The organism is Legionella sp. (assembly GCF_047605385.1).
Taxonomy (GTDB): domain Bacteria; phylum Pseudomonadota; class Gammaproteobacteria; order Legionellales; family Legionellaceae; genus Legionella.
Window position 1 is genome coordinate 1 of sequence record NZ_JASGFU010000014.1, and the last position, 55027, is coordinate 55027.

Here is a 55027-nt window from a genome sequence, read left to right on the forward strand (position 1 = left end):
GTCGCTGTCGCGAAATGATTTGCTCACAAAACAATCGATAAATCCTAATTTAACGCATTAACGCCTGGATAAAACCAGAGTGAACCCATCCATCTCAATCACGCCAATTGCATGCTCATTTTTTCGATAATATTTGCATTATTTGCTGCAATATTATTCACTACATCAACTTTTGGACGTACCTCGCCCGCAAGACAACGAGTAAGCTGCCTTAAATTAAATCCAAATACAGCAGCGTAACCAGCGCTTTTAGTGGTTTCATCAGATTTCATACGACTTCTACCCAATTGGCCACCATGTTTCGTGTGACCAATCAAAGGCTCAATGCCAGCACGCCGATGATGTAATAATTGCCGAATTGACCATGGTGTTGTTTCACGAGCCGCATTGAGCGTCCTATCAGGACGGGGTAATTGAATTTCAAGGACGCCCTTTTCAATCAGTAGCTGTTCGTTGTTCAATGAATAATATCCTTTATCTGTCGCCACAGAGGCCAGCAACCCCTTTCCAAAAAGATGCTCATGGGTATTGAGCATCAGCGGTAAGGACTGTGCATCGGGCATATACGTAGACGTGCACTCCCCAACAAAAAGAAAGTTACCGCCAATGCGTCCCAATTGATAGGCGCGACCAAACTGCAATCCTTTATTTAATTTGCCTTTGTTAAAACAGCCGACTTCATAAGCATGTAATGAAGAAATCGATGTATTGATAATGCCTTCATAAATATAACCATGCACATTCTGTAATAACATAGTCCCGCGCCAGCTCAGCGTCTCAACAGCACGTCGAAGCGCCCAGTATTTACCCGATGCCAACTGATTACCAAACAAATAGATATCATTTAAGATGAGCAGTACATCAGCATACGTTTCACGCCACAATCGCTGAAGTACCACGGATAATATACCCTCGCCAACATCCTTACGTTTCAAATTAAAATAATACAGCGCGATTTGTTTTAAATTGCTGAGCCCAACACGGTAACGCTTCATGCCACCACAGCACAATTGATTCAGTCCCTTTCCAACTTTGGACGCAAGGACAGCAACTTTAATCAATAAATTGGCTATTGCGGGATAGGCAATATTTGCTTCTTGAACGGTAGAGTCAACATCAAGCTCTGTAGGATTGGCATAATTCAGTTTAACCGCGTGTTGCGTTATCAAATTAGCAAGACGACGTTGCGTCTCAGCCGTTAATCTCGATCGAAATGACTCTATTCTGGTATGGTCTGGCGCATGCCATTTTTTTAAGAGGCCATAACCACAAAACAGACGGAAGGTGGCATTATCACGTATTTGTTGCTCAGCAAAGCGATCGGTTAAATCAAACATCTGCTGCAAGACATAAACCCCTAAATGAATGCGGACTCGCAAAGGCCTGCCCATCCACCAGCGCTTCTTCTCCGTGCGCTGCAAATCAGGCAATACTAGGTGCAGCATCTCATCCCAGGGGAGTTTCTGAGCCAACTTAACCAGGCGATGGTCATTGCTGACCGCAATGGTGACAACGCCACCTGTAACTAGCTTATCAAAGCCATCTACATCCAAACTCATTGTTACCTTACATCCTTTTTATCGTATTATCGTACTGTTCTTTGTTTTGCTACCAACTTGGCGCATCCACCACTGAAATACATCAAATTCCACCACCAGGCTGAAAGATGTTTTATGAGCATGCGTTTTCTAAGATGGTAGGTGTTGTAGTGTTTTAGGATGCCCAAATAGGAATTCATACTGCACAGAAAGACTGCTTGCTCTTCCTTGGTAGGTTTGCGTTCTTGAGTTAATTTATTGTGGCGCATGATGGCGTCGTAAAAATTCCCCCTAATTCGTTTGCCGCTCTTAATGCAGTTTGGCTTAATTATCATCCCCAGAAAATGAACACCCTTGCTGTAGTGCTGCAAGTACATCTTGCGAGGATGCAAAGTGAGTTTCAGTGCGGACTGAAGAAAATCAGCAATTTGTGGAATCAGCGCCTTTAAATATTCATGGCTTGGATGCACCAACACAAAGTCATCCACGTAACGGCCGTAGTAACGCATCCCTAAATCATGTTTTACAAAATGGTCTAATGCATTAAGATACACATTGGCAAATATTTGACTGGTTAGATTACCTATGGGGAGGCCGCATGCAGGGGCTGAGTGAAACAAGCTTTTATCGCTTGGTAAATCATGCCAGTCATGGCGGCTTCCCTTGATAAAGCAATTTTTTGTTGGGTTGTTGCTCAGGATTTTATGACACAGACTAAGTATCCTGTATTTATCAGGCTGTTGGTATTGGCTTGTAATCAGGTCCCGTAGCTTTACCCATAAAATGCGTTTGTCAATCGCCATGAAAAACCTTGGATATCTAATCTTAATACATAACACTCTTTGGTGTAGTTCTGCGAACACTGCCTGATGAATCGGTCGATACGCTGAATGCCAAAATGAGTGCCTCGACCTTTACGGCACGCGTAGCTGTCGTAAATAAACGTGCGCTCAAACAGAGGGTTGAGTTTATTAATCAGTAGGTGGTGAACAACACGGTCCTTAAAATCCGCAGCAAAGATTTCACGCCTTACCGGTTGGTCTACAATAAACGCAATGGAGCGCCCTGGAGTATAGGCTCCCGTATTGATTTCCTCCCATAAAGCAATTAATTCCTGCTCATAATCCAGCTCGAAAGAAAGTGCGTTCATGGTATTGCGTTTGTTGGTGCGACAATCAGCGTAAGCCTCAAATAAATCAGCTAATTCAATCGAGGCATGGCCTTGGAGCCCTGGAGATGCATTCATCTTATTCATCGATTACTCAAAAATACGGGTCATCGCCTGATGACCCGTAAGACTCATTTGCTTTATTTAAAACCCCGAGAACACCGAACCCCAAGCTGATTGTTCTTATTGTTGTTGTTCTGATTGCTGCCACCAGTACTGAAGTACTCGTTCCACGCGTTGTTCTGTGGATTGTTCGAGTTCTCGGTAGAACTCCAGTAGTTGCCTGCAATTCACTGGCGTCTTAATCCAGACAAGGGGCCTTGTCTGGATGTGATTCAACTACCCCATATCGAGGCAGTCCCAGTGCGCTTTTAAATAAAACCTGCTCGCTCCTTGCTGCCATGACAGCAAGGACTCTGGCTTTACCTGGCCGCATTACGCCAACCGGTAACCTGCTTGCCAATCTTCTCTAAAAGCTCACTTAATACCGCTTGCTTTCTCATTGGCATTAATTTCATATCCACGCAAAGGCGAATTTCCAGCTTTAACAGTTCCAGCTCATCAAGAAATACCTCCAGATGTTTTGCGCGATTGCGGTGCTTGTTGGCACGGTAAATACTGCGCACAAGCGAGAGCGCATCACGCTTCATATCTTGACCCAGCGTGTATTTGTATTCTTTGCTAAACTCCTTAGTGAGTTCAAAAACTCTTAAAATCAGTTGGTAGGTATCTCAATAAACCGATAATTCTGTGTACAGCGCCATAATAAAACCTAAAATTAATGACCCGCTTTGCAGGTCTTGCAAAGCAAGGTCAAAAGAAAAGGGATAAAGGGCTAAAGGGTTAAAGCCCGAGAACACCGAACCCCAACCTGAAAGTTCTTAAAGCTGAGGTACTGAAGGCTGCCACCAGTACTGAAGGACTCGATATACGCGTAGTACTGTGGAAAGTCCGAGTCCTCGGTAGAACTCCAGTAGTAGCCTGCAAGACAATCTGTGCCACTGGGAGGGGTGCACGAAGTACTTGGTGTTGCAGCACCAGGGTCTCCAAGCAAGAAAGAAAGGCCGCCCAACATGCTTTGCGCTCCAGTGGGACAAGTTACATTGGTATTAACAGCATCCATCTCACAAATGGAGGGCAAATACCAGTCCGAATAGGTATTGATGGTTGCTTTGCATAAACCTGCCGCGTAATAACCCAAGGGAGTGGGTGCGCTTCCTCCGCTGGTTCGATTAAAATTATAGTAGGATAGAATATTGCCCGAATCACATGCCCCATCTGAGGCGCCATTGCATTCTGTGTAAACAGGTGTTCCTGATGGATAGGGTGGAAATGTTGGTGATGGGACTGTGGTAGTGGATGTCTTATCAATACCAAGAATGGTCGTATAACTCACATCACTACTTGCCGAACCATTCCCATTGGAACTCCAAATAATACTGGTGGCCTGAGAGCCGGAGTTAATATAAGGTGCCGCCTGGTCTGCTAGTGATGACACTTTACCGCCGATACTGCCTGTATTCGCGGTCGTGTCATCTACGGAATAAATGAAGCCCCCTTGATAGATACAACCATAACTAAGAACATAGGTGTCTACTGAAGCAGACAGTCCTCCATCTGCGGTGACGTTCACGCTTCCTTCAGGCTGTGCTCCTGTTGTGCACAGCGCGCTGCTTGCATTGGCGCTTGCTATGGCGCCTGGGGTTACGGTAATCTCGCACGTTCCACCATTGGCAGTAATCGTGCCGCAATTGGAAGGCGAGACTGATGCGTCTGAAGGAAGCCCTGATGGGCTGACGACTACATTAGTGGCATCACCTGAACCGGTGTTGGTAATTGTAATTTTACGTGGATTTCCGGTTAATGCATCGTTTTTTTGCGCGCAATCAGGAGACAGTGATGCAGCCGGGCAACTCACCGAAAGCCCTAAAGTGGATACGCTGGGTGTCAGTGTCACTGTACCAAAGGTCACATTCACCGTGTGATTGGCTGTGACATGGGTCAGTTGATAGGTGGTGCCACCCGTTTGAGCCGGGTTACCATCGACTAGCCATTGATTTACTCCATAACCTGTATCAGGTGTTGCGGTGAAGGTTCGTGTGGTTCCGGAATTCACCGTTTGAGAGCCACTGGGACTAACCGACCCATTGCTGCCTGCAGAAGAGGTAATCGTGTATTGCTGTACCGGAGGTGTTTGCGTGAGACGAATCGTCAGACTATTGGCTTGACTGGGTTGATAGCACTGATTGGGATTACCCTGCTCGCAAAGGATTGGTCCTCCAAGCACATCGCCCTTTAAACCACTGCCAGCTACGGTCAGGATTAAGGTACACGATTGATGATACCCCAAAGGTGAGGCGCATCCTGATGAGGTAATACCCTGAATAGGCCTCATCTTCAGTGTATGGGATTTATGCGATTGATTGGTGACTGTGTATTTGATGGTTGCTGCCCCTGATGGGCTTACGCTCACCGAAGCAGGGTATCCGGATACGGGCGCAAACGTCCATACAGGAGCACCCGCCCAGGCTGTATTCATGAGCACCAATCCGGTAGTCATCATACTCAGTGAGTTTCTTAAACGACGTGCATTCATTCTTATGTCCTTATACAAGATAGGTGAGGTTCAATAAAACACCGTTGGTGTAGAGGTGATTGAGGGCCAATCCCCCATTGAGCGTTTGTTCTGAGGCACGACCTAGCTGGCTTTTGCCCCAGTCGGCAAACTCATAACCGACCCCAACTTGCCAGTGGGCATTAAGTGCCTTTTGTACACCTGCACCTACTGTGTAGGTGAATGCTGTTTGCGTCCTTGAGGCGAAATCAGGAGTCGGTACCGCCTCGAAAATGGTTGGTGTGCTGTGATAGCCATGAACGTTATTAAAACCTACACCAAGACTGCCGCTAACCCAGGGAATCAACCAGAAACCATTATCTGCCAGCAGCTTTCCTTTCACCGCCACATGGGTGTGCTGAATCTTGTAGTTGTAGGTGAAGTTCTCAAATAGAGGGTCGACATCGTCCCAAATCACACCACCTAGACCAGCATTACTGGTGAAGCCAACCGCAAGACCCAGTTGGCCTTGCAAGGTTTGGGTGAGTGCTTTTTGTGCGCCCAAAAACACTTCGCCATCAAATAAGGCGCCGCTTGATTTATGGGCTATATAAGCCTTTTCAATGTCGGGGGTTAAATAAAACATTTGGGTGTTGCCTGCGCTTTCCCAAACGGGCCCCGCGCTAAAACTGCCAACCCAGGTCCATGCCGGTTGCGCTGTGACAGGTCCCATCGTTCCAGCCAAAGCGGCTGGTAGCTAGGAAATTAGCGGCCATTATGAGTACAGCAGAATTTTTATTCATCAATGCTCCTATGTATACTTAAAACCGGTTCATTCAAAAAACAGCAAGTGAGTACAACAAAAAAAATTGAACTAATAAATAAAGAAAATGCGCTACAGCACGCAATCATGCTCAGAAACTGAAAATAAGCAGAAAAGATGCAAATGGTGCAAACTGGAGATAAGGGAATTAGATTTGAAGACAGTGAATATAAATGAAAAACGAGTGCTGAGTGCTGAGTGCTGAGTGCTGAGTGCTGAGTGCTGAGTGCTGAGTGCTGGAAATGCTCCAGTCATTGGACCTTACCAGCAATCCTTTTTTTATCTCTAATCGATAATTCATTCCTTGCATCAGCGATCCTATATTTTTACTTGGCATTAGTGGGTATTGAAAAATTACTCTTAATCATGATACTTTGTTACTAACTTAAAATCAAAAAAATTCCTTCCATTTTTATTCCTCAAACTTGCCCCAAACATTACGCGACAGCGACCAGGTTTGAAAGAATGTAGCGTTAGCAAAAATTAAGGAACAGTACAACTGATGGTAAACATCAAGCCATTAGTATATAAATGATTGAGCGTTAAACCTCGACGTGATGTTTGTCCTGATGCTCGACCTAAATTGCTATTGCCCCAATCGGAGAATTCATAACCTACACCTACTTGAACATTACTGCTTATGCTACGTTGTACTCCCGCACCTACTGTATAAGAAAATGCAGTTGTGGTGTGGTTTCCAAAATTTGGAGTTACAACTGCTTCAGGAATTAAAGGGATATTATTAAAATCTTGTAGATTCGTTAAATCCAACAGCAACACTACCAGCTACCCAAGGAGTTACCCAATATCCTCGCTCTAGTAATAATTTCCCTTTAAGTGCAACATGTGTGTGACGGACTTTGTATTGATAAGAATAATTGTCAAATTCAGGCAGCCCATCATCCCAAATAATTCCAGAAAGCCCGGCTTTACTCGTTGTTGCTGCAGCGACACCAAATTGACCTAACAAGTTATAAGGCAATCCTGATTGTATACCCAAAAAGAGCTCACCATCAGCTAATGTTTGTGTTGAATTATGATTTGAGATATAAGTTTTTACAATTTCTGGGGTCAGAGAAATTGTTTGATTTCTACCAACACTGGTAGGCCAAACTGGGCCAGCACTTATTGCTGCAACAAAAGATACTGGAGGGGCAGCAGGCCCCATTGTCCCTGCATTAGCTGTTTTTATACCAAAAACCACCAATAAAGTTGCAGCTAAAGAGTAAATTTGATTCTTATTATTATTCATTTGCTCCATCCATAGGTTAATAAATAGCTTCGCCATGCTAACATTTATATAAAATGATTCAAATATTTTTATGGTGCTATAACAGAATATTGTTCTTAACGTTCAAAGTGTATTGAATCATTTTTTTATCCTATAGTCGAGACCATGGCTCCGATTTAAATCTTAACAGCTTTAGTATACTTCTAATACATCCCGGCTATTAGAAATTCGAGGCTGTAAAGTGAAAGAAGGAATCTATTGGGAAATAGATCCCATCTGCATAGACAGGATCCATTCTTCAACCAAAGACTTTAGGTTCCTTATAAACTGGTAATACTATCAAATTTTCTTTTTCTTTTAGCATCGCTAATTTCAGTGGCTAATGGCAATACTAAAGTATTAGAGCTAAAAAATGTGAAGCTATTATTTGAAACACTAGGAGGTGAAATTACCTGCTGAATGAGCTCATCCTTATTATAATCTTGTGGACTATTTGCCGCAAATTAGTATCCAAATGTTGTTCTGTTCTCAATGAAAGGCTTTCCGTTTGGGTTAATGAGGACGATTGCGTACACGACTCAGCTGTATGTATTTGATCTATTTGCCTAAAAACACTCGATTCGTGACTTGTGCCAATTTAATTGCAGCCTTAAAGTCCCACTTAACTCGCTGACATACTTCATATGTGCTCCTTTTTTATCGAAGCTGAATATATAAAATGCATTGTATATCAGCGAGTTATTCTACTCCTTCCTATTCCCGTTTTTTGTCCGGCACAAAATTGATTTTCTCTAAGAAATATGGAATTAATTAGCCACACGCACCAAAATTTATCGCGATAAAAGTATTATGGAATAACTCAAAAAGGAAAATATTATGTTCGAACAATTAGTAACGGCGTTACGCAGATTTTTAATGAATTATTATGTTAGCACCAAGTGTACTGATATTTTTGAAGAAACACTGCTGAAAATGGCAAGCATTACAACTAAACCCAAAAAATGCACATTTGCTCCAAGCGATACTGAAAATCTTTATTTTGCTATTAGAAGTATTGGAGAACAAGACACAATAAAATTTACTAATTTTTTTAAATCTTTTGGTGCTCAAACCATCTTACATCATTTTGATGATGCATTGGATGCTCATGTTTTTGTAGTTAATGTTAAAATTGTTGTTGAAAAAATATTACCTGCTTTTAAAGAAAAGCTCATTGAGCTTACCAATAAGTCCTCCGATGCATTGAAACCATATCAAGATAAATCTCTTAAATCAACAGAAAGCAAAGCGATGCATTTAGTTGACTCTCTCCATCATTTAGAAAAATACATTGATAAAACTCAACTGTTTCTTACATCGTCTGCTGCTATCTCATTATCAAAATCCATAAAATCTCTTACAACCTCTATTTTAGATCACGCCGTCACCGGAGAAAAACAAAAAAGAAAAGAGCAACGTACCAATATCAAGCTCGCTTATGATAATTTTATTATATGTTGTAGTAGCATCAAAAAGGATGAGCAAGTTAAAAGCTTCCAGAATAGATTTGATGAATATTGGACAAGCCTCCAACCACAAGAACGCCGTTATCGTATCAAAGCTCCTCGTCCCAGCGCTAAATATACAAGAATAGGTGCTATCCTTGTAAAACAAGAAACAGATAAGGAAAAGTATAATGATAATATAATTGCTCTCCTATTGTTAATTATTTCCTATCAGAATGCCTTGGCTAAAATGGCCAGCCGCATGCAAGGCTTATCAAAAATTCAATTAGGACTCCCTGATAAGATACAAGCTTTAATAATTTCATTTCTGGCAGCTCCGAAGAAAGGTCTTTGCAAATATGGTTCCAACGGAACAATCATTTATCCGAACAACTTAACTAAAGAAGAAGATGTGGAATTATCAAAATATGAAACTGCCATTTTTAAATTCTTTAAACCAATTTTTGGAAAAACCTCAAAAGATAAAGAAGCACGATTTAGTACCGAATTCGATCTTTCCGCCTCAGGCAAAAATCCGCAAACTCCATAGAGAAAATTTGATTGTCTCTCTAAAAAATTGGAAAATGGACCAATTATCAAAGTAAGTTTTTGGCTCTACACCAATTAAGGGGGCACTTTAATTGGGAAAGAGCCCTTTTATTTGGGACAAAAAAATACCCGCGCGATTTGAGCTTAATAACCGAAGCTATCATAGGCTTGGCGGGTGCATTAACCATATTCTAGCAGATCAACTGAAAATGTAAATAAGAATGTGTTGCTGTTTTTTGTTATGTGTTGTGATGATTTATTTTCAAGTGCCCCTTGGAATATTTTTCTCATTGAATTTTTTGAAGTGTCTTAACGTAACTCATTGATTTTAATTGGTGCCAGGGCCGGAATCGAACCGTGATGTAACTTATTGATTATATTTAACTAAAATAATATGGACTCGAAGCTTACCCAAAATCTTACCCAACGTTGCATATCCTACCACAAACGAAAGAATGCGAATAGATACGCACGAATATGAATTTTGTGCTACAATGTAGCTCATAGACAGGAGAAATATAATGACTACTAATGCGGTGGTAAGAGCAAGAATTGATGAGCATATTAAAGAAGAGGCTTCAGCCGTGCTTGCATCAATGGGGCTAACTGTATCTGATGCATTCCGTATGTTGCTAACACGTATAGCTAAAGAACATGCCTTGCCTTTTGAACCTCTTATTCCGAATCAGAAAACTATCAATGCGATGAAGGAAGCGCGTAGAGGGCAATTAAAATCGTTTAAAACCGTTCAATCGCTCATGGATGATTTAAATAATGAGGACGATTGAGTACACGACCCAATTTAAACGTGATTATAAGCGTGAGATAAAAGGTAAACACAAAGCAGTCTTCAACAATCTCTTTGTTGAAATTATTGATACATTAGCACGAGATGAACCGCTTGCAGATAAACACAGGGATCATGCGCTATCTAATAATTGGCAGGATCACCGTGATTGTCACGTAAAGCCTGATTTAGTTTTAATTTATCGCAAGCCAGATACGCAAACATTGCAATTGGTAAGATTAGGTTCTCATAGTGAGTTGAGTCTTTAATCATAAGTTAAATACCTCGTTAGTTTTTTGCATCCCCTAATAAAAGTGCCATAAAAACGTGGTTTTCATATTTCCCATCAATACAGACAGCATTTTTATGGATACCTTCCTTTTCAAATCCAAATTTTTCATACAAGGCAATGGCTGACTTATTTTTTTCGCGAACAGTGAGTTCTATACGTGTTAGTCCTTTCTGTTCTGCTTTTTGAATGGACATCTGCATTAATCTCTTGCCAATCCCTAGTCCTCTATAAGATGCTAATATTCCAATTCCTAAAGAACCAATATGTGCAAAAACAGGCCTATCAAGTGCACTAATGTCACACCATCCAATTATTTGCCCATCACTAACAGCAATAAAATGAGGCCAATTATCCTTAATATTTTCTAAAACAAATTCTCTGGTGCTATTAATTGGTGGGCCTTCTAAGAAGGCAAGATATTTACGTTCACGTGCAACACTATCTACAGCAGACCAAAAACCTTCAATATGTTCTTCAGTAATTGGAATTATTTCAACATTTAGCATGTTTTGAACCTTGTTTTAATTCAATTTTTGGGGGTTATCAATTTATGGTAATTATCAGGTAATGTAACTTACAAATGAGCTTTTCTACACAAAAAATCCAGAAAGGTAGCAAGGTAGTTGCTATAAATATTATAACAAGGGCTTAATAATTCAAAAATTGCTGATAACTTAATAAAAAGTAACCCACCGGTTTGAGGATACTCACTGAGCATAGCCTTGGTGGGTTTTCTTAATTGCACTATCGCTTATTTTGGTATTTTTTTCAATCTTAGAAAAGCCACGTTTTTAACAGTGCTTAACAAAAATATAAGCTATACTTTACATAGCAGGGTAAAAATATGGTATATTCATGGTTAAATCGTGTATAAACGCCATTATTTTAAGTAGGTATAAATGCATTCATCTATGAGTACTGCTATGAACATGTCGCAGCCATCATTATTTAGGACGATTCCTGAAAAAGACTACCTCCATGTTTTTAATGAGGGTACGGTCGATGGGCAAAAGGTTGTTGACCTTTTAAATTATAAAAAAGCCGATGTTTCAACAGCAACTAACGTTCCTGTTTCCTCCATTCGCTATGAACCCCAAAAAATGCCACTTGAACTTAAAGAGCGGCTTACCGAGTGGGCTACGGCTTTAAACTTAGTTTATGGTTTTTTCAAAGACAAAGATAAAACAATGCTTTGGTTTTCTATCCCGAATCCTCTTTTAGGCGATATGGCTCCAAGAGATATGATTCGAGTTGGCCGATTCAAAAAATTGCTTAATTTTATTCAAACAGCCATAGAAGAAAATCAGGGATAGTCCGCATGACCAAATTTACAAGAAGTAGCCGCCTCACGTGGTCGATTTAATACAGGCAAAGCCTGTCCTAAAAATTAATAATAAATGAGATATAAATAAGTGTCCTCTACTAACATCCCCTGTATTTACTGCAAAAGTACTACTTCCAAAAAAACTAAAGAGCACGTCATACCATCAATGCTCGGATTATTTGAAAATACTATGACGCTTGTTGATCTCGTATGCGGTGACTGCAACCAGTTTTTTTCAAAAAAGATAGAGTTACATTTTGGACGAGACAGTATTTTTGGAATCTTTTATCGTGGATACGTGGGATTGCTTAATGATACTGATTTTAGTCGTTCGATAAAACACTCACGAAAACGACTTGAAACTATTTTATATCACTCAACCTACGCTTTCCTGCATGTTAATATTAACCTACATGATACAAGCGCGTTTCAAGCACAAATTGCAGATCAGTTCAGTATACTAAATTCAACCAAAGGTAATCGTATAAACTATCGTGCGGAGAAATTACCACATCGATCTTATTTAGATAGCATAGGCCTCCCAGTACATCGAGATCGTTTTCTTTTCTTGGGTAGTATAGAAGAGGATAATAAAAAAACTATTAAACTAAATAGGATATTGCAGCAAAACGACATCACGTTAACTTTAGGTCAGACAAAGCATCAACCAGATAAATTACCTTCAGATGGCCCGCTACAGTTTGCTTCTGTAATTGATGACGCTATTATCAGAACCGTTGCAAAAATTGCTTTCAACTATTTAGCTTATTTTTTTGAACCTAACTTTATATTAGATGAGCAATTTGATGAAATTCGAAATTATGTGCTCTACGGACGAAAAACCATTCATGATTTAGTTATAATGGAATATCGTGAAATCAGGGAACATCTACAAAATTTACAAAAAGAAATGTTTGGGCATCACAGGATTAGTCTACACCAAGATAGAAATACAATTATTGCTACTATTACCTTATTTAATCGCACGGAATTTAAAGTGATTTTAACTAATTGCGATAAATTATATCGGCCTGATATTAATAAATCTAACACATTCAATATATTGGACAAAAAAATAACAGGAAGCTCCCTTGCTAAAAAAAGACCTCACATATACTTTAGCGATTAACCATTATAATATAATCGATTTTAATCTTTGGAATAAAACACTTAAACTAAAGCTGACGAGATAAATAATGTATTTTTATGAAAACTTCACCCTCTCAAACATTAAAGATATTGTGACAATTATTACATTGTCAACTGGCGCTTATGTTGCATTGAAAGGATTACAAACATGGAAAAAGCAACTTAAAGGAAGTCAAAACTATAACTTAGCAAAATCCATGTTAGTTAACTTATATAAATATAAAGAAACAATAAATCAGTTTAGACATCCAGCTATATGGGGTAACGAATACCCAGAGTTTGCTGCTGAAGAGCTGAAAAAAATGAATGCGCAAGAAAAAAGCTATCAAGAGAAAACTCACGCATATCAAAAAAGATGGGAAAATATTGTGCAAGTAAAACCGTTGCTTCTAGAAAATTTGATAGAAAGCCAAGTACTTTGGGGGCAAGACCTACAAACTTATTTTCAACAATTATTTAAACTCGAATTTCAATTAAGAACTGCCATTACAAACTATCTACAAGCAATCAAACCCTACTCAACAAAAGACAATATAGATAAAGATAATGAACTTATTTGGGATACATTAAGCGAAGACGATCCTTTTCGAATTAAACTCAATAAAGTCATTTGTGAGATAGAAAAACAAGTAAAGCCATATCTTCATTAATTAAAACGTTATTTAAAATCATTTGTTCAGCTACCTATGTGCTTTTGTATTAATAAAACAACAAAAGTGGCTTTTTATTTATCTACCATATCGATTGATTCGCTATTTAATCTTTTCCTATACGGTGTATGTAAGTCTTCTAAAGGAGGAAAAATTTCCCCTACTTCAACTTCTAACGTAAGCGCGATTTGGATTAGGCTCTGAATTGAAATATTTTGCTCGCCACGCTCTACCCGTCCTGCGTAGCTCCGGCCTAATTGTGCGGCAGCAGCGAAATCCTCCTGAGAGAAACCACGTTTCTTCCGTAGTTCTCGGATTCTTTTGCCTATTTTAATAAGATTTGGGTGTTTTTTCTCCATAGCATAAGTACATCGTATAACGCCTAACAGAACCACGCCCGGGAGATGCTATTTTTTAAGGAATAAGGTACTATACGAAGCTCGCGCAAGAATGGATAAATATTAATCAAAGGAGTTGATATTAGATTTTTATTTATGAGGTTAGAATAAAATGAGTACTTTTAAAAAGATTGCATTTCAAATTTTACAAGAAACAGGTAGGTCTCTACACAGCAAAGAGATTACTGCTATAGCTCTAAAGAAAGGATGGCTAAAAACGGCTGGAAAAACCCCTGAAGCTACTATGAATGCACAATTAATCGTTGATATTAACGAAAAAAAACACAAATCTTGTTTTTTAAAGGTAGCCCCTTCTGTTTTTGCATTAAATCCTGATTTGGTTCAAAAAAATCTCATATTACCCGAGGATACAAAAAAACATAAGGTTTCTACTAAACAAAAAGGCGATATTGCAGAAGCTCGTATAGCAGAGCTTATTACTTTATATGGCGATACTAACCTCTCCTGTTACAAACCTATCTCTGATGATGATGGCATCGATCTTATAATAAAGGAAAAAGGCAGCCTTAAGACAATGTACGTACAAGTAAAAAGTCGTTATGGCTCTGAACCTAATCAGGCATTCACTGCCACTGTCAAGGCAGGAAATATGATTGAACACTATTCTGTTGGCCTCATTTTTTGTTATTTCGACATGGAGCTGGGAGATCTTTGGGATTACCTATGGTTTATTCCTGCCCCTATATTTGCTAAATCAGCTCACAAATTGGATAATGGCCGTTCTTTTGGCTTTGTTGCAGGACGGCAGAAAAAAGAGACCAATAAGTGGGATGATCATTTAATCGATAAGCGTGATCTAGCTAATCAAATTTTGGCTCAAATGAGGCGAATTGATTAATATATCCATTCTATTTTACTGGGACTAAATAACAATAATAACAAACAGGGAATAGTTAAGAACTGGATTCTTAAAGAATAATCTTAACTAACCGAGAAAAAAATGAACAAGAAAAAATTGTTATTTTTTATCATTGCCCCTTTGGCAATGTTACTTCAATCCCATAATGTATTGGCAGAAGAACCACCCAAGGTATTGTATTGCCCAGAAAAAATTGAATGCTCCAAAGATAAACGTATTAGCTCATGTAAAGCTTTTGGAGAACATCTCGAGTATTGGGGAAAGATTTATTCTGAAGGCACCGTAAAAAAAGGAATCTATTTTCTTACTCGGATAGACTCTAGCTATCAGAATCCCACTACAGTTTATTCTTATCCTAATAGATGCTCCTATGGAAACGTTGATTACCCCACAAGCCCAATTCTTGGAATCAGCCCCCCTGGATTTGGATCATATGATTATGAATCTCGCTTTTGGGAAGCAAGACAAAATGATATGACTAAATGGTGGATTTACGGATACCAAGCTCAATGCAATAATGGTGGTTCGATTATAAACCCACAAGATTGTCCATTAGAAGAAGTACCATTAGTTAAAATTAAATCCGATTATCAATCGAATATTACAAAAATTTCAGCATATGCAAACGGCATTCTTCTTGATGATGATTATTGGTACCCCGATTTCAATAACCAATTTCCTTGGAAAGCGATAAACATGTATAAAACGTGGGATGCATGTTCAGATACAGGTCTATGCACTATTGAGTTAATGGCTACCATAAACCAAGCACTTGTTGATATTGGTAGTATCGTTATTGATATGGATAATAAAATGAAAATAGTCCATGTTCATGCTATTACTGGATTTAAAATTTCTCATGATGAGAAAGAAAACTCTATTGAAATCAAAGCGGTTCTTAACCAACTCATCTTTAAATGGGGGAATTACCGCCCCCTTTCATAATTTCAGCATATATACGGGCAGCCTCATTAGGATCTTTTGTATTGAGCTTCAAACTCATGACAGGTTGCTTTTTTGTGTCATCATGCGTTTGTATAATATCTATTAGTCCCTTTAGTTCAGGTATAGAAATCTCTTGACCTGCAAGTGAGTTAAGCATTTCTGGTATTGCGTTTTCAACCTCAATAGTACTGAGATCAGGCATAATAATGGCAGCAGATTTATCTTTTACCTTTGGAATCAAGCGCTCGATACATAATCGAAGCGATATAGGGTCGCCCGAAAGAGCTAGATCAATAACTTTGTTAACCAATGCTTCTGAATGTGCCTCCAAAAGCTTTACCAATTGTGTATTTTTATTTGGACGCCCTTTTGGCCTACCCGATATATTTCCAGACTGCCCCGGTTTAAATGTCGCCATTTTTAATTGTCCTTTTCTGTATTTTTCCTGTATTTAACAGGAAATTAAGACAATTATACCGCATCTAACTCTGTCACCATATCACAAGTTTTTTCTCAATTTACATCAATATTTTTAAAATATGTCCTATTGCCACACCCACAAAACCCACATTCGATCAAAAAACAGCAAATGTGGGTTTTGTGGGTATAACATTTAAAGAGAAATAAAAATTTACTCCTCTACAAGACACTCTGGGTTAATATAATATTTGCCATTTGTTTTTGTAGAAATATATCCTCGTTGGATTAATTTGTTAATGGCCTCCAGTCGATCCTCTTTCTGAGTTAAATTAGACCAATCTTTATCTCTGATTTGAGATCGAGTAAAAAAAGAACCTAAAAGTGGTAATTTGTTAGCTAAAGACCTTGCAGGAATATCATCTTTATATGCCAAACCATACATCCGTTTTGCATGACTTAAAAAATAAGCCCCCAGTTTAATTGCACGAAGAATATAATCAACAGGTATATATTGCTCACCTGATATACGTCCCCATTTTTCATAAAGAAATAAATACACCGAAAGCGCAGCAACAAATTCATAAGATTTTCCAACATGTGCACTCAAATGAGGCTCCATCTCATAGGCTTGAATAGTAGTTTCTTCTCGCCAATAATCAAATACTTCTTGTGCTTCATCATCGAAACGAACAACTATTTCATCAGGTGGCATATTATTTAAACTTGCCAATAAAATGTTCCATTTCCTCTCTAACTCTTCTTCGCCTTGCTTATCTTGAGACAATCGAATTTTAGTATCTGGATAAACCACACCTTGAAAACGCTGCAAAAATCCATCGTTTGTTAAGTTATTTTTCATCTCGTTAACAACACGTTCTAATTTCCCCGGTTGAGTACCCCCAATAATACTTATTATTACCCTTTCAATGTAATCCGTTCCCCTGCTAATCGTTCTATAGCTATAAGATCCATTCCCATTATAAGCAGTTAAGTAAAATCCCCTCTCTTCACAATATTCATCTTTTGATAACCGTATGAACAACGGAGCTACTTCATCAAGTTCCAGCATAATCCCATCAATATTATCTTTCATAATTAATATGAGTTTTTCAAATGTAGTTCGATTGACAGTATATACTTTGCATTTGGGTGCTTGAGCGAGCAGAATATTAATCTCGTGTTGAAGTGTTTTAATTCTTGTTTCGAAAATATCCACATTATTTTGTTCAGGCTGCGTTTTTACATTTTCTCTATCTAACCCTTTCATTGCCGTATTTAATTTTCTTTGCAGTAAATCCAGCTTTTGTTTATGCAGCTCATGATTTTTGTTATAAACTTTTTCCGCCTCCTCACTGATGCTTTTTATAAAACTTGCTGTTGCGTCTAATGCATTGGATTTACCGGATGAGGGAGGCCCGACCATTATCCAGAAAAAATTAGGAGTAACATGCCACTTAGTATGTCTGGTCATTGCTATTTTTAATTTTCCTGCAAATAATACCCCCATACGTGATAATACCGAGATTAAAATAAAATCAGGGGGACATCCTCGAATTTCTGCTTGCTCTTTGATAAAGGTTTCCATCTGCTCGGGTAGTGAATCATATGGAATATCATCGACAGGTAATAATTTATTATCAAACGGCTGATACACATTAAATTTAATATTTGATGGTAACACCCCATTATTAGCCAAGCTCTTGTTAAACTCATCTACGGTGCCTCCATCTGGCGCATATGTTGTTTGAGCAGCTTTAGCAATGGCATCTTTTAAATCTAACTTTTCCATTACTCGCCATAAGTCAAAACAATCATGCCAATATCCATCATTAAACTCATCCGCATGATGGCTATAAAATTTATTTCCTTTTATTGTGATCCCTGGAATTCCAGAGGAAGAATTTGGTCTAAGCCATTTATGAGACAATATACGTGTATAACCATAATAACTTAGTAATTCTTCAATATTTCTCTGCTCGTTAAATGCGTGGATAACAGATATTTGCTCTGGCTTGTTGGATAAAGGTTGTGTAAAAACATAACTAGTAGGAGGCACCTCTAGTGGATTGATAACATCAACAAGTTGCCCCTCCGTATATTCGAAATAAAGTGTTTCTATCTTGCTACCCGTGGGCTTACGTGGACAATACCAGCCTTGTGACCAAGTTGAATTTTCAATTGCATTAGCTAATAAATCACTTCCCAACCCGGCTAGAACTACATTGATTTGTGAGATAATTGATTCTACTGTTGGAGCCAATTGCTCTTTTTTATATGGTAAATCAGTACATAACACTATTCGATAACGATGACCTTTCTCGCTCGTATAATGTGAATGAGATCCATGCAATATATGAGCTAAATTAAGATCTTTCAGGATTTGACTCACTTGCAACGGATCTGGTGCGCCCTCAACCTCTTCACCATTAATGTTAATACGTTTATCACAATCAATAACAACTACACTAGCTAAGCTTAATGTGTTTTCAGTGCTTCTTCCCAAACATTGCTTTGTATCATTATTAACTTTTAAAGTGGTTCGAAGCCAATGAGATCCTTCTTTACTACCTTCAAGGCATTCTCTTATTTTAGCTACCCATGTTCTAGCACTAATATTCTGGTAAACAGGTTTTCCTCTTACATCATTATTTGAAAACGCAACTTCAATTTGATCTAAAATTGTATTAAACTCTTTCATGTTAAGTACTCAATATAGTCTCGAAGGTTGCCGCCCTCGAGATATTAATTTTTGGTTTACTCTTTTCTTACAAAAATAAGTAAACCTACTTTTTTAATGATTTTCAGCAGCAAGTCCTGCAGCCCAGTCCTCTATTTCTTTTCTGAGATACATTGGACGTTTACCCAAAGGATTTCTGGTTTTTGGGAAATCAGGTAGCTTATTAAGTTCATAAAATTTAGTTGCTCCCACCCCTAGCATTTTTCGAGTCTGTTTGGGGTAAATAAAAATAGGATCGTTTGGCATATTTTACTCTCTCAAGATATTAAAAAATTAAATAGACATGAATCGTTCTCAAGGATCCATGAGAACAATGGTAACTCAATAAGAAAGAGTAAATTCGCCGTTTTAAAGGAGGTTTTTTTGAAAGAGTTCGGGGATTTTAATTAATCTTTTTGTTTAAAAAATAAAAAATCCCCAGTTTACATTTAGTTAGATAAGTAAGTCATCGGGAATTTCCTCTGTGGCATCTTGTAATACTTTATATCGGCTGTAGTAATCTTCCACTGTATCTATTGATTCAAGTCCACTAATAATCATTGCAAAATTAATGCGTTGATTTTTATTGCCACTTCCCTTACCCCCCTGATTTAAATCCAGCTCACGCTTAGCAAAAACAAAAAGTGCGTGTATAGCGGCTTCTTCAAGATATTTTGGATTGACTACAGCAGATTTATTTTTTAGAAGAAAAGATCGAGTTTTTTTCAGTAAACTAATACGTGCTTGAATGCAGTAAGAGAAGATTGTTTCTTCAAACTTTTTTCTCTCGTCAAATTCAGCTGGACTTTCCATACTTAAAAATAGATCATCCATGTGGAAATAATTTAGGTATATTTGAAGATCTTTGTTCCATTCATTGAATTTTTTGTTTTGTTCCAGCATTTTAGTATATTTATTAATCAATGAGTCTACATATTTCTTTGCTTTGACTGCATCAAAAGTTGAAATAATGTTATACCCATTAATATAATTTTCCCAAGGTTTAGTCATTTCCTTAAATTGTTCAGGAGAAGGATTAAATCCATACTCCCTAAGCAAATCTTTCCTAATATCTCGTTCTCTTTCTTGAGTTGATACTGGTTTACTGTAATTGCTCATAATTATCTCACTTTACTTGAGTTATAAATATTTGATCTTGCTTTGTTTGAATCCAATCGCTGTACCACTCCATTAATTTTCTACGTTCCTCTTTAAAATCAGCACGTAAATACATACCTCTCACCCCTTGTACTTTATGAGCTAATTGAGCCTCGATAGCATCACTCCTAAAAGTACTTTTTTCATGCAATACACTTGAAGCAAGAGAACGAAATCCATGAGCTGTATGACGATTTTTAAATCCGCAACTATGCAAAAGTTTGCGAATACTCGTTTCACTAATTGGTTTGGGTTTGTTTAAGGAAGGGGAATTAAAGAGGTATGGCGTAAAACCAGTAATCAGTCTTAACTCCCTCAGTAATTTCAAAACTTGTGGTGATAGCGGAACCCAATGTGCAACGGCCATCTTCATGCGCTCAACAGGAATGTGCCATTCTGCTTCATGAAAATTAAATTCACTCCATTGAGCAAGCCGCAGTTCCGAGGGTCTAGTAAATAGGTGAGCAAGTAGTTCAATATAAAGTTTCGTAATTTTTGTAGCGTTGCTGTTACTGATAATCGCTAACATATCATGCGCTTCATGCGAACTAATAGCTGGCTGATTTACAACTTTGGGCTTTGGAACAAGTGCTTTATGTAATCCAATGAACGGATAATTGCTGGTAATAGATGCACCAACAGCAAATTCAAAAATGGCTTTTAATCTGGCAAAGACTCGGTGAGCTGCATCATGATGCCCGCGTTCTTCGTGTTGTTGAATAATATTCAATAAATCGGCCTTGGCTATATCATCAATCGCTTTGTCAGCAATGAAAGGATAAATATCGCGTGTAAGGCTTTTTCTATGACGTTTAAAAGCAACCTCTTTCCATGTACCCTTATATTTTTGAAACCATTGTTCAGCAACTGTTTTAAAAATTATCCGTTCAACTTCGTCCTCAGAGTCTTTCACTCTAGGATCAATCGCTTTATCCACCAACTCTCGATAAGTCAAAGCAGTGGCCCGAGCATCAGCAAGAGAAACACTAGGATACTTCCCGATAGTGATTGTTTGTGGCTTTTTATTCCATTGAAAACGGAAAATGAATACCTTATTGAGTTTATTCTTGCTTGGTCTTAGTTCTAATACCAAACCATAGAGATCAGTATGGCGTTTTTTATCACCAATCTTCAAAGATTTTATATAGGAGTCAGTTAACATTATAAATTACCTCAACTAAGCGGTAACTTTGGAAGAACTGGAGGAGAAGGTTACAAAAAACCTTACCCAAAATCTTACCCAAAGTTCTCGCGGCTATATGCGAAAAATTACGAATAGTTGAGAACGATTTGAGAGAGGAAAGTCTATATTATTTTATTATTTATCAATCAGTTACGTACTAATTTGAACTCTTGCGAACAATTACAAAATGTGTAATTGGTGCCCAGGGCCGGAATCGAACCGGCATGGTGTTACCACCGAGGGATTTTAAGTCCCTTGCGTCTACCTGTTTCGCCACCTGGGCATTTTTTATTATGTGGAGGCTGAGGCCGGAATCGAACCGGCGTACACGGCTTTGCAGGCCGCTGCATGACCACTCTGCCACACAGCCTCAGTCTGATACTTGACTCGCAAGTACATGTACATCTTATTGCTCTAAAAAAAAAGCGACATTGTCGTCGCTTTAATTTGGAGCGGGAAACGAGACTCGAACTCGCGACCCCAACCTTGGCAAGGTTGTGCTCTACCAACTGAGCTATTCCCGCGTCTCTACGGGGTGCATTCTACTGATTTTTTAAACCCTGTCAACAATAAATTTAATTTTTTTTGGTTAATTCTGGCCAAGCAATCGCTAAGTAAACAACCATAGACCAAATAGTTAAAATAGCTGACACATATAGCAAGACAAAACCAAATGAACCCCACCAAGAGCTCAATGGATTAAACGCTAATAATAAAAATAATGCGAGCATTTGCAATAATGTTTTTACTTTACCAATATAACCGACCGCAACACTTGTTCGCTTTCCTATTTCTGCCATCCATTCACGTAATGCAGAAATAACAATTTCACGCCCAACAATAATAGCTGCTGGAATAGTAATGTAATTAATGTCCTTAGCTCCCACTAAAAGTAACAAGCTCGTTGAAACCAATAATTTATCTGCAACCGGGTCAAGAAACGCACCAAATGGCGACATCAATTTTAATTTACGTGCCAGGTATCCATCCAGCCAATCAGTGAAACTGGCCGCGGCAAAAATACCTGCAGAAACTACATTTACCCATTTGAATGGCAAATAAAAGATAATGACCAATACTGGAATCAATAAAATACGCAGTAACGTTAATAAATTCGGTAAACTGGTAATTGTACTCAACACTTCATACTCCCCTTTGCACACTAGGTAACTTTAACTTAAAAAAAGTAGATTAATCTATAGTTATCTTTGATATCGCACTGTAAGCTAGCCGCACAGCGCTAATTTTATAGATTTAGAAAAGCACATCACATTTTATTTAACCCAAATCACCATTACAGATTTAAATAGTCAGCTAATAATTGATAATCATCAAATACCGCGGCAGCACCTGCCATTTTTAAGGCCGCTCCTTGCTGGTGATAAAAGTCTACCCCTATCGCAGTAACATGGATATTTTTTGCCATTTCCATATCGGTAATTGAATCACCTATCATCAGGGTTGTTGACGCTTTGCTCGCTACTGCAGCAATAATTTCTTCAAGCATCTGTGGACAAGGCTTTGCTGCAGTTTGTCCTGCAGAACGGGTCACGGTAATAAATTTATCTAAACCGGAAATCTGTAATGCCCGTGCTAAAGATTGTTGGCCTTTATTTGTAGCAATAGCCATCGTAATGTTGGCATCATGCAATTTTTGGATAAACTCACGTGTACCAGGAATTAACCAAATCTCTGAGGCATGAATAGCCATGGAATGTTGTACTGCTCGTATTAGTTGCTCGTGTTGTGTATCAGATAAATTGGGATACGCTTTTTTCAATGCTTTAACTAAACCCAAATCCACATAATTTCTTGCTTCATTGAAGTCAAAAGTACCAAAGCCCAGTGCCTCAGCTTCAATAGCCACTGTGTGAAATACAGCGCCTAACGTATCTGCTATAGTACCTTCCCAATCAAACACAACCAAATCATATGGATTGCTCATCACTTACTGCACTCCTCGCACGCAACAGTTTTAGTGTGTTAGAAAATTGTTCTTCTGCATTAGCTTGAAAACAATGCTTTATTCCATTCAACTCGAATTGAATTGAACGTGCATGTAAATAAAGACGACGTTGACGATTATCTACTCCCTCAACTTCACCTGCAAGTGATCCATACTTTTCATCACCTACAATCACATGCCCTAAATGAGCGCTATGAACTCTAATCTGATGGGTACGCCCTGTTTTAGGACTTGCCTCTACCCAACATGCTTGTTGGTAATTCTCTAACAATTTAAAGGATGTTTCTGAAGCTTTCCCCTCTTCATTAACAAACACCATACGCTCCCCTGATTTTAAAACACTTTTTTCAAGTGCCGCACGGACGGTTATTTGTTTCTTTCCTTCCCAACAGTGCGTTAATAAAGCCCAATAACTTTTTTGCACCTCACGTGCTTCTAATAAGGCATGCAGCGCTCTTAAAGTACTGCGCTTTTTAGCGAGCAGCAAGCAGCCTGAAGTTTCTCTATCCAAACGATGGATTAATTCCAAATAAGTTAAATCCTGACGCATTTTGCGTAAGGCTTCGATAACACCAAGACTGACACCACTACCGCCATGCACAGCAATCCCTGAGGGCTTGTTAATTACCAAGAAACAATTATCTTCAAAAATAATGCACTCTTTTAAACGTTTTGCCAACGAATCACCAACGAAGATTTCTTTCGATTCTGCAATACGGATTGGTGGAATACGGACCACATCTCTTTCATGCAAACGTGAACTCACCTGAGCTCTTTTCTTATTTATCCGAACCTCTCCACCACGTATAATTCTGTAAATATGGCTTTTGGGAACACCCTTTAAAATGCGAATTAAGTAATTGTCCAGACGTTGGCCATTTTCCTCATTACTTATTTCTCTATAACTTACTTCACTCATTGTCAATAAACCTGTTTTCTGAGCCGTATTTTTTTGATATGATCGCCTATAGCATGATAATAATTTCATGCAACCGAATTATAACGCATAAATATAAAAAAAGCGTAACTATTTACCACCTTCCTTTCTTTTGAGTATGCCAACATAGTGCAATACAATAGATAATAGGCTATATGTAAAGGTAATTAGTTACAGAAAAACAGCGCTTCCATTTAAGCTTATAGATATAAGGAAGCGAACCGATGCCAGAGACAAATTGATCACTTACTCGACAGAAACCTACGCATGCCAGACATGCTTTATACCGACTACGAATTATCTCGGGCCTTTCGCACGTTTCATTTTAACCTGCCTAGTTCATATTCAGTATATTTCACAGTATGCACCTCTTATTGTTCAGGGAACATGCGTAAAGTCTGTCCACAAGGCTAAGGATTCGCTTAAAGATCACTGCTCTTACTGTTCAAAAGATGAACCTCTGAGACCTTATGAGCCTTACACTATCGCAACTTAAATAAAGCGCCCTAATTAGAGGTTACAAATGGAAAAAATGTTAATCAATGCAACGCAACTTGAAGAAGTACGCGTTGCGCTTATTAAAAACAACCACTTATTTGATCTGGATATTGAGTGTCCAGGTGAGGTAAAAAAGAAAGGTAATATCTACAAAGCCACGGTAACACGTCGTGAGCCAAGCTTAGATGCCGTTTTTGTAGAATATGGCGCAAAACGTCAAGGCTTTTTGCCTCTTAAAGAAATTGCACCAGAATACCTTAGCAAAAATCCAGCTGATTTTGGCGATGATCGCCCACCAATCACTTCATTAATTCGTGAAGGCCAAGAATTACTGATTCAGGTAGATAAAGAAGAGCGCGGCAGCAAGGGGGCGGCTTTAACTACTTTTATTACACTCGCTGGTTGCTACCTTGTATTAATGCCCAATAACCCACGTTCAGGTGGCATTTCACGACGTATTGAAGGCGATGAGCGTGATGAATTACGTGAAACCTTAAATGCATTAACCTTACCTGAAGATATGGGCTTAATCATTCGTACTGCAGGTGTTGGTAAGAACCAAGAAGAGTTACAAGATGACTTGAACATGCTCTGCAACCAATGGCAATCAATAAAACAAGCTTATAATACTGAACTGGCTCCTTGCCTGATTCATCAGGAAGGTGATGTGATTATTCGTTCAATTCGCGATAATTTACGTAAATCAATCAGTGAAATTATCATCGATGACCAGATTTCTTACATTAAAGCAAAGCAATACATTGAGCGCGTAAAACCCGAGTTTTTACCTAATCTGAAGTTATATAATAGCAGTATTCCTTTATTTAACTTCTATCAAATTGAAAGCCAGATCGAAACCGCTTATCAGCGTCAGGTCATGCTACCCTCTGGCGGTGCATTGGTGATTGACCGCACTGAGGCATTGGTATCAATTGATATAAATTCGGCGAAAGCTACTGGCGGTACTGACATTGAAGCAACTGCTTTTAATACAAATATTGAAGCAGCTGATGAAATTGCGCGCCAATTACGTCTACGTGACTTAGGTGGGTTAGTTGTTATCGATTTTATCGATATGAATTCCAGCAAGAATCAACGTGATGTTGAAAACCGCCTTAAAGAAGCATTGCAAGCCGATAGAGCACGTATCCAAGTAGGTCGTATTTCACGTTTTGGCTTATTAGAAATGTCTCGCCAACGCCTAAGATTATCTTTGGGTGAAGCAGCACAAGAAGTATGTTCCCGCTGTGAAGGTCGTGGTACCGTTCGTAATATCCAATCACATGGCTTATCAATTACTCGTCTCATTGAAGAGGAAGCCTTAAAGGAAAAGACTGCTGAAATTCAAGTGCAGCTGCCTCCAGAAATGGCTACATTCATTATGAACGAGAAGCGTAATTTTATCAGAGACATTGAAAAAAGACATGCTGTAGCTGTTGTGATTATTGCTAACCCTTACATGCATTCTCCGCAATACACAATCACCCGTCTGAAAGAGGATAATGTAGGTAAAACAAAGAAACCAAGTTACACCTTAATTCAACAGCCTGAAGTGCATATTGCCAGCAATGACCAAGAGTTAGCTGCTCGCGATGAGCCTGCAGTAAAACCATTTACTGGTCATTCAGAAAAAACGTACCAAATCAGTTTTATCAAGCGCTTATGGAGTAGTTTATTTGGCGGATATGCTGAAACTTCTACAACTACGAGCCATATACCCACAAAAAAAGTGCAGGTTCGTAACCAAGAGCAAGGTCATAAATCATCTCGTAACCAAAGTGGTGATAGAAGACAAGGCAATCGCAGACGTCGCCCTCAGCAACAACGTGGTAATATCAATGCAGCGACTAATGCAAGTTCCTCTACTTCACAACAAAATCGTAAAAGACCAAACCAAGGCCAACAAACATCTTCACGTGCTACTTCTGGGCGTAGCAATGAGAGTAGTAATAAAAGGAAAGAATCTACATCGATTAAAGAACACGTAGAGAAATAATATCAGCAATCCCCTTTGTAACCGAAGGGGATTGTCTTCTTCTCTTATTTCTCATTCCCTGGCCTTGACGATTTATAAGAAGCATCCTATCTTACAACAAGAACCCAACTTACAAAAAGGTGAAATAATGATACCTGTAAAAGGATATGCAGCTCAAAGCCCTAAAAAACCTCTCGCTCCTTATGTATTCAATCGTCGTGAAGTAGGGAAACATGACGTATTAATTGATATTAAATTCTGTGGTATTTGCCATTCAGACATCCACCAAGTTCGTGATGAATGGGGTGGAGCTACATTTCCTATGGTTCCTGGCCATGAAATTATTGGAGTAGTGACCAAGATAGGCAATGGTGTCACTCGGTTTAAAGAAGGAGATACCGTTGGTGTTGGTTGCTTTGTAGACTCTTGCCGCAAATGCGAAAACTGTAAAGAAGATTTAGAACAATATTGTGAAGATGGTGCGACATTCACTTACAACAGTAGAACGCGTGATGGTAGCGAAGCTACTCAAGGAGGTTATTCAACCAAAATCGTGGTAGATGAAAATTATGTCCTTCATGTGCCTGATAATTTACCCATGAATGCTGCAGCGCCCTTGCTTTGTGCTGGTATTACCTTGTACTCACCATTAAAGCACTGGAAAGCAGGTCCTGGTAAACATGTAGCAATCCTAGGGCTCGGTGGTTTAGGCCATATGGGCGTGAAATTAGCTCATGCTCTAGGTGCTGAAGTGACTGTACTTAGCCACTCCATGAATAAAGAGACTGATGCGAAACGCTTTGGCGCAGACCACTTCTATGCAACCTCTGATCCTAAAACTTTTGAAAAACTAAATAATTATTTTGATCTTATCATCTGTACCGTGTCGGCCAAATTGGATTGGAGCCAATATTTAGCATTATTAAAACGTGATGGTGCTATGGTCGTGGTTGGCATACCTGCAGATGAAATACCTATTCACGCCTTTTCACTCGTTAGCGCCCGTAAGAGCTTGTCAGGTTCGCTGATTGGAGGCATCAAAGAAACTCAAGAAATGCTCGATTTCTGTGGCAAGCACAATATTGTTTCCGATATTGAGCTAATCCCAATTAACCGGGTCAATGAAGCCTATGAGCGCGTACTAAAAAGCGATGTACGCTATCGCTTTGTGATTGATATTGCCTCGCTTTAGGATGGTGATGGTTGACGGCGTGGTTAAACCACGCCGTCTATTCTATGTTTAAGAAGGTATAACCGGCGTCGCTGTTCCAAAAAAACTCATAATTAAAAAGATTAAAAAAATCACAATGAATAAAAAGAACAACATCTTAGCAATGCTAGTGGCTGTTGATGCTACGCCACGGAACCCAAATAATCCTGCAACAATCGCAATGATTAAAAATATAACCGCCCATTGTAACATAGCAATCTCTCCTTGTTATTAAAGTCCGTCACTTTTAAGTATAGATGATTATGCTGAACTCTCTATGATTCAGAAGCAATAGGATTAACTCCTATATTGGGATTGACACCACAATCTTCGAGCACTTTCAATAGATTGTTTCCTTTAATAGTCAAGCGCTTAATACAATATTCTTCAAAATAGCTATTAAGAATATAATCATATTCCTTGAGGGTTAAAATAGTGAGTATTTTTTCAGCACGCTCTAAATGTTTGAGATTATTGTATTTACAAGATTGGAATAAAATTCCACCTAGCATTGCCGCCATACTGGCTTTACGCGCGGGATTTGCTAAGTAAAAGCGCTGGATGCATTCATCTAAAGCTCTATCTTTATCCCACTCAACCCATTCATCATACAAAGCCAAAGCTTGCTCAAAATCCCAGGAATTTGAAGCAATAACCTGTTGCATAAAATAAGCCACCGATACAATAGCTTGTATATTTGCCCATGAACAGTTACCACTAATTTGTGAACTAATAGGCATTTTTGCTACAGGAACTAAACCTAAAAGCTGATTAATTTGCTGGTGGAAAAAATTTCGTGGTTGTTTCTTATACATAAAATTCTGTAAAAACTGCAAATTTAATGCTTCAGGATGCGTGATTTGATAAATATTCACTGAACCTTCTTTTAAGCTATTTTCTCCACGGTCAATTTTTGCCCATAATTGACCAAAACGCACGAATCCCATCGCATGACCACGACTGGCGGCAGGAAGGATGAGCATGGGTGCTGCTAAAATTTGCTGCATACGCTCATAATGAGGTTCCAAGAGCTTAGGTTGATGCTGAAACTGCAGCAACTCGGCTGCATGGGTAAATGCATCCATAATCACATGAACTGCAGGAAAATATGCCCGTAAATGGCGGGTGGAATAGCTGCTGACAAACCGTCTTAGCGAATCTTTAAGGACTGCAACCGTAAACTCGAGCATAAATCCTTCATAATTAAGCTCAATAAATACCCCTTGACCATTGACAATATCCACATCACCGATTAATTCAAAACGATGGCCAATCAATTTGCCATTAATAAAATCCAAAGCAAAATCAAGCTTCGCACCATATTGGTACAAAAGATGTTTTATAGAGTCTTGCCCACGTAACACCGGATAAACTAATACTGATAAGCCACTTGACTCATAAGCATTAGCATCAGCACCATTAGTCAATAATAAGCGCGCAAGTTCTATGTCATTATTATCCACAGCCCAATGTAATGCAGTACGACCACCGATATCAGTTTTATTGACAGCGACCTTACGTGCAAGCAATTGTTCAGCAATTTTTAGCTGTCGTGTAATCGCACATTCAATTAAGGGAGTAAAACCATATTCATCAATGTCATCTAAAGATTCACCGGCATGGACATAGGCATCAAAATCTGGCATTTGATGATTGATGATGTCTTCTGCAATGGTCATTACCTAGGTCCTTGTGGCCTTAAATTATTTTTATTTCCTGGCATATATCCTAGACGATATTGCTTTTCTTGCTCTTGCTCGCGGCGCTCATTTTCAAATTTGGTCCTATTAACATCCCCTACATTCGGCAGTACGCTCACCGTAGGATCACGGCCATCATGAAGAGGAGTATTAAGATTGGGATGCTGTTTGATGCCATTATTAAAGGCTTCTTCTTGATAATTTCCAGTAACTTCAGCATCATCAGAATGCTCTTTCGCTTCTACTCTGGCAATACGCCGCTGCCCATCTTGTTCAATAAGGCGCCTTTTTCGCGCCATACTCCTTGTTTCTTCAACCAAAAAATCACTTTTACGTTTTCTTCCGGAAAAATCACCTGTACCTGTACTACCTGTATCTGTGCTATCTGTATCTATATCTTCAACCAAAGAATTACTGTTGCGCTTTCTTTTAAAAGAATCGCCGATAGGTTTACCGATACTAGATAATATATTTCTGCTCATAATAATTTCAGTATATACCCAAAACAGCTCAATGACTAATATTCGCTCACTATGATTTTAATATTGGGATAAATGATCCGAATGCAAGAAGCATCCAGGAAATAATTTATAAGTATTCTCTTTGCAGTATTTCCGCAATTTGCACTGCATTGGAGGCTGCACCCTTACGAATATTATCTGCAACAACCCAAAGATTTAAACCATTAGGATGAGAAATATCTTGACGAATACGCCCAACAAATACATCATCCTGACCGACTGCATTTTTAAGTACGGTTGGATAGCTTGCTTTGGCAATATTATCAACCACTTGAACTCCGGGAGCATTTTCTAGAAGAGCTAGCGCTTCAACCACAGTCAGTGGTTTTTTTAGTTCCACATGGATGGCTTCCGAGTGACCATAAATTACCGGAACGCGCACCGCTGTTGGATTAACCATAATACTGTCATCTTCCATAATTTTTCGTGTTTCCCAAACCATTTTCATCTCTTCGCGAGTATAGCCATTGTCCTCAAATTGGTCAATGTGGGGAATAACATTAAAGGCGATTTGCTGCGGATAAACTACCGACTTTACTGGACGTCCATTAAGTAATTCGCCAGTTTGATGAATCAACTCGCTAATGGCCTTTTTTCCAGTGCCAGAAACAGATTGATAAGTAGCCACGTTAATACGGCTAATTCCTACTGCATCATAAAGTGGTTTTAAAGCCACAACCATTTGAATGGTGGAACAATTGGGATTGGCAATTATATTGCGATTTGTATATTGCGCAATGCAATGAGCATTTACTTCGGGTACTACTAAAGGAATATCTTGTTCATACCGAAAGCTTGAGCTGTTATCAATAACAATACAACCTGCCGCAGCTGCTTTAGGTGCATAGTTTTTTGATACAGCACTACCAGCAGAAAATAAAGCAATATCTACTTCAGCAAAATCAAATTCTGCCAAATCCAAAACGTCCAATTGCTGACCTTGGAATCCAACTGTTTTACCCACTGAACGTTCACTGGCTAAAGGGTAAAGATTTTTTATAGGGAACTTTCGCTCTTCTAAAACAGTTAAAAATGCCTCACCTACAGCACCTGTTGCGCCTACTATAGCTACATTTAATTCAATACCCATTATGCCCTCTTGCTGACAATTAAACTGTTATTTGATTGCTTTATACCTTAAATAGTGATCCATTAATACCAAAGCCATCATTGCTTCCACAATAGGTACGGCCCTAATCCCAACACAAGGATCATGCCGACCTTTAGTCACCACAGTGACTTCTTCACCTGCTGTATTTAAAGTCTTTCCAGGAATAGTAATACTAGACGTTGGTTTTAAGGCAATGCTTATTTCGATGTTTTGTCCGGTAGAAATACCACCTAAAATCCCCCCCGCATGATTACTTAAGAATCCTTCACGCGTCATTTGATCACGATGCATTGATCCCAATTGATTAACTGCTGCAAATCCTGAGCCAATTTCTACTCCTTTGACTGCATTAATCGACATCATAGCATAAGCCAAAGTCGCATCTAATTTATCAAAAACTGGGTCACCTAAACCGATGGGTACTTGCTTGGCAATAACTTTAACGCGAGCCCCAACGGAATCGCCTTGCCGTCGTAAGCGTTCAATATACTCTGCAAGGGCGTGAATTTGATGATTATTCGGGCAAAAAAAAGGATTATTATTGATTTCTTGCTCATCCTCAAAATGCAATACTAAATCCCCCATTTGTTGCAAGTAACCCACAATTTCTATATTCGCATAACATTGAAGATACAAACGCGCAATAGCACCTGCAGCAACGCGTGCTGCGGTTTCTCGGGCTGAGGAGCGCCCACCACCACGATAATCACGGTGGCCGTATTTATGATGATATGTAAAATCAGCATGCCCTGGACGAAAAATATTTTTTATTTCTTCATAATCACGAGAACGCTGATCGGTATTGTGGATTAATAAAGCAATGGGAGCACCTGTTGTTTTTCCTGCAAAAACTCCTGACACTATTTGCACTGCATCATCTTCTCGTCGTTGTGTCGTGTATTTAGATTGTCCTGGTTTGCGTTTGTCGAGAAAAGGTTGAATATCCGCCTCACAGAGCATTAAGCCTGGTGGACAGCCATCGACCACACAGCCAATAGCGGGGCCATGGCTTTCTCCAAAGGTAGTTACAGTAAATAAAGTCCCAAAAGTATTACCCGACATTAAAATACTCATCTAATTGTTGCTTCGTTAATAAAAAAACCCCTTGGCCGCCGTGACTCATTTCCAACCAGGTAAAAGGAACATGCGGATAGGCATCATTTAAAGCTTCTTCACTATTTCCTACTTCAACCACCAAAACCCCATGCTCACTTAAATAAGCATGAGCATTTTTTAGAATAGTTTCAACAATAGCTAAACCATTATTACCCGTTTCCAAAGCCAGCACTGGCTCGTGGCGGAATTCATCCGGTAAAGTTTGCATTTCATCTTTACTAACATAAGGTGGATTACTTACGATTAAATCATATTTAACTTCGGGCACTTGATCAAAACAATCAGACTCAATCAGTGTTAACTGCCCTTCAACTCCTAACTCTTCTCGATTCAGGTGCGCCACCGCTAAAGCCTCATTGGAAATATCCACAGCATCCACATGCGCGTCAGGAAAAGCATAGCAGCATGCAATAGCAATACAGCCACTTCCTGTACACAGATCCAATACACGATGAACTTGCTCAACATCAATCCACGGAGCAAATTGATTTTTAATTAATTCGGCAAGGGGGGAACGTGGAATCAACACCCGTTCATCCACATAAAAAGGCAGATCGCAAAAGTAAGCTTCTTTAATTAAATAAGGCACTGGCACCCGTTGATTGATACGTTTTTCTAATTGTTGGCATAAGTGTTTTTTTTCGCTTGTAGTTAAGCGACCATTGAGTAAGTCAGGCTCTATATCATAAGGTAAAGACAAACTTCTTAAAACGAGGGAACGCATATCATCCCAAGCATTATCAGTACCATGACCATAATATAAATTGGCATTAATGGAACAAGATAAACTAAAGCGTAAGAAATCTAAGACGGTGGATAATTCTTCAGTTTCCTTAAGAACATAATTATTCATTACTACTCCATTAATTGGGATGGGATTATAAAACAGAAAAAATACAAATTGTACCTCATGTCGTAGCGTGGGTGAAGAAAAAGCCGCTTATGCGTTAACTAAGTGGAAAAACTGCATAAATTAAGCCTTTTCCTTCACCCTCACTAGCCACTAAGTTATACTTTGTACATAACTCTTGAACACAGATAAACATGGCTGATGATTTTATATCCGATGAAGACAAAGCTTTATTTCATGAATACATGCGTTCTGTTAAGCCATTAAAAGAACAAAATAAACGCATTAAAATAGAAACGTCAAAACCACCGTTATCACCCAAAAGAAAAAAATTACCTCCGATTACAGAGAACGTCGAATATTATCTGTCCGATGTGATTAAAAATACAGTGTTGTCACAAACAACTCTATCGTACGCACAAGCGGGACTTGACAATCAACGCTTTAAGGAACTAAAAAATGGGCAAATTTTTTGGGAAGGTCGTTTGGATCTTCATGGATTAAAAAGTGATAAAGCCCGCGATGCTCTGTGTCATTTTATTAAAAACAAAACAGAAGAAGGCATGCGCTGTTTATTAATCATTCATGGTAAAGGTGGGCATGAAGGCTCACCACCAGTGATTAAAAACCTGGTTAATCGTTGGTTACCTCAGTTAGAAGAGGTATTAGCTTACCATAGCGCCTTACCCAAAGATGGTGGCACTGGCGCAGTTTATGTCTTACTTAAAAGAAATAGAAAGTAAGGATTAAGTAAAATAACCTACCTAAATAGAATAAAAAGGTTTGCTTACTTGCGTTAGGGCGTTTTTCTGAGGATAATTCGTTTCATTATTAGAAAGGTACGAGCTGCATATGGAACAATTTAGTCAATTTATTACCAATCACTGGCTGCTATGGCTTCTGTTCATTGTTATTTTATTTTTAACATTCCTAAATGAGTTAATTTCACAAAAAAAGAAAGCCAAAGAACTTAGCCCCCAAAAAGCCGTAGAATTAATTAATAATGAAGATGCTGTAGTCATTGATCTACGTGAAAAAGAAGCTTTTAAAAATGGGCACATCATCAATGCCATCAATGCGAAAAGCGATGATTTTGCACAACAAAAAATGGAAAAATACAAAGGAATCCCCATTATCTTGGTTTGCGAACGCGGTGTTCAATCCCCTATTCTAGCAAGCAAAATCAGCACTCAAGGCTATCAACCTATGGTATTAAATGGTGGAATCAATGCTTGGCAAGCTGCTGATTTACCATTAGTTAAAGGTAAATAAAATGAGATTGGAAATTATTATCTACAGCACAGGTTATTGCCCTTATTGTACTAGAGCTAAAGATTTATTAAATCGCAAAAATGTTTCCTTTACTGAAATTCGCGTTGATCAACAACCAGAATTACGTGAAGAAATGGAAACTAAAAGTGGTCGTCTGACTGTGCCACAAATTTTCATTAATGGCCATCATATTGGCGGCTGCGATGATTTATATGCCCTGGAAGCGCAGGGAAAATTAGACCAACTATTAAGAGGATAAGAATATCATGGCTGAACAAACAACCCCACAACAAAACAATGAAACTCAATTCATGATCCAACGAGTTTATGTTAAAGATTTATCTTATGAAACGCCAAATACGCCTGCTGTATTTCAGCAACAATGGGAACCTGAACTTACTCTTGACATCAATACGAATACTACAAAATTAGAAGAACATGTCTATGAAGTGGTATTAACAGTAACAGCTACTGTTAAAAACCAGCAAACAGTTGCCTTCCTGGTAGAAGTAAAGCAAGCAGGTATTTTCACCATTCAAGATGCTCCAGACAATCAATTAGATCACCTCTTAAACAGCTTCTGTCCAAGCATTTTATTCCCTTACGCTCGCGAAGCAATTACTTCTCAGGTAATTCGTGGTAGTTTCCCACAATTGGTATTAGCACCAATTAACTTTGATGCTTTATACATGCAACAATTAGCAGAACGTCAAAAAGGAGCCACTGTTGCTGAAGAATCAACAACTCACTAAACAATGAACAAGAAAACTATTGCCATTCTCGGTGCCGGTTCCTGGGGCACCGCTGTTGCAATTCATTTATCTCACATAGGGCATAAAGTATTGCTATGGGCACATAATCCACAACATGTTGCCCTTATGGCAAAAATGAGAAGCAATTCACGCTATCTCCCAGATACCCCTTTTCCTGAGGGTTTAATACCCACCGATAATTTAGCTCAATGCGTTATGCTGGCCGATTATGTCATTATTGCGGTGCCTTCTCATGCTTTTGCCGAATTATTAGCAAAAATTGAAAAGCCACATCATGGTTTAGCATGGATTACCAAAGGGATTGATCCCACAACGCATCAATTATTAAGTCAATTAGTTGCACAACGTTTTGGTCCTGAATTCCCAGTTGCCATGATTACTGGCCCTTCCTTTGCTAAAGAAGTAGCACGCTTTTTACCAACTGCTTTAACTTTGGCCGGGAATAATCTTGATTATCAAAAAGGTATTCAAAAATTGGTTCATCACAGTAATATTCGTGTGTATTTTAGTGATGATCTCACTGGCGTTCAAGTCTGTGGTGCGGTTAAAAATGTATTGGCAATTGGTTGTGGAATTAGTGATGGCTTAGGGTATGGTGCTAACGCCAAAGCAGCGATTATCACACGTGGTCTGGCAGAAATGAGCCGCTTGGGCCTTAGCCTTGGCGCTCAAGCAGAGACTTTTCTTGGTCTTGCTGGGGTTGGCGATCTGGTCCTCACATGTACAGATGATCAATCGCGTAATCGTCGTTTCGGTTTGCTTTTAGGGCAAAATGTCACTATGAGCGAAGCAGAGCAACAAATTGGGCAAGTAGTAGAAGGTAAAGGCAATGCCGCACAAGTTTGCACTTTAGCACGAAAAAATAAGATTGAAATGCCAATTTGTGAGCAAATTAATACGCTTTTAGAGGGAAAAATAAGTGTCCAGCAAGTGGTTCATAATTTAATGAGTCGCCCACCTAAAGTGGAATAAAAATTGAAATCAACTTGAACTATTAAAGCTTTAGTGCAGATTGTTCATCTTGTGTATCAGCATTGTTTTCTATTTCATCTGCGGTATCTTTTTTACCTGCTTTATTACCAAAATCTTGTTGTGCAAGCCATTCATCAGCTCTTGTTTTTGCTGCAGTATCAGTATATGTGCTGCTACCTGGAAATTTTTCTTTTACCGCATTAATTGCATTGGAAGCAGAAAGAGCATCCTCATCCTTAGAGAAGGAATCTTTCATAATTCCATCTATTTCCTTGCGAAAATCATCGAATTTTATTCCCATATGAGAAATATCATGAAACTGATCAGAGAAATTATTCTCGCCAATACTATAATCCAGGATATTCCCATCCCTATCATAACGAATAGAGATACATATACACGTACTGTTATCAGGCTCATCTGCGTTTACTTCTGTTTTATTCTCATCATCTTTAGTGGGTTTGCGAACAGGTAGAGGAAGTATTTCATAGTTAACGGTTTCTTGCTTTTTTTCATCAGAATCTGAATCTTCATTATATAACGGTAACTCTTGCGATAGATTGTCAACTGTATTAGGAGGGGCAGAGAGCATCATTGCAGACATTTCATCGTTTGCCTTTTGCTTATTGGCATCTTCTACCGGTTTAGCATCTGAATTTTGCATTTTGCTGCACTCCCATACTGAATGGATCATCTTTCACACATTTGTGAATATTTTTCCCATTTCTTCTTTATTCTTCAAATTATAGTTTATTTATAAACACAGTATGTTTGGAGGGGCTTGCATCAACAAGTTCAATCGCACTAAGAGACAATGGCTCTCCTAAAAATATTTCACCTACTGTTTGAAAGCGCTTGATTGAATCCGTTACTAAATAGTGAACCGTACCTTTATTTGCAGACAAAGCTTGCAATAAATTTTGCTTTTTCAATAACTCACCTAAAGCATGCGCTGTAGCATGCGCTGAGTCGACTATAGAGACCCTTTCTGGCAATAAATCATGCAACAACGATTTAAATACTGGAAAGTGAGTACATCCTAATAAAATCGTATCTTCATCCTGAAAACCATCTAAATAATGCTTTAGCGCTTCCTGGGCAACAAGGTTATCAGTCATTCCTTCTTCGGCCAGAGCCACCAATACACTGCATGCGCGCGTACTAATTACCGCTTTAGGTAATTGATGGCTAATCAATTCTTGATAAGCTTTTGAAGCAATTGTAGTTTCCGTGGCTAAAACGGCAATACGTTGATTTTTGGTTGCTGCAACTGCCGCACTTGCCCCAGGAACCACCACTCCAAGCACTGGAAGGTCCGGCAACATGGATTGTAAATAAGGCAACGCTGCTGTGGTTGCTGTATTACACGCAATCACTAAAGCTTTGATACGCCGTTCAACCAATAGTTTTGCCATTTGCATGGCATATTGTTTTACAGTATCAGGGCTTTTGGTCCCGTAAGGAAGGCGCGCGGTATCCCCTAAGTAAATGAATGACTCTTGTGGTAAGCTTTCCTTCAATGCACGTAATACAGTCAAGCCCCCCATCCCTGAATCAAATACACCTATAGCCAATTGAGTTAAGTTCAATTGTATCCCCTTTATCCATAATAAATTTACATCGTTATTGTTATCTGGTCTTCTTCGCCATTTTCTTCATCAGGATTCTGTGGTGTGGGCCCTTCTCGGTTTACTCGTTTCTGGATAATTTCCAATTCTTTTTTATATGATTTACTTGCGTTTATAGACTTGCTATCTATTTGCTTTATAGGGTTCGCACTCAGATTTTGTTCTGCGTGTTTGTTAAAAGACTTAATATATTTTTGAATCTCAGCACTCTTTTCAAATTCTTTATACAGTGAATCGTTTTTAAATCTTCCAAAAAAACGCCCCATTTGCACTGAAGGGTCATAGCGTCCTTTATCCATTACTTCAATATTATCAAGTCTATAGTTCATGCCAGGAATTTTATCACGTAAAATAGCAAAAGCGGTCCAGGCAAACGCTAATTCCTCTTCACTTCCACGCCACAATCTAATTGGATTATCAGCATCTGGAGGAGCACCTTCCATTCCGGAGAGTACCTGGATTGCTAAAACCATTGCCGTTTCCATACAAGCGGCCTTGACTTCTTCATTGGTGACAAGGGGTCTCTTTTGATCATCCACAATTACTTGGGGGAATTTCACTAGTTCATAGTATCCCGGTGAGGATTTACTAACACCCTTGGCGCTTGTAACTACATCAGCCGCTTCAGGAGCTTGTTTTTCGTAAGTAAAACGTCCTTTGAGCTCCTGCTTAGTTGTTGTTTTATGAACCACCTCAAAACAACGAACTTCGTTTGATTGCATCGCTTTATCTTTCAATTTAAAATCGGCATCTACTTGTGAATGCTGCTTAACAACCTCACTAGCAGCCTTACTTGCAGTAATAAGTAGCGATTCATTTTTAGGCAGTTCACTTTTATCCCATAATGTTTCCGTAATCTCTTCCTTATTTGCTTCTTCACGCGTCATAATAGCAACCTTTACTGAAGCCGGATTAAAGACAAATTCCTTGGATTTACTTGCCTCAATACGTGCTAAAATACCTTCTTCTTTCTTAGTGATAGCCTCTCTTATCTCTTGATATTTCTTTAGCAATCTATCATTTTCCGCTAATAGAAACTTCTCAATTTGCTCCCGTATCTTTTCTAGACGTTCACTCACATCATTCACTTCTTTATCACTGAGCGCAAGAGGCTTAGGATTAGGAAGACTGGCTTTATATTGTTCAGGAGTAGGAATACTTTCTAAATAGCTATGAAATAGGCGCTGATTATGGCGTAACTCGTCAATAAAAGAGTCGCAATCTTTTGCCACCGCATTATACTCTAGCCATTTTTTATCTAGTTCACGTTGAAATAATGGATTGTAAATATGGGTGTGCGTAATATCAGAAACAAAGGCTAATTTCTCAGCTTTCTCTCCCAAATGGGAAATATTGCTATCCAATTGTTTGAAAACTGCATTAGCTTTATCCAACTCCGTGCCTACCATTTCATAATGATTAAACGCTTCTTTTCGTGTCGAACTTTTTAGATTACGAAACATCGTTGGAGTAAGTACTTGTTTTAAAAAATCTGTTTTAGGGCTCTTAAAAAAATCTTCGTGATCCTGATCCCCACTCTTATTAAATTTTTCCATTACTTCTGCTACGTTTTTTTCCATACCAGCGAAGTAGTTGGCGTCCTGAGACCCTGGTTTTGATACAGTAAGCAACAGCTTTACAAACTCTCTATTTACATCACCATCCCGCAGGCGTTCAAACAAAGATGCATTTGCATGGTGTTCGAACTTAATCACTTGGGCGTTTTGCAGGTCTCTAAATATATTATCAAGCCTTCTTTTATCCCCTTCCTCTAATGTTGAAAACTGTTCCACAATATGTGTAATGAGATTATTGTAGTCTTCATCTGATATATCATCAGGACTTTGACGAGACAGGCGTTGAAGTTCTTCGTTAAGTACGCCAACATTTTCTTGACTAATCTTAATCCGTGGTTCAAAGCTCAATAATATCTCAGCAATTCCTGGATTTTGAATGCTTCCCAATCGCTGATTTTCTCTATTTTCTGTCGCTAACTTCTTAATTAAATCATCAGAGTTTACATCGTTTAAGAAATGTTTAAACACATTAATGTCTGCTGTATTTATCAAAGTATGAAGTACTGAATTATTCATGCTTGCATCTAATAAAGCATTCTCTTGCTTGGCGTTGAGTGAATTAAATACCTGAGTAAGCACAGGGTGCCTATTTACACCAAAAGGGGTATATTGTTCTAGCAGGTAGTTAAAGACACGTAAGCGAGCTGCTTCTTGTATTGCAGTAATATCTTCTTGCTTAATCTGATCGATAATCAAGTGCAAATCATCATTATCAGGTGTTACTGCTTTCAAACTGTCCTTTAATTTATTTAGATCGATAGCCTCTGCCCGAATATATAGATATAGGTTTTCTTTCTTACCGTCTATCGAAACAGTAGTATGTATAGGAAGAGTATTTATATGAGTGTGCACGAGATGAGTTACAGCTATTCTTTTCAATGGCGCAATTTGTTCAGAAGAAATGAGTTCGTTGATTTGTGGATGAGCAGGAAATAGATTATTTAATGCCTCTCTAAACTCATCTAGTGTGTTTGCTTTAAATACAGGTAATACATCTGCATTACTTTCTTGCAAAGCAACGGATAGGTATTGTTCTGCTGCTTGTTTTTTTATGTATATAATGTCGTCAGGAGTTAATTTTTCCTCGTGAATCATAACAGTTCGGTTTTCTTCTTCATCGATTGTGTTTAAAAATTCAAGTAAACCGTCTTGAGGAAGAGCCTTAATATGATCAATATATTCTTTTCTCTTCTCAGCGACCTCTTCTTTCTTAGGCATATTGGCACTCCAAAAAACATTTATGAACTATTTTACAACGTTTAATATTAATAAAACCTTAAATTATTATTAAAATTATAAAATCCATTGAATAGACAATGTAAAATAGACTAATTTATATTTATCTTTAGTATAGCAATTTTAAGGCTTAATAATGAAAATTATCTTGTTCTGTTTCACAATCATGGCTAATTTGGTCCATGCCCAGGGTTGTATTGTCGGCAATATGGCCTCTCAACCTCGCTATATCTGCTTTGATGGCAGAACTTTAGAAATAACTCCTCGCGGTTATGTGTGGAATGGCAAACGGGGCTGTTTTGTTAGCTCTGTTCCATGCTGTAATTACAATGCCACTCACTATGCCTTCTATAATGACCCAAGAAAAATAGGCAAAGCCTATGCTCGTTGTCGCCATGATTACCCATTTCGCCTTGGAGAAATGCAAACTCATTAATCAGATCACTTTGTGAGCAGTAAAAAGAAATCACATTTTTTCGAGTACTTCATGCAAATATTTGACCGGTTCAATTTGCATAGAAGTACCTTGTTGTTTTGGTGCATTAGCAAAAGGAATAATAGCGCGTTTGAAACCATGCTTGGCGGCTTCTCGTAAACGCTCTTGCCCACTTTGAACAGGGCGAATCTCTCCGGCCAAACCCACCTCGCCAAAGATAATGGTTTCACTATCAAAAATGCGATTACGCAAACTGGATACTACAGCTGCAAGCAAAGCTAAATCAGAACCTGTTTCTGTGACTTTTACGCCCCCCACTACGTTAATAAAAATATCTTGATCATAAGTAGCAATCCCGCCATGCCGATGTAATACGGCCAATAAAATAGCTAAACGATTATGTTCAAGGCCCACCGTGACACGTTTTGATTGTTGGCCATGCGCTTCATCCACCAAAGCCTGCACTTCAACAAGCATAGGACGTGAGCCTTCCCAGGTAACCATCACGGCACTGCCTGGTGTTGGTTCGGGCTGTCGTGAAAGAAATATTGCTGAAGGATTAGCAACCTCTTTTAAACCTTTATCCGTCATGGCAAAAATGCCCAACTCATTTACGGCGCCAAAACGATTTTTAATGGCACGTATCACACGAAAACGACTATCACTTTGCCCTTCAAAATATAAAACACTATCCACCATATGTTCTAAAACACGCGGTCCGGCTAAAGCTCCTTCTTTCGTGACATGACCGACCAAAAATACCGCCGTTTGCGTCACTTTGGCAAAACGTACCAGTTGCGCTGCTGACTCGCGCACCTGACTTACTCCGCCTGGAGCGGAACTAATACTTTCCGTAAAAATGGTTTGGATGGAATCAATAACAATAATTTTGGGATTTTCTTTTTGTGCATGAGCAATAATTGACTCAACCTGTGTTTCAGCTAAAAGCCTAAGTCCCGCCAAAGGCAATCCCAGACGTTTGGCACGCATAGCAACTTGTTGTAAGGATTCTTCACCGGTAACGTATAAAACGGTTTCTTGCATGGAGAGATTAGCCAACGTTTGCAGCAATAAAGTGGATTTACCAATTCCAGGATCTCCACCAATCAATACCACAGAGCCATAAACCAACCCTCCGCCTAGTACACGATTAAGCTCCGACAAACCACAGTCCATACGTACTTCTTTATCCATGACCACATCTTCTACTGAAGTAATCACCGAACGTTGATTGACCCAACCTCTTCCACGTTGATTACGGTTAGTAGAAATAATCCCCTCTTCGGCTATGGAATTCCATGCCCCACATTGTGTACATTGCCCAGCCCATTGTTTAAAAGTCGACGCGCATTGATTGCAAACAAATTGGGTTTTTGTTTTCATAAGGAGGTAATCCATTAAATGTAGTTTCTGCATGATAACGGGAAAATATTCTAAATCAAATACCATAGAGCAGCTCTGCCCATTGAATCCTGAAAACAACTCAGTATAATCAATAAATTTTGCACCGTCAGGACAAATCGATGAGCCAAGACATCCACTTTGAACAGTCAATTGAAGCATTAGAAGAAATAGTGAAGCAACTGGAAAAAGGAGAGTTAACTTTAGAGGATTCGCTTAAGCAATTTGAAAAAGGAATTGGTTTAGCCAGATGCTGTCAAGACGTACTAAAACAAGCAGAACAAAAAATAGAAATGTTAACCGCGGCTCAATCGTCTGTAGAGCCGGACACGGATGAAGAATTTGGTGATTAATAGCTATATACAACGACACGAACGCTATCTTGAGTACATCATTAATGATGTTTGCCTGCCTGCAAAAAAAATTCAAGAAGCAATGAATTATTCGCTTTTTCCTGGTGGTAAGCGCATCAGACCAGTTTTAGTTTATTTAACTGGTGAGCTCATTGATGTACCACCTGATGTGTTGGATGCCATTGCCGCTGCAGTGGAATTAACTCATTGCTATTCATTAATCCATGATGACTTACCAGCCATGGATGATGATGATTTACGCCGCGGTAAACCCAGTTGCCATAAAGCATTTGACGAAGCCACAGCAATTTTAGTTGGAGATGGTATGCAAGCTTTAGCCATCGAGGTATTATTAACTCGTTTATCTCCTTTAATTGCTCCTGCCCAGGTCATTGCAATTACCAAAGAATTAGTTCAAGCCAGTGGCGTAAGTGGAATGGTTAGTGGACAAAGCCTGGATTTGTCTGAATTAGCTAAAGCTACTATTGGTGAAGAACAATTACGAGAAATTCATCTGCTCAAAACAGGGCGACTTATTTCTTCATGCATTGATATGGTGTTAACAGCAAAAAATTCGGTTTCTGAGGAAACACACTTAGCATTAACCACTTATGCTAGCCACATTGGTTTAGTGTTTCAAATGCAAGATGATTATTTAGATTGCTATGCACCAGCAAAAACTTTGGGCAAAAGCCGCTCTTCGGATCAAGCAAACCACAAAACAACTTTTGCAACCTTATATTCCAAAGAGCAATTAAAAAAAGAAATTAATCGGCATTATCAAATTGCTCTGGATACACTAAAATTATTTACATTGAAAGCCACAACATTGATTGCATTAACAAAAAAATTACAAGAGCGTAGCCATACCGTGTAAATTGATCCCAAGAACATTCTTGCCGCCATAATGATCTATAATTAATCATAATGTTTATGTATTGGTCATTCCTATGAGAAAAATAAATCCTCTTTTGGGCATCTGTGGCACCTTGGTGGTTTTATCCGGGTGTGCTCAAGTTGATTCAGGCTATGCACTTACTCAATATCCTGATGCTTATGATGTAGTTGATACCACTCCTATATCTAATGCGCCCACCTTACAACAGCAAAAAAATGCCGATAAAATAGAAAGGATTAGAGAGATTCTCTTTGACATGCCCACTGATCATTCAAAAGAATGGTAGTTAAGCATTTTAATCAACCTGTTACACCATGCGCTTTTGAATAAAAATTACACGCCTTAACGATCATGCTTACCTGTATTAATGCTTGGCTTTTTTTCTACTGGAATGAGTTTTCTTTTTAAGCTTAGTTTTAGTATGAATAGCAGCATCTAAATCCAAGATCGCTGGATTTTTCATCAACTGATGATTTTGTTCCAATACATCATAAGAAAAAGTCAACCAATATTTTTCTAAGATATTACAAGCATCTTGAAAATACTCCAAAAAGTCACAGCTATTTTGTACAAATGTCTCCACGTTTAAATCTAATAACTCTTCAGGCTTATGTGATTTCAATAAGTTCAGCGAAGAATTTGAAGATAGAGTCTTAAAAGTTTTTATATTTAAATCCATTAGTTCTTGAAAAGGTTCGCCTAATGAATAATAGTCACTTTGGTGAAGCTGGCGTTGCATATTAATCTCCTTAATAATTATCAGCACCGCATTCATCATGCTATCTATCTGTTTTTTTCTTTATAACGAAGTTTTCTGCGGGGTTAAAGATGAATTTATCCATCTTTAAAGTATAGTACAAATCAACAAACAGAGCAAAAATAGACCAATTTTGTTAAGAAAAGAAATAATAGAACCACTTGTTCTGATGCTATCTTCAGAATAAAAATTTTCCCTGACTGAATCAGAGTTCAATTGCAGCCATTAGAGTTTATCATGGTAAAGTTAAAACCAGAAGAGAAATTATTCTCTTCTGGTTTTAATTCCAAATTAATTGGCAGGACCGTTACCACCACCATTATCAGAACCCGCATTACTGTTAGTATTGCCACTTTTTAACACATCATTGTCTGTTCCACTACTATGAGGCTTGGGATTAGGATTTACCCCTGGTTCTTGGCCAGAATTCACACCTGGGTTTGGGTTAGGATTTATTACTGGCTCTTGGCCAGGATTCACACTTGGATTAGAGGTATTAGGATTTACATTGGGGTTTGGAGTAGACATCGGCACTGAATTATTATCAGTTCCAGAACCAGTATTTATACCACCAGTAGTTCCTGTAGTAGCACTCGGATCATCTGTTTGATCAGCGATTTGTATACTTGGACTTACAGCGAATACTGAAGAAAAAATAACCATTGAGGTCAAAAACAACATTAACTTTCTCATGATGAACTCCTTACTTGTCTATTCATTTTTAGACCATGACTAATAATCTGTCATTAAAAAAACATAGAACATCATTAAAGTTTATGCAAATTGCATAATAAAAAAACTTAACCTATGCTTTGGTGTGTCCTAGGGCGTGTCTTCATGTTGTTGTTTTACTATTTTCGATATAGGAATTATAGTTTCTATCCCGCGCGCGGTTTTACGTTGCTCTCCTTTCCACGCATGCCCATAAACAATTTCATAAGTCAGTGGGTATTTTCCTGTATCAGTTTGTAATTGTGCGTAATTAGCTTCAAATTGCTGCCAAGAGGCTCTGCCTGTAAGTCCATGATTACGCGTCACATTAATATTCTTCACACCCTGCGCTTTTAATGACCGAAGTAAATTAGGTAACGTTTCATAATGAACTGCCAATAATTCCATATCCATTACTGGCTCTAGAAACTGCTCAGACATGAGACAATCTCCTACATCATGCATGTCAGGAAACTCATTTACATGAGCATAAACATTAACATCCGACCAAGCCGTTTTTAATTCTTTGAATGTATCAGGCCCTAAAGTAGTAAACATCAGACAAGCATTAACATTCATAACTCGATTTAATTCACGAAATACTTGCGGTAATGCTTGCCCCCAATGGATTACCTGATTAGCAAAAACAAGATCAAATGCTCCAGTCATAAAAGGAAGATGCATCATATCTGCCGCGACTAAAGACCATTTACGTCGCCATCTGTATTTTTTACGCGCCTGAGCTAACATTAATGTTGCTATATCCAAACCCACAATTTGCGCTTTTGGATACATTTGCGCTAATGCATGCGAGAAAACGCCCGGACCACAGCCCAAATCAAGGATACGATGTGGTACCATTTTCAGATAATGAAGACGTTCAAGTAAACGCTCACCAATTTCTTGTTGTACCTTAGCAGCAAATTCGTATTCTGAGGCATGTTGATTAAATGCCTTGCATATTTCATGTGTAAGAGCCATTATAACAACCAGGAAAAATTAAGGAATCCAACGCGCGTGCGCCAGAAACTATATAGTGTAACACAGAGTTTGCGTTTGCCTTCTATATGCACACTTTGCAATCAATTTCATAAGGGAAAACACGCTGTATGTACTTCTTGCATCGCTTTGCTACCTATTTTAGGCCCGGCGTGTAAGCATTGTGCCCACCCGTTACCTGACACTGCACATTTAATTTGTGGGCATTGTATTAAAAAAACGCCTTATTTTGACTACACCATGATCCAATATCGATTTGAAGAACCCTTACGTAGTCTCTTGCATACTTTTAAATATCAGAATGGCTTGTATCTTAGTTCTTTTTTAAGTCATTTAATCTTGCAAGCAATCACAAATCAAACAGAATTACCTCAATGTTTACTTCCAGTTCCTATGTATCCGCAACGCCTCCAAGCACGTGGATTTAATCAAGCTGCAGTACTTACTAAAATCCTCGCGAGAAAACTACAGATTCCTTATGATTTAAACAGTTGCCAAAAGAAACGAAATACTGCGGCCCAAGCCAGCCTTAATCGAGAACAACGACAGAAAAATTTACGCCATGCATTTGTAACTCAAAAGCTTCCTTATCAGCATATAGCACTGATCGATGATTTATTAACCACGGGAGCGACTACTAATGAATTAGCCTATACATTAAAACAAGCAGGTGTAGCCCGTGTGGATGTCTGGTGCTGTGCACGCACGCTTACTCACTCTACCCTATAATACGTTGCAAGTCATTCATCAGTAAATGTACCAAAACAACACAAAGAACAATAAACACCAAGCGATGTAATAAAAGCTCCATAGCAACAGAAACTGATTTACCACGAATTTTTTCAATTACTGCATAAGCAATGGAACCCCCATCTAAACCAGGAATAGGGAATAAATTAATTAATGCCACCGCTAAACTTAAAGTAGCAATAAAGAACATAAATACTACTACACCTTGCGTAAGCGAGGCCACGGAGGCAGCAAAAACGCTTAAAGGTCCAAACAACATGGAAAAAGAAATCACTCCTGAAAATAATTGCTTAAATATCACTAAAAAGAAATACAACATATCGACTATTGTTTGATTAGTTTGATGAATCGCCTCAACAATTGACGTAAATTGTATTTTGCCATGCGTAGCGAATAAATTAGGCGTAATGCCTAATTGGGTTAATAAAGTAGATTTCTCGCTATAAAGTGACACATTACTTAAATTCAATACCACATTTTTCTGCGCTTTACCCGAACCTTCAATTAATGTTACTGGGACTTCTTTTTTACCCCAAAAAATCACTAATTGCATGCCTACATCATTCCAAGATGTTGTTTTATGACCGCCAATTGCTATAAATTGATCCCCAGGTTTTATTTTTGCCTCTGCAGCAATGCTATTAGGTTGTATTGTGCCAACTTGTGGCATCTTATAACTGAGTCCAACGGTATAAATTAATATTAGCGCGATCCAGGCAGTAACGACATTAGCTAAAGCTCCGGCTAATAAAATCAAAATGCGCTGCCAAGTAGGTTTCTTATCAAAACAACTGCTATATTCTGAAGGGTCAATAGGGCTAATCCGTGAATTTTCCAATTGAACATAGCCACCTAAAGGCCACATTGCCCATACCCACTCACAGCCTTTTTCAGTCTGCCAACGCAGTAAAGGTTTACCAAAACCTATAGAAATTTTTTTAATTTTGACCTGAAAATAACGTGCTACTAATGCATGCCCGCCTTCGTGAATACCAACCACTAAAAGTAAAGTAAGTATTATGGCAATAATGGCCATTAGCATCTTCTACTCCTCTTGTATTTCAGCAGGAATCCTTCTTTTCTAGTCAAAGAGGGTTAGGTTCACAATGTACTTAACTCCCCCACTGGAATTTAATATTCTACTTTGTATTGTCAACCACTAACTGTAAGATAGGGGTAGCACGTCTTCCAGCTAATTCGTAGCCTTGCCGATACACCTCAAATGTTCGATATGCTTGATTGGACTCACTGTCTACTAATTCTACATCATCCCCCTGCTCATCAATTAAAGTAACTGTGAGATGAATCTCGCGAAATGCAGCAATATGATAACGCTCCTTAAACAGTTGTAATACACGCTCCAAACTTTTTGCCGCCTCATCGCCACTATGTTCACCTTGAAGGATAATATCCATGACCGTCTCCCCATCAGTTGACACATTCTGTGTTAAAACTCTCTACTGTATGTTAGCGGCTAAATAAATATGCACTTTAATTTCACATTTTTTTGCTAATTACCATAAGCTACTCTACAAATTTAGCGACTAATCGTTTACAATCCTTCGATTACTTTAAATATAGACTAATTCATCTATGGTGTTTGTTGCTTGTGGGCTCAATCATAAAACTGCTCCAATAAGCGTGCGTGAAAAAGTCGCATTAGCTCCGGCTACCCAGGACATATTACTGAAAAGCCTGTTGCATCTGCCAGAAATTAATGAAGCAACGATTTTATCTACTTGTAATCGCACAGAAATTTACTGTTATACTCAGGATCCCCACGTACTCATGCCTTGGCTTGCGGCTACACATGAATTAGCCCCAGAATCTTTGTCACCTTATTTATACATCCATAAAGGACGACAAGGTATACAGCATGCATTAAGAGTAGCAAGTGGTCTGGATTCCATGATGCTTGGTGAGCCGCAAATTCTTGGGCAAATGAAACAAGCCTATCAACAGGCCAAACAATTAGGCGCCATTAAAGCACAATTATGTCCTGTATTTGAATACATTTTTAGTGCCTCAAAACGCATTAGAACGCTAAGTGGTGTTGGCAACAATCCAGTTTCTATTGCTTATGCCGCAGTACAATTAATTGGTCAATATCTTTCTGACTATAAATCCCTGCGCGTTTTATTAATTGGCTCAGGCGAAACAGCATCTTTAGTTGCTAAATACTTACGCCAACAAGGAGTACATCAATTTATAATCGCAAATCGTACCCTAGAAAACGCAGAGAAATTAACGAATGCTTTTGGTGGTAAAGCCATCTCCATCAGTAACTTGGCACAATATTTACCCCAAGCAGACGTGATTGTCACAGCAACCACTTGTCCTATTCCATTTATTAATAAAAATTTAGTAGAACATGCCTTGTTGTTGAGAAATAATGCCCCAATGTTTTTATTAGATTTAGCGGTTCCGCGAGATATTGAAGCAGAGGTAAGTGAATTAAAGCAAATACGCCTTTATAATGTTGATGATTTACAAAACATGATCGAAAAAAGCATTGAAGAGCGCCGCTTGGCAGCTTCACATGCAGAACAATTAATCGAAGATGAGCTGAATAATTACATTCACAAACAACGCTCACTTAAGGCAAAAAAAATCCTCTGTGATTACCGCACGCAAATGCAGCATCTGGCACAAAAAGAATTACAAAGAGCGCTTAAAAAACTTTCTGCTGGACATTCTCAACAATTGGTTTTAAATGAATTCAGTGAGCGTTTGGTTAATAAATTGACACATGGCCCTACTACTGGTTTAAAGCATATTGCTCGTGATGGCCGTGAAGATTTATTTACTTTGGCACAATACCTTTTTAATACAACAACATATCAATCATCTTATGAAGAAATCTCTTGAGTTAAAACTGCAGCAAATGCTGGAGCGCTTTCAAGAAGTAGGTCGACTCTTATCCGAAGCATCCGTCATTGCTGATCAAAACCAATTTAAAGCATTATCCAAAGAATATGCTCAGCTAGAACCAATTGCTTCCTGTTATGAAACCTACCTCGATGCCCAAAATAATTTGGCTTGTTTGCAGGAAATGCTTGCTGGCGATGATAAAGAATTAGCAGGCATGGCAGAAGAGGAATTAGAAAGCGCTAAAAAATTAATTAACGCGCTTGATGAACAATTACAATGGCATTTAATTCCTAAAGATCCTGATGATGAACGCAATATTTATCTTGAAATCCGCGCAGGAACAGGCGGCGATGAGGCTGCTATTTTTGCAGGAGATCTCTACCGCATGTACAGCCGTTATGCTGAATCCCGTGGTTGGCAGCAAGAATTAATCAGTGCCAATCATGGCGAACATGGAGGCTATAAAGAAATTATTGCTCGCATTAGTGGTACCGCGGTTTACTCGCAGCTTAAATTTGAATCTGGAGCACATCGTGTACAACGAGTTCCAGAAACGGAATCACAAGGGCGTGTACATACTTCAGCCTGTACTGTTGCCGTCATGCCTGAAGTTGAAGAAATTGATGACATTCAGATAAGCCCTGAAGATTTACGCATTGACACCTATCGTTCTTCTGGTGCTGGAGGGCAGCACGTGAACAAAACCGATTCGGCAATCCGCATTACCCATATTCCAACTGGTGTCGTTGTAGAATGTCAGGATGAGCGTTCACAGCATAAAAACCGTGCGAAGGCCATGTCGTTATTAAAAACGAGACTTCTCGATGCGGAACAAAGCAAACAAAAAAAAGAACAAGCACAAACACGTAAATCGCTTGTAGGAACTGGGGATCGCTCGGAACGAATTCGTACATATAATTATCCCCAAGGTCGTTTAACTGATCACCGAATTAATCTAACCATTTATCAATTATCTGATGTGATGGAAGGTAATTTGTCATTAGTGGTTGAGCCTCTACAACGTGAATACCATGCTGAATTACTTGCCGAGTTAGGAAAAAATGATTAGTATTCGTGCCGCTCTGGGCAATAATCCGGAGCTGGAATCTGAAATTTTGTTATGTCATGTTCTAAAAAAAAATCGCGCTTATCTTTTTGCACATCCCGAAGAATCACTTCATCAGCAACACTATGAAACCTTCAAAAATTTATTGGCAAAACGGGCAACCGGAGTTCCTATTGCCTACCTTACCGGTGAGCGTGAATTCTGGTCAATGAATTTTAAAGTAAATCGCCACACCTTAATTCCACGTCATGAAACGGAATTACTCGTCGAACTGGCTTTGGAAAAAATTCCTAACGAACCTGATGTATGGATTCTCGAATTAGGTACAGGTAGTGGTGCTATCGCCTTGGCACTTGCCAAAGAAAGACCCTTATGGCACATTATAGCTTGTGATTATAGTGAAGAAGCATTACTCATCGCTCAAGAAAACGCACTGTGCCATCACATTACTAATGTCCACTTTTATCATTCAAACTGGTACAGCGCGATTCCTCCACGCCAATATCATGCGATTATTTCTAATCCACCCTATATTGCGGAACACGATCCTCATTTACTTGAGGCAGACCTACGTTTTGAGCCGCGAAGTGCCTTAGCCAGTGGTCAAGATGGTTTAGCAGATCTATTATTGATTATAAAACAAGGTTATGATTATCTATTACCTAATGGATTGATTTTGCTGGAACATGGATATAATCAAAAACCAAATGTACAAGCTATACTTAGGAAATTAGATTATAAAAACGCTCAATGCTGGCAAGATATTCAGGGTCATGACAGAGTTAGTGGTGGTTGGCGATAATTCTATTGATGATGTATCAGTTTTTTGGTATATCTAACCGCCTGCTGATATAGATCCCTGCTGTAGTAAAACAATAGGGATGGAGGCAAATATGACCGAACAATTAATTGATAAAAATGAGAGACAATACAACGTGAAAAACGACACCATAGGAAGCATGGGAATTTCTCCTTACATTGAAGTGGAAGGGGAAGAATATATGAATGAAAAACAGCTGGCACATATTGAAAAAATATTGCTGGCATGGCGTCAATCATTGATGGAAGAAGTTGATCGCACTGTAACTCATATGAAAGATGAAGCAGCTAACTTCCCTGATCCCTCTGACAGAGCCAGTCAAGAAGAAGAGTTCAGTATTGAATTACGTACTCGTGATCGTGAGCGCAAACTTATTAAGAAAATTGAAGATGCATTAGAGCGTTTAAGAAATGATGACTTTGGTTATTGTGAAGCTTGTGGTATAGAAATTGGCCTCAAGCGTTTAGAAGCAAGACCAACTGCAACTTTATGCATTGACTGTAAAACCTTGTCAGAAATTAAAGAAAAACAAAACCAAGGTTCTTAAACAACGAATAGAACAACCTCTCTCTTATATCTCTCCGCTTTTAATCGTAAGCGGAGAGACGCTCTAGTTTTTGGCAATAATATAATCTGTTATCCTGAGGGAACTTACACCGAGCAGAATACGTCTTCAATCTGTTGTAAATGCCGCTTTACTGCGCCTTTATTATGCTCAAAAATAATAGTTGCATTTCGCACCATCTGCCGACAAAAGGATTTATTCTGATGCAATTTGATTATCCCATCAATAACTTCATAAGCATTTTCTACTATTAAAATGGCATTAGCAGCCTCTAAATCGCTACAAATCGCCTTAAAGTTGTGAACTTGATTACCACTTAATACGGGGACATTCATCGCAATCGGTTCTAATACATTATGGCCACCAACAGGTACCAAACTACCCCCCACAAAGGCATAATCACTAATTTGGTACATACCTAGAAGCTCACCTAAGCTGTCTAAGACCACGATTTCATTATCAGTACTTAAAGTTTTAAAATTAGAACGCAAACCTGTTTTATAACCAGCCTGTTGACATAATTGATATACTTCCTGGAAACGTTCTGGGTGACGAGGAGCAATTAACAAAACCACCCCAGGAATAGCCGCTTGCAAGCGTGTTAATTGTTCTAAGATTTGTGCTTCTTCATTATTGTGAGTACTCGCAGCGATTACCGCGGGACGATTTATACCCCAATAACTTTTTAGCTCACTCAATTTTTTGCTATCTATAGTATTCGTTTGCAAATCAAATTTGATATTCCCTAAAACATGAACAATATCTTGATTTGCCCCTAAACGAATAAAACGCTTCGCATCCTCTTCCCCTTGCGACAAAATAGCATAAAATTGATTAAGAACAGGTTTAATAATAAATTTAATCGTCTCATAACCTCGTCTTGAATCATCAGATAAGCGCGCGTTGGCAAGTAACAAAGGCACATTAGCTGCACGTGCTTGATAAATTAAATTAGGCCAGAGCTCTGTTTCCATGATAATACCAACTCGTGGTTTAAGTTGTCTGAAAAAACGCTTCAAAATATGTGGTAAATCATAAGGTACATATTGATGACTCACTTTATCACCAAAGCGTGCCTGGACTCGTTCTGAACCAGTAGGAGTCATGGTTGTAACACATACAGACCAATTTTTGTCTAACATTGCATCAATAAGCGGTGTTGCAGCAATGACCTCACCTAAAGAAACGGCATGCACCCACACATCAACTGGCTTAAGTTCTTTTTCACTCAAACAGAAACGTTCTGCAATGCGCTCTCTGTACGCTGGTAATCGCCGTCCCTTCCACCATAAGCGAATAAGAATAAACGGTGTGAGTAAATACATTAAAAAAGAGTAAAAAAATCGCATATGAACCCAAACATAAAAAAGGACAGTATATACTTAAACTATGGTATAAAGCGATAAAGTTGAACATACTTACCTATATAAAAGCTTAAACCCTCTGAGTAAGGTAGTACTTAACAATGAACTTTAAAAAGATCTTTACAGCTAATTCCTGGTGGGGCAAATTTATTGGTGCATTTATTGGTTATTGCATCGCCGGGCCCATCGGAATTCTTCTCGGACTTTTTGCAGGTACGCTATTTACACGTCGCCTAAGTCTTTATTACGCTAATCCTCACTGGTCTTATTTTCAAGAAAGAAATGCAGCGGTACAAAAAGCTTTTTTTGAAACTACCTTTTCCATTATGGGATACTTGGCTAAAACCGATGGTCGCATCACCACGCAAGAAATTGAGCTAGCTCGTTCTGTTATGCGTGAAATGCATTTGAAACCAGAACAAAAGCTAGTAGCAATCCATTTGTTTAATGAAGGAAAAAGTCCACACTTTAACCTACGCGAAAAACTTGCTCAATTACTAATTGCCTGTAGAAGTAATCGTGAATTATTAAAATTATTTATAAACATTCAATACCAAATGGCACAAGTTGATAGCCTTACAACGCGTAAAATTCAAGTTTTAGATATGATTTTCACGAGCTTAGGATTTGCTCCTATACATAAACAATATCGTTTTTATGAAGATTTTGGCTTTAATTATTCGCATACACAAAACCAAAATGAGACTCATCAATCTTCATCTGAATCTTATTCATCTTATAGCAAGTATAATTACAAACCCTCAAAAACTAATTTAGATCATGCTTATGCATTAATAGAAGTATCTCCCAATGCAAATCAACAAGAAGTAAAACGAGCCTATCGGCGTTTATTAAGTCGCAATCACCCGGATAAGTTGATTGCTCAGGGATTACCACAAGAAATGATTAAAATAGCTAATGAAAAAACACAGAAAATTGTGAAGGCTTATGAATCAATTTGTGAGAGCAAAGGTTGGTAATGCCATGACAATCATACTCAATTTTGAACTCACTTTTTTGAAGGGTATTAAAAAATTAAATAGCTCGCGCAAGCGCTCATTCACATGAACGTTTGCTTGCCCGCTTGCGTTCCCGAAATAATGTTGCACCCAGTAACTACTTTTCAGTAGAATGCCATGACCAACTTGTGCCCATGGATGAACTCATAAAATGCAGTATTTTGATCACGAAAAGCTTGATGTATATCAAAAAGCTATTGAATTTGTTGTTCTCATTGAGTCCATTGTAAAGCAGTTCCCTAAAGGGCGCGCTTATTTGATTGACCAACTACAACGAGCAGGTTCTTCAGGAGTACTTAATATCGCAGAAGGAGCCGGAGAATTTTCGTAACTCCCCAGGTATTTAATTGAGCTCACCGGCTTTCCCTCTCCCCCGCGCGCAGCGTGGGGGAGAGGGATCAAGGGTGAGGGGATTAAATAGTGTCG

General features: G+C 38.7%; 60 protein-coding genes and 3 tRNA genes. 26 read left to right on the forward strand and 37 right to left on the reverse strand.

What is annotated here, in order from left to right; translation table 11 throughout:
* Window positions 1–98: 98 nt before the first annotated feature.
* From QM652_RS04830 to QM652_RS04865, 8 genes are all read right to left on the reverse strand, one after another.
* Window positions 99–1559, reverse strand: coding sequence for a transposase (locus QM652_RS04830; protein WP_415073402.1), 1461 nt, complete (start codon window positions 1557–1559; stop codon window positions 99–101).
* A gap of 26 nt (window positions 1560–1585) precedes the next feature.
* On the reverse strand, window positions 1586–2341 hold the full coding sequence (locus QM652_RS04835; protein WP_415073404.1) for an RNA-directed DNA polymerase: 756 nt from the start codon (window positions 2339–2341) through the stop codon (window positions 1586–1588).
* Window positions 2311–2793 carry a hypothetical protein gene (locus QM652_RS04840; protein ID WP_415073406.1) on the reverse strand — a complete coding sequence of 161 codons (483 nt, stop codon included), beginning with the start codon at window positions 2791–2793 and terminating at the stop codon, window positions 2311–2313. Before QM652_RS04840 ends, QM652_RS04835 begins: the two co-directional genes overlap by 31 nt.
* 335 nt (window positions 2794–3128) lie before the next feature.
* The gene (locus QM652_RS04845) at window positions 3129–3425 is read right to left on the reverse strand and encodes a four helix bundle protein (protein ID WP_415073495.1); all 297 of its coding nucleotides are present in this window, start codon (window positions 3423–3425) and stop codon (window positions 3129–3131) included.
* Window positions 3426–3541: 116 nt separating this feature from the next.
* Entirely contained in the window at window positions 3542–5302 is a 1761-nt protein-coding gene (locus QM652_RS04850; protein WP_415073408.1) for an InlB B-repeat-containing protein, read from the reverse strand.
* A 10-nt stretch (window positions 5303–5312) separates the two neighbouring features.
* Window positions 5313–5993, reverse strand: a complete 681-nt coding sequence (locus tag QM652_RS04855) for an outer membrane protein (protein ID WP_415073410.1) — start codon at window positions 5991–5993, stop codon at window positions 5313–5315.
* Between the two features lie 573 nt (window positions 5994–6566).
* A complete protein-coding gene (locus QM652_RS04860; RefSeq protein ID WP_415073412.1) occupies window positions 6567–6854 on the reverse strand; it encodes an outer membrane protein in 288 nt (95 codons plus the stop codon).
* Window positions 6826–7335, reverse strand: coding sequence for a hypothetical protein (locus tag QM652_RS04865; RefSeq protein ID WP_415073414.1), 510 nt, complete (start codon window positions 7333–7335; stop codon window positions 6826–6828). Before QM652_RS04865 ends, QM652_RS04860 begins: the two co-directional genes overlap by 29 nt.
* Window positions 7336–8190: 855 nt before the next feature.
* On the opposite strand from QM652_RS04865, the gene QM652_RS04870 reads away from it, so the two are divergent.
* From QM652_RS04870 to QM652_RS04880, 3 genes are all read left to right on the forward strand, one after another.
* On the forward strand, window positions 8191–9348 hold the full coding sequence (locus tag QM652_RS04870) for a hypothetical protein (protein ID WP_415073416.1): 1158 nt from the start codon (window positions 8191–8193) through the stop codon (window positions 9346–9348).
* A 520-nt stretch (window positions 9349–9868) separates the two neighbouring features.
* Complete coding sequence (locus tag QM652_RS04875; protein ID WP_127106493.1) at window positions 9869–10135, forward strand: type II toxin-antitoxin system RelB/DinJ family antitoxin; 267 nt, start codon at window positions 9869–9871, stop codon at window positions 10133–10135.
* Window positions 10122–10403, forward strand: coding sequence for a type II toxin-antitoxin system YafQ family toxin (locus QM652_RS04880; RefSeq protein WP_415073418.1), 282 nt, complete (start codon window positions 10122–10124; stop codon window positions 10401–10403). Before QM652_RS04875 ends, QM652_RS04880 begins: the two co-directional genes overlap by 14 nt.
* A 19-nt stretch (window positions 10404–10422) precedes the next feature.
* Here QM652_RS04880 and QM652_RS04885 read toward each other — a convergent pair whose 3' ends face one another.
* Window positions 10423–10932 (reverse strand): GNAT family N-acetyltransferase, encoded by a 510-nt coding sequence (locus QM652_RS04885; protein ID WP_415073420.1) that lies wholly within the window; start codon window positions 10930–10932, stop codon window positions 10423–10425.
* A 405-nt stretch (window positions 10933–11337) separates the two neighbouring features.
* Here QM652_RS04885 and QM652_RS04890 point away from each other — a divergent pair, with 405 nt between their 5' ends.
* From QM652_RS04890 to QM652_RS04900, 3 genes are all read left to right on the forward strand, one after another.
* Complete coding sequence (locus QM652_RS04890) at window positions 11338–11739, forward strand: hypothetical protein (protein ID WP_415073422.1); 402 nt, start codon at window positions 11338–11340, stop codon at window positions 11737–11739.
* A gap of 99 nt (window positions 11740–11838) precedes the next feature.
* Window positions 11839–12879, forward strand: a complete 1041-nt coding sequence (locus tag QM652_RS04895) for an HNH endonuclease (protein WP_415073424.1) — start codon at window positions 11839–11841, stop codon at window positions 12877–12879.
* Between the two features lie 67 nt (window positions 12880–12946).
* Complete coding sequence (locus tag QM652_RS04900; RefSeq protein WP_415073426.1) at window positions 12947–13549, forward strand: hypothetical protein; 603 nt, start codon at window positions 12947–12949, stop codon at window positions 13547–13549.
* A gap of 74 nt (window positions 13550–13623) precedes the next feature.
* On the opposite strand, the gene QM652_RS04905 is transcribed toward QM652_RS04900, so the two are convergent.
* Window positions 13624–13908: a helix-turn-helix domain-containing protein gene (locus QM652_RS04905; RefSeq protein WP_415073428.1), complete on the reverse strand. Its 285-nt coding sequence runs from the start codon at window positions 13906–13908 to the stop codon at window positions 13624–13626.
* A gap of 151 nt (window positions 13909–14059) precedes the next feature.
* On the opposite strand from QM652_RS04905, the gene QM652_RS04910 reads away from it, so the two are divergent.
* Window positions 14060–14806, forward strand: coding sequence for a group I intron-associated PD-(D/E)XK endonuclease (locus QM652_RS04910; RefSeq protein WP_415073430.1), 747 nt, complete (start codon window positions 14060–14062; stop codon window positions 14804–14806).
* 102 nt (window positions 14807–14908) lie between these two features.
* A complete protein-coding gene (locus QM652_RS04915) occupies window positions 14909–15772 on the forward strand; it encodes a hypothetical protein (protein ID WP_415073432.1) in 864 nt (287 codons plus the stop codon).
* Here the strand turns inward: QM652_RS04915 and QM652_RS04920 are convergent.
* The 11 genes from QM652_RS04920 to QM652_RS04970 form a co-directional block, all read right to left on the reverse strand.
* Window positions 15741–16190 (reverse strand): DUF5681 domain-containing protein, encoded by a 450-nt coding sequence (locus QM652_RS04920; protein WP_415073434.1) that lies wholly within the window; start codon window positions 16188–16190, stop codon window positions 15741–15743. The genes QM652_RS04915 and QM652_RS04920 overlap by 32 nt on opposite strands.
* Window positions 16191–16403: 213 nt before the next feature.
* On the reverse strand, window positions 16404–18890 hold the full coding sequence (locus tag QM652_RS04925; RefSeq protein ID WP_415073436.1) for a DUF3987 domain-containing protein: 2487 nt from the start codon (window positions 18888–18890) through the stop codon (window positions 16404–16406).
* A 93-nt stretch (window positions 18891–18983) separates the two neighbouring features.
* On the reverse strand, window positions 18984–19175 hold the full coding sequence (locus QM652_RS04930; RefSeq protein WP_415073438.1) for a helix-turn-helix transcriptional regulator: 192 nt from the start codon (window positions 19173–19175) through the stop codon (window positions 18984–18986).
* A 186-nt stretch (window positions 19176–19361) separates the two neighbouring features.
* Window positions 19362–20027 (reverse strand): hypothetical protein, encoded by a 666-nt coding sequence (locus tag QM652_RS04935; RefSeq protein WP_415073440.1) that lies wholly within the window; start codon window positions 20025–20027, stop codon window positions 19362–19364.
* 7 nt (window positions 20028–20034) lie between these two features.
* Complete coding sequence (locus QM652_RS04940) at window positions 20035–21228, reverse strand: tyrosine-type recombinase/integrase (protein ID WP_415073442.1); 1194 nt, start codon at window positions 21226–21228, stop codon at window positions 20035–20037.
* Window positions 21229–21445: 217 nt separating this feature from the next.
* Window positions 21446–21532: transfer RNA gene (locus QM652_RS04945), tRNA-Leu, on the reverse strand.
* 13 nt (window positions 21533–21545) lie between these two features.
* Window positions 21546–21619 (reverse strand) — tRNA-Cys (locus tag QM652_RS04950).
* Between the two features lie 78 nt (window positions 21620–21697).
* Window positions 21698–21773 (reverse strand) — tRNA-Gly (locus tag QM652_RS04955).
* Window positions 21774–21824: 51 nt separating this feature from the next.
* Window positions 21825–22388: a CDP-diacylglycerol--glycerol-3-phosphate 3-phosphatidyltransferase gene (gene pgsA, locus QM652_RS04960; protein WP_415073497.1), complete on the reverse strand. Its 564-nt coding sequence runs from the start codon at window positions 22386–22388 to the stop codon at window positions 21825–21827.
* 155 nt (window positions 22389–22543) lie between these two features.
* Entirely contained in the window at window positions 22544–23194 is a 651-nt protein-coding gene (locus tag QM652_RS04965; protein WP_415073444.1) for an HAD family hydrolase, read from the reverse strand.
* A complete protein-coding gene (locus tag QM652_RS04970) occupies window positions 23178–24134 on the reverse strand; it encodes an RluA family pseudouridine synthase (RefSeq protein WP_415073446.1) in 957 nt (318 codons plus the stop codon). Before QM652_RS04970 ends, QM652_RS04965 begins: the two co-directional genes overlap by 17 nt.
* A 541-nt stretch (window positions 24135–24675) precedes the next feature.
* Here QM652_RS04970 and QM652_RS04975 point away from each other — a divergent pair.
* Both QM652_RS04975 and QM652_RS04980 read left to right on the forward strand, forming a co-directional pair.
* Entirely contained in the window at window positions 24676–26646 is a 1971-nt protein-coding gene (locus tag QM652_RS04975) for an Rne/Rng family ribonuclease (protein ID WP_415073448.1), read from the forward strand.
* Window positions 26647–26773: 127 nt separating this feature from the next.
* A complete protein-coding gene (locus QM652_RS04980) occupies window positions 26774–27817 on the forward strand; it encodes an NAD(P)-dependent alcohol dehydrogenase (RefSeq protein ID WP_415073450.1) in 1044 nt (347 codons plus the stop codon).
* A 48-nt stretch (window positions 27818–27865) separates the two neighbouring features.
* Here QM652_RS04980 and QM652_RS04985 read toward each other — a convergent pair whose 3' ends face one another.
* From QM652_RS04985 to prmB, 6 genes are all read right to left on the reverse strand, one after another.
* Window positions 27866–28048, reverse strand: coding sequence for a DUF1328 domain-containing protein (locus QM652_RS04985; RefSeq protein WP_415073452.1), 183 nt, complete (start codon window positions 28046–28048; stop codon window positions 27866–27868).
* Between the two features lie 62 nt (window positions 28049–28110).
* Window positions 28111–29514: a Dot/Icm T4SS effector AnkH/LegA3 gene (gene ankH, locus QM652_RS04990; protein ID WP_415073454.1), complete on the reverse strand. Its 1404-nt coding sequence runs from the start codon at window positions 29512–29514 to the stop codon at window positions 28111–28113.
* Window positions 29514–30017: a hypothetical protein gene (locus QM652_RS04995; RefSeq protein WP_415073456.1), complete on the reverse strand. Its 504-nt coding sequence runs from the start codon at window positions 30015–30017 to the stop codon at window positions 29514–29516. Before QM652_RS04995 ends, ankH begins: the two co-directional genes overlap by 1 nt.
* 106 nt (window positions 30018–30123) lie before the next feature.
* Window positions 30124–31146 (reverse strand): aspartate-semialdehyde dehydrogenase, encoded by a 1023-nt coding sequence (locus tag QM652_RS05000; RefSeq protein ID WP_415073458.1) that lies wholly within the window; start codon window positions 31144–31146, stop codon window positions 30124–30126.
* A gap of 27 nt (window positions 31147–31173) precedes the next feature.
* Complete coding sequence (aroC, locus tag QM652_RS05005; protein ID WP_415073499.1) at window positions 31174–32229, reverse strand: chorismate synthase; 1056 nt, start codon at window positions 32227–32229, stop codon at window positions 31174–31176.
* Window positions 32219–33136 carry a 50S ribosomal protein L3 N(5)-glutamine methyltransferase gene (gene prmB / locus QM652_RS05010; RefSeq protein ID WP_415073460.1) on the reverse strand — a complete coding sequence of 306 codons (918 nt, stop codon included), beginning with the start codon at window positions 33134–33136 and terminating at the stop codon, window positions 32219–32221. The genes aroC and prmB overlap by 11 nt, the downstream gene beginning before the upstream one ends.
* A gap of 191 nt (window positions 33137–33327) precedes the next feature.
* Between prmB and QM652_RS05015 the strand changes: the two genes are divergently transcribed.
* The 5 genes from QM652_RS05015 to QM652_RS05035 all read left to right on the forward strand — a co-directional run bounded on the left by QM652_RS05015 (window position 33328) and on the right by QM652_RS05035 (window position 36150).
* On the forward strand, window positions 33328–33876 hold the full coding sequence (locus QM652_RS05015; protein ID WP_415073462.1) for a Smr/MutS family protein: 549 nt from the start codon (window positions 33328–33330) through the stop codon (window positions 33874–33876).
* Between the two features lie 109 nt (window positions 33877–33985).
* Entirely contained in the window at window positions 33986–34405 is a 420-nt protein-coding gene (locus QM652_RS05020) for a rhodanese-like domain-containing protein (protein WP_415073464.1), read from the forward strand.
* A 1-nt stretch (window position 34406) separates the two neighbouring features.
* Window positions 34407–34664: a glutaredoxin 3 gene (gene grxC / locus QM652_RS05025; RefSeq protein ID WP_415073466.1), complete on the forward strand. Its 258-nt coding sequence runs from the start codon at window positions 34407–34409 to the stop codon at window positions 34662–34664.
* A gap of 7 nt (window positions 34665–34671) precedes the next feature.
* Window positions 34672–35157, forward strand: coding sequence for a protein-export chaperone SecB (gene secB, locus QM652_RS05030; protein ID WP_415073467.1), 486 nt, complete (start codon window positions 34672–34674; stop codon window positions 35155–35157).
* 3 nt (window positions 35158–35160) lie between these two features.
* A complete protein-coding gene (locus QM652_RS05035; protein ID WP_415073468.1) occupies window positions 35161–36150 on the forward strand; it encodes an NAD(P)H-dependent glycerol-3-phosphate dehydrogenase in 990 nt (329 codons plus the stop codon).
* Window positions 36151–36172: 22 nt separating this feature from the next.
* Here QM652_RS05035 and QM652_RS05040 read toward each other — a convergent pair whose 3' ends face one another.
* From QM652_RS05040 to QM652_RS05050, 3 genes are all read right to left on the reverse strand, one after another.
* Window positions 36173–36814, reverse strand: coding sequence for a hypothetical protein (locus tag QM652_RS05040; RefSeq protein ID WP_415073469.1), 642 nt, complete (start codon window positions 36812–36814; stop codon window positions 36173–36175).
* Window positions 36815–36893: 79 nt separating this feature from the next.
* Window positions 36894–37739 (reverse strand): glutamate racemase, encoded by an 846-nt coding sequence (gene murI, locus QM652_RS05045; RefSeq protein ID WP_415073470.1) that lies wholly within the window; start codon window positions 37737–37739, stop codon window positions 36894–36896.
* A gap of 26 nt (window positions 37740–37765) precedes the next feature.
* Window positions 37766–40573, reverse strand: a complete 2808-nt coding sequence (locus QM652_RS05050; RefSeq protein ID WP_415073471.1) for a hypothetical protein — start codon at window positions 40571–40573, stop codon at window positions 37766–37768.
* A 154-nt stretch (window positions 40574–40727) separates the two neighbouring features.
* On the opposite strand from QM652_RS05050, the gene QM652_RS05055 reads away from it, so the two are divergent.
* On the forward strand, window positions 40728–41027 hold the full coding sequence (locus QM652_RS05055) for a hypothetical protein (protein WP_415073472.1): 300 nt from the start codon (window positions 40728–40730) through the stop codon (window positions 41025–41027).
* Window positions 41028–41057: 30 nt separating this feature from the next.
* Here the strand turns inward: QM652_RS05055 and radA are convergent, their stop codons facing one another.
* Window positions 41058–42410: a DNA repair protein RadA gene (gene radA, locus QM652_RS05060; RefSeq protein ID WP_415073473.1), complete on the reverse strand. Its 1353-nt coding sequence runs from the start codon at window positions 42408–42410 to the stop codon at window positions 41058–41060.
* Between the two features lie 140 nt (window positions 42411–42550).
* Between radA and QM652_RS05065 the strand changes: the two genes are divergently transcribed.
* The 3 genes from QM652_RS05065 to QM652_RS05075 all read left to right on the forward strand — a co-directional run bounded on the left by QM652_RS05065 (window position 42551) and on the right by QM652_RS05075 (window position 43965).
* Window positions 42551–42781 carry an exodeoxyribonuclease VII small subunit gene (locus QM652_RS05065; protein WP_415073474.1) on the forward strand — a complete coding sequence of 77 codons (231 nt, stop codon included), beginning with the start codon at window positions 42551–42553 and terminating at the stop codon, window positions 42779–42781.
* Entirely contained in the window at window positions 42762–43658 is an 897-nt protein-coding gene (locus QM652_RS05070) for a polyprenyl synthetase family protein (protein ID WP_415073475.1), read from the forward strand. The genes QM652_RS05065 and QM652_RS05070 overlap by 20 nt, the downstream gene beginning before the upstream one ends.
* Before the next feature lie 73 nt (window positions 43659–43731).
* On the forward strand, window positions 43732–43965 hold the full coding sequence (locus tag QM652_RS05075; protein ID WP_415073476.1) for a hypothetical protein: 234 nt from the start codon (window positions 43732–43734) through the stop codon (window positions 43963–43965).
* Between the two features lie 78 nt (window positions 43966–44043).
* Here QM652_RS05075 and QM652_RS05080 read toward each other — a convergent pair whose 3' ends face one another.
* From QM652_RS05080 to bioC, 3 genes are all read right to left on the reverse strand, one after another.
* The gene (locus tag QM652_RS05080) at window positions 44044–44418 is read right to left on the reverse strand and encodes a hypothetical protein (RefSeq protein WP_415073477.1); all 375 of its coding nucleotides are present in this window, start codon (window positions 44416–44418) and stop codon (window positions 44044–44046) included.
* 309 nt (window positions 44419–44727) lie between these two features.
* Entirely contained in the window at window positions 44728–45129 is a 402-nt protein-coding gene (locus QM652_RS05085) for a hypothetical protein (protein ID WP_415073478.1), read from the reverse strand.
* A gap of 129 nt (window positions 45130–45258) precedes the next feature.
* Window positions 45259–46128 (reverse strand): malonyl-ACP O-methyltransferase BioC, encoded by an 870-nt coding sequence (gene bioC / locus QM652_RS05090; RefSeq protein WP_415073479.1) that lies wholly within the window; start codon window positions 46126–46128, stop codon window positions 45259–45261.
* Between the two features lie 36 nt (window positions 46129–46164).
* Between bioC and QM652_RS05095 the strand changes: the two genes are divergently transcribed.
* Entirely contained in the window at window positions 46165–46875 is a 711-nt protein-coding gene (locus QM652_RS05095; protein WP_415073480.1) for a ComF family protein, read from the forward strand.
* On the opposite strand, the gene QM652_RS05100 is transcribed toward QM652_RS05095, so the two are convergent.
* Together QM652_RS05100 and QM652_RS05105 are read right to left on the reverse strand one after the other, a co-directional pair.
* Complete coding sequence (locus QM652_RS05100; RefSeq protein ID WP_415073481.1) at window positions 46865–47938, reverse strand: M50 family metallopeptidase; 1074 nt, start codon at window positions 47936–47938, stop codon at window positions 46865–46867. The genes QM652_RS05095 and QM652_RS05100 overlap by 11 nt on opposite strands.
* Before the next feature lie 97 nt (window positions 47939–48035).
* Window positions 48036–48311 carry a hypothetical protein gene (locus tag QM652_RS05105; RefSeq protein WP_415073483.1) on the reverse strand — a complete coding sequence of 92 codons (276 nt, stop codon included), beginning with the start codon at window positions 48309–48311 and terminating at the stop codon, window positions 48036–48038.
* 178 nt (window positions 48312–48489) lie between these two features.
* Between QM652_RS05105 and hemA the strand changes: the two genes are divergently transcribed.
* The 4 genes from hemA to dksA all read left to right on the forward strand — a co-directional run bounded on the left by hemA (window position 48490) and on the right by dksA (window position 52200).
* A complete protein-coding gene (gene hemA / locus QM652_RS05110; RefSeq protein ID WP_415073484.1) occupies window positions 48490–49764 on the forward strand; it encodes a glutamyl-tRNA reductase in 1275 nt (424 codons plus the stop codon).
* The gene (gene prfA / locus QM652_RS05115; RefSeq protein WP_415073485.1) at window positions 49748–50836 is read left to right on the forward strand and encodes a peptide chain release factor 1; all 1089 of its coding nucleotides are present in this window, start codon (window positions 49748–49750) and stop codon (window positions 50834–50836) included. Before hemA ends, prfA begins: the two co-directional genes overlap by 17 nt.
* Window positions 50829–51635, forward strand: coding sequence for a peptide chain release factor N(5)-glutamine methyltransferase (prmC, locus tag QM652_RS05120; protein ID WP_415073486.1), 807 nt, complete (start codon window positions 50829–50831; stop codon window positions 51633–51635). The genes prfA and prmC overlap by 8 nt, the downstream gene beginning before the upstream one ends.
* Before the next feature lie 91 nt (window positions 51636–51726).
* Window positions 51727–52200: an RNA polymerase-binding protein DksA gene (gene dksA / locus QM652_RS05125; RefSeq protein ID WP_415073487.1), complete on the forward strand. Its 474-nt coding sequence runs from the start codon at window positions 51727–51729 to the stop codon at window positions 52198–52200.
* A gap of 104 nt (window positions 52201–52304) precedes the next feature.
* Here the strand turns inward: dksA and waaA are convergent, their stop codons facing one another.
* Window positions 52305–53567 carry a lipid IV(A) 3-deoxy-D-manno-octulosonic acid transferase gene (waaA, locus tag QM652_RS05130; RefSeq protein ID WP_415073489.1) on the reverse strand — a complete coding sequence of 421 codons (1263 nt, stop codon included), beginning with the start codon at window positions 53565–53567 and terminating at the stop codon, window positions 52305–52307.
* A 116-nt stretch (window positions 53568–53683) separates the two neighbouring features.
* On the opposite strand from waaA, the gene djlA reads away from it, so the two are divergent.
* Window positions 53684–54562 carry a co-chaperone DjlA gene (gene djlA, locus QM652_RS05135; protein WP_415073491.1) on the forward strand — a complete coding sequence of 293 codons (879 nt, stop codon included), beginning with the start codon at window positions 53684–53686 and terminating at the stop codon, window positions 54560–54562.
* Between the two features lie 190 nt (window positions 54563–54752).
* On the forward strand, window positions 54753–54932 hold the full coding sequence (locus QM652_RS05140) for a four helix bundle protein (protein ID WP_415073493.1): 180 nt from the start codon (window positions 54753–54755) through the stop codon (window positions 54930–54932).
* The last annotated feature ends 95 nt before the right edge of the window (window positions 54933–55027 follow it).

Coding starts and splice junctions, on each gene's coding strand:
- QM652_RS05140 (WP_415073493.1), top strand. CDS start 54,753: ATGCAGTATTTTGATCACGAAAAGCTTGATGTATATCAAAAAGCTATT.
- waaA (WP_415073489.1), bottom strand. CDS start 53,567: ATGCGATTTTTTTACTCTTTTTTAATGTATTTACTCACACCGTTTATT.
- QM652_RS04995 (WP_415073456.1), bottom strand. CDS start 30,017: ATGAGCAGAAATATATTATCTAGTATCGGTAAACCTATCGGCGATTCT.
- QM652_RS04970 (WP_415073446.1), bottom strand. CDS start 24,134: ATGAGTGAAGTAAGTTATAGAGAAATAAGTAATGAGGAAAATGGCCAA.
- djlA (WP_415073491.1), top strand. CDS start 53,684: ATGAACTTTAAAAAGATCTTTACAGCTAATTCCTGGTGGGGCAAATTT.
- QM652_RS04880 (WP_415073418.1), top strand. CDS start 10,122: ATGAGGACGATTGAGTACACGACCCAATTTAAACGTGATTATAAGCGT.
- QM652_RS04830 (WP_415073402.1), bottom strand. CDS start 1,559: ATGAGTTTGGATGTAGATGGCTTTGATAAGCTAGTTACAGGTGGCGTT.
- QM652_RS04865 (WP_415073414.1), bottom strand. CDS start 7,335: ATGAATAATAATAAGAATCAAATTTACTCTTTAGCTGCAACTTTATTG.
- QM652_RS04885 (WP_415073420.1), bottom strand. CDS start 10,932: ATGCTAAATGTTGAAATAATTCCAATTACTGAAGAACATATTGAAGGT.
- QM652_RS05020 (WP_415073464.1), top strand. CDS start 33,986: ATGGAACAATTTAGTCAATTTATTACCAATCACTGGCTGCTATGGCTT.
- grxC (WP_415073466.1), top strand. CDS start 34,407: ATGAGATTGGAAATTATTATCTACAGCACAGGTTATTGCCCTTATTGT.
- QM652_RS04890 (WP_415073422.1), top strand. CDS start 11,338: ATGAGTACTGCTATGAACATGTCGCAGCCATCATTATTTAGGACGATT.
- QM652_RS04965 (WP_415073444.1), bottom strand. CDS start 23,194: ATGAGCAATCCATATGATTTGGTTGTGTTTGATTGGGAAGGTACTATA.
- QM652_RS05085 (WP_415073478.1), bottom strand. CDS start 45,129: ATGAGAAAGTTAATGTTGTTTTTGACCTCAATGGTTATTTTTTCTTCA.
- hemA (WP_415073484.1), top strand. CDS start 48,490: ATGGTGTTTGTTGCTTGTGGGCTCAATCATAAAACTGCTCCAATAAGC.
- QM652_RS05035 (WP_415073468.1), top strand. CDS start 35,161: ATGAACAAGAAAACTATTGCCATTCTCGGTGCCGGTTCCTGGGGCACC.
- QM652_RS04915 (WP_415073432.1), top strand. CDS start 14,909: ATGAACAAGAAAAAATTGTTATTTTTTATCATTGCCCCTTTGGCAATG.
- dksA (WP_415073487.1), top strand. CDS start 51,727: ATGACCGAACAATTAATTGATAAAAATGAGAGACAATACAACGTGAAA.
- QM652_RS04910 (WP_415073430.1), top strand. CDS start 14,060: ATGAGTACTTTTAAAAAGATTGCATTTCAAATTTTACAAGAAACAGGT.
- QM652_RS04940 (WP_415073442.1), bottom strand. CDS start 21,228: ATGTTAACTGACTCCTATATAAAATCTTTGAAGATTGGTGATAAAAAA.
- QM652_RS04835 (WP_415073404.1), bottom strand. CDS start 2,341: ATGGCGATTGACAAACGCATTTTATGGGTAAAGCTACGGGACCTGATT.
- QM652_RS05070 (WP_415073475.1), top strand. CDS start 42,762: ATGAAGAATTTGGTGATTAATAGCTATATACAACGACACGAACGCTAT.
- QM652_RS04975 (WP_415073448.1), top strand. CDS start 24,676: ATGGAAAAAATGTTAATCAATGCAACGCAACTTGAAGAAGTACGCGTT.
- QM652_RS04985 (WP_415073452.1), bottom strand. CDS start 28,048: ATGTTACAATGGGCGGTTATATTTTTAATCATTGCGATTGTTGCAGGA.
- QM652_RS05100 (WP_415073481.1), bottom strand. CDS start 47,938: ATGCTAATGGCCATTATTGCCATAATACTTACTTTACTTTTAGTGGTT.
- QM652_RS04875 (WP_127106493.1), top strand. CDS start 9,869: ATGACTACTAATGCGGTGGTAAGAGCAAGAATTGATGAGCATATTAAA.
- radA (WP_415073473.1), bottom strand. CDS start 42,410: ATGAAAACAAAAACCCAATTTGTTTGCAATCAATGCGCGTCGACTTTT.
- QM652_RS04870 (WP_415073416.1), top strand. CDS start 8,191: ATGTTCGAACAATTAGTAACGGCGTTACGCAGATTTTTAATGAATTAT.
- QM652_RS05080 (WP_415073477.1), bottom strand. CDS start 44,418: ATGCAACGCCAGCTTCACCAAAGTGACTATTATTCATTAGGCGAACCT.
- QM652_RS04905 (WP_415073428.1), bottom strand. CDS start 13,908: ATGGAGAAAAAACACCCAAATCTTATTAAAATAGGCAAAAGAATCCGA.
- QM652_RS04980 (WP_415073450.1), top strand. CDS start 26,774: ATGATACCTGTAAAAGGATATGCAGCTCAAAGCCCTAAAAAACCTCTC.
- QM652_RS04900 (WP_415073426.1), top strand. CDS start 12,947: ATGTATTTTTATGAAAACTTCACCCTCTCAAACATTAAAGATATTGTG.
- QM652_RS05075 (WP_415073476.1), top strand. CDS start 43,732: ATGAGAAAAATAAATCCTCTTTTGGGCATCTGTGGCACCTTGGTGGTT.
- bioC (WP_415073479.1), bottom strand. CDS start 46,128: ATGGCTCTTACACATGAAATATGCAAGGCATTTAATCAACATGCCTCA.
- prmC (WP_415073486.1), top strand. CDS start 50,829: ATGATTAGTATTCGTGCCGCTCTGGGCAATAATCCGGAGCTGGAATCT.
- QM652_RS05050 (WP_415073471.1), bottom strand. CDS start 40,573: ATGCCTAAGAAAGAAGAGGTCGCTGAGAAGAGAAAAGAATATATTGAT.
- QM652_RS05105 (WP_415073483.1), bottom strand. CDS start 48,311: ATGGATATTATCCTTCAAGGTGAACATAGTGGCGATGAGGCGGCAAAA.
- QM652_RS04850 (WP_415073408.1), bottom strand. CDS start 5,302: ATGAATGCACGTCGTTTAAGAAACTCACTGAGTATGATGACTACCGGA.
- QM652_RS04935 (WP_415073440.1), bottom strand. CDS start 20,027: ATGAGCAATTACAGTAAACCAGTATCAACTCAAGAAAGAGAACGAGAT.
- QM652_RS04855 (WP_415073410.1), bottom strand. CDS start 5,993: ATGGGACCTGTCACAGCGCAACCGGCATGGACCTGGGTTGGCAGTTTT.
- QM652_RS04840 (WP_415073406.1), bottom strand. CDS start 2,793: ATGAATAAGATGAATGCATCTCCAGGGCTCCAAGGCCATGCCTCGATT.
- QM652_RS05040 (WP_415073469.1), bottom strand. CDS start 36,814: ATGCAAAATTCAGATGCTAAACCGGTAGAAGATGCCAATAAGCAAAAG.
- QM652_RS04920 (WP_415073434.1), bottom strand. CDS start 16,190: ATGGCGACATTTAAACCGGGGCAGTCTGGAAATATATCGGGTAGGCCA.
- QM652_RS05055 (WP_415073472.1), top strand. CDS start 40,728: ATGAAAATTATCTTGTTCTGTTTCACAATCATGGCTAATTTGGTCCAT.
- secB (WP_415073467.1), top strand. CDS start 34,672: ATGGCTGAACAAACAACCCCACAACAAAACAATGAAACTCAATTCATG.
- prmB (WP_415073460.1), bottom strand. CDS start 33,136: ATGAATAATTATGTTCTTAAGGAAACTGAAGAATTATCCACCGTCTTA.
- QM652_RS04925 (WP_415073436.1), bottom strand. CDS start 18,890: ATGAAAGAGTTTAATACAATTTTAGATCAAATTGAAGTTGCGTTTTCA.
- QM652_RS05015 (WP_415073462.1), top strand. CDS start 33,328: ATGGCTGATGATTTTATATCCGATGAAGACAAAGCTTTATTTCATGAA.
- QM652_RS05000 (WP_415073458.1), bottom strand. CDS start 31,146: ATGGGTATTGAATTAAATGTAGCTATAGTAGGCGCAACAGGTGCTGTA.
- ankH (WP_415073454.1), bottom strand. CDS start 29,514: ATGACCATTGCAGAAGACATCATCAATCATCAAATGCCAGATTTTGAT.
- QM652_RS05065 (WP_415073474.1), top strand. CDS start 42,551: ATGAGCCAAGACATCCACTTTGAACAGTCAATTGAAGCATTAGAAGAA.
- QM652_RS04930 (WP_415073438.1), bottom strand. CDS start 19,175: ATGCCAAACGATCCTATTTTTATTTACCCCAAACAGACTCGAAAAATG.
- aroC (WP_415073499.1), bottom strand. CDS start 32,229: ATGTCGGGTAATACTTTTGGGACTTTATTTACTGTAACTACCTTTGGA.
- prfA (WP_415073485.1), top strand. CDS start 49,748: ATGAAGAAATCTCTTGAGTTAAAACTGCAGCAAATGCTGGAGCGCTTT.